The organism is Roseovarius sp. TE539, from assembly GCF_003298505.1.
In the GTDB taxonomy this organism is placed as follows: Bacteria; Pseudomonadota; Alphaproteobacteria; order Rhodobacterales; family Rhodobacteraceae; genus Roseovarius.
Genome location: NZ_QNGB01000004.1, coordinates 165,001 through 221,711, shown reverse-complemented (window position 1 = coordinate 221,711; position 56,711 = coordinate 165,001). Strand labels below are relative to the sequence as shown.

The 56,711-nt window shown below is 56.9% G+C and carries 46 protein-coding genes, 1 tRNA gene and 2 rRNA genes (1 of these 49 running past the window's edge); 19 read left to right on the top strand and 30 right to left on the bottom strand.

The genetic code is table 11. From position 1 onward, the window contains the following. Positions 1 to 102: 102 nt before the first annotated feature. The 5 genes from DQW77_RS04550 to DQW77_RS04530 form a co-directional block, all read right to left on the bottom strand. Complete coding sequence (locus tag DQW77_RS04550) at positions 103 to 1,002, bottom strand: site-specific DNA-methyltransferase (protein WP_113257017.1); 900 nt, start codon at positions 1,000 to 1,002, stop codon at positions 103 to 105. Between the two features lie 10 nt (positions 1,003 to 1,012). Next, complete coding sequence (locus DQW77_RS04545) at positions 1,013 to 1,762, bottom strand: DUF4391 domain-containing protein (RefSeq protein ID WP_113256992.1); 750 nt, start codon at positions 1,760 to 1,762, stop codon at positions 1,013 to 1,015. After that, positions 1,759 to 5,031 (bottom strand): helicase-related protein, encoded by a 3,273-nt coding sequence (locus DQW77_RS04540; RefSeq protein WP_113256991.1) that lies wholly within the window; start codon positions 5,029 to 5,031, stop codon positions 1,759 to 1,761. Before DQW77_RS04540 ends, DQW77_RS04545 begins: the two co-directional genes overlap by 4 nt. Then, on the bottom strand, positions 5,015 to 5,875 hold the full coding sequence (locus DQW77_RS04535; RefSeq protein ID WP_113257016.1) for a WYL domain-containing protein: 861 nt from the start codon (positions 5,873 to 5,875) through the stop codon (positions 5,015 to 5,017). Before DQW77_RS04535 ends, DQW77_RS04540 begins: the two co-directional genes overlap by 17 nt. A 120-nt stretch (positions 5,876 to 5,995) precedes the next feature. After that, the gene (locus DQW77_RS04530) at positions 5,996 to 7,150 is read right to left on the bottom strand and encodes a site-specific integrase (protein WP_113256990.1); all 1,155 of its coding nucleotides are present in this window, start codon (positions 7,148 to 7,150) and stop codon (positions 5,996 to 5,998) included. Positions 7,151 to 7,369: 219 nt separating this feature from the next. On the opposite strand from DQW77_RS04530, the gene DQW77_RS04525 reads away from it, so the two are divergent. After that, positions 7,370 to 8,809 carry a DUF6880 family protein gene (locus tag DQW77_RS04525; RefSeq protein ID WP_113256989.1) on the top strand — a complete coding sequence of 480 codons (1,440 nt, stop codon included), beginning with the start codon at positions 7,370 to 7,372 and terminating at the stop codon, positions 8,807 to 8,809. A 123-nt stretch (positions 8,810 to 8,932) separates the two neighbouring features. Further along, positions 8,933 to 9,589 carry a hypothetical protein gene (locus DQW77_RS04520; RefSeq protein WP_113256988.1) on the top strand — a complete coding sequence of 219 codons (657 nt, stop codon included), beginning with the start codon at positions 8,933 to 8,935 and terminating at the stop codon, positions 9,587 to 9,589. A gap of 635 nt (positions 9,590 to 10,224) precedes the next feature. On the opposite strand, the gene DQW77_RS04515 is transcribed toward DQW77_RS04520, so the two are convergent. From DQW77_RS04515 to DQW77_RS04475, 9 genes are all read right to left on the bottom strand, one after another. After that, complete coding sequence (locus DQW77_RS04515) at positions 10,225 to 13,005, bottom strand: ATP-binding domain-containing protein (protein ID WP_113256987.1); 2,781 nt, start codon at positions 13,003 to 13,005, stop codon at positions 10,225 to 10,227. Positions 13,006 to 13,234: 229 nt separating this feature from the next. Continuing rightward, the gene (locus tag DQW77_RS04510; RefSeq protein ID WP_113256986.1) at positions 13,235 to 15,142 is read right to left on the bottom strand and encodes an AAA family ATPase; all 1,908 of its coding nucleotides are present in this window, start codon (positions 15,140 to 15,142) and stop codon (positions 13,235 to 13,237) included. Then, positions 15,139 to 15,648 (bottom strand): ABC-three component system middle component 5, encoded by a 510-nt coding sequence (locus DQW77_RS04505; protein ID WP_113256985.1) that lies wholly within the window; start codon positions 15,646 to 15,648, stop codon positions 15,139 to 15,141. The genes DQW77_RS04510 and DQW77_RS04505 overlap by 4 nt, the downstream gene beginning before the upstream one ends. Further along, positions 15,645 to 16,835 carry an ABC-three component system protein gene (locus tag DQW77_RS04500; protein ID WP_113256984.1) on the bottom strand — a complete coding sequence of 397 codons (1,191 nt, stop codon included), beginning with the start codon at positions 16,833 to 16,835 and terminating at the stop codon, positions 15,645 to 15,647. Before DQW77_RS04500 ends, DQW77_RS04505 begins: the two co-directional genes overlap by 4 nt. Further along, a complete protein-coding gene (locus DQW77_RS04495) occupies positions 16,832 to 20,053 on the bottom strand; it encodes a type I restriction endonuclease subunit R (RefSeq protein ID WP_113256983.1) in 3,222 nt (1,073 codons plus the stop codon). The genes DQW77_RS04500 and DQW77_RS04495 overlap by 4 nt, the downstream gene beginning before the upstream one ends. Positions 20,054 to 20,056: 3 nt before the next feature. Further along, on the bottom strand, positions 20,057 to 21,106 hold the full coding sequence (locus tag DQW77_RS04490) for a restriction endonuclease subunit S (protein WP_113256982.1): 1,050 nt from the start codon (positions 21,104 to 21,106) through the stop codon (positions 20,057 to 20,059). Next, positions 21,103 to 23,112 carry an N-6 DNA methylase gene (locus DQW77_RS04485; RefSeq protein WP_220124945.1) on the bottom strand — a complete coding sequence of 670 codons (2,010 nt, stop codon included), beginning with the start codon at positions 23,110 to 23,112 and terminating at the stop codon, positions 21,103 to 21,105. Before DQW77_RS04485 ends, DQW77_RS04490 begins: the two co-directional genes overlap by 4 nt. Before the next feature lie 188 nt (positions 23,113 to 23,300). Beyond that, positions 23,301 to 23,621, bottom strand: a complete 321-nt coding sequence (locus DQW77_RS04480) for a nucleoside triphosphate pyrophosphohydrolase (protein WP_113256981.1) — start codon at positions 23,619 to 23,621, stop codon at positions 23,301 to 23,303. A gap of 12 nt (positions 23,622 to 23,633) precedes the next feature. Beyond that, the gene (locus tag DQW77_RS04475; RefSeq protein WP_113256980.1) at positions 23,634 to 24,512 is read right to left on the bottom strand and encodes a phosphorothioated DNA-binding restriction endonuclease; all 879 of its coding nucleotides are present in this window, start codon (positions 24,510 to 24,512) and stop codon (positions 23,634 to 23,636) included. 316 nt (positions 24,513 to 24,828) lie between these two features. Here DQW77_RS04475 and DQW77_RS04470 point away from each other — a divergent pair, with 316 nt between their 5' ends. From DQW77_RS04470 to DQW77_RS04460, 3 genes are read left to right on the top strand one after another with little or no spacing between them, the layout of a single operon-like run. Continuing rightward, on the top strand, positions 24,829 to 25,650 hold the full coding sequence (locus tag DQW77_RS04470; protein WP_113257014.1) for a type IV toxin-antitoxin system AbiEi family antitoxin: 822 nt from the start codon (positions 24,829 to 24,831) through the stop codon (positions 25,648 to 25,650). After that, positions 25,640 to 26,557 carry a nucleotidyl transferase AbiEii/AbiGii toxin family protein gene (locus DQW77_RS04465; protein ID WP_113256979.1) on the top strand — a complete coding sequence of 306 codons (918 nt, stop codon included), beginning with the start codon at positions 25,640 to 25,642 and terminating at the stop codon, positions 26,555 to 26,557. The genes DQW77_RS04470 and DQW77_RS04465 overlap by 11 nt, the downstream gene beginning before the upstream one ends. Positions 26,558 to 26,572: 15 nt before the next feature. Then, a complete protein-coding gene (locus DQW77_RS04460) occupies positions 26,573 to 27,859 on the top strand; it encodes a hypothetical protein (RefSeq protein WP_113256978.1) in 1,287 nt (428 codons plus the stop codon). 102 nt (positions 27,860 to 27,961) lie between these two features. Here the strand turns inward: DQW77_RS04460 and DQW77_RS04455 are convergent, their stop codons facing one another. The 9 genes from DQW77_RS04455 to DQW77_RS04415 form a co-directional block, all read right to left on the bottom strand. After that, complete coding sequence (locus DQW77_RS04455) at positions 27,962 to 29,590, bottom strand: relaxase/mobilization nuclease domain-containing protein (protein ID WP_113256977.1); 1,629 nt, start codon at positions 29,588 to 29,590, stop codon at positions 27,962 to 27,964. Beyond that, on the bottom strand, positions 29,587 to 29,934 hold the full coding sequence (locus DQW77_RS04450; protein WP_113256976.1) for a plasmid mobilization protein: 348 nt from the start codon (positions 29,932 to 29,934) through the stop codon (positions 29,587 to 29,589). The genes DQW77_RS04455 and DQW77_RS04450 overlap by 4 nt, the downstream gene beginning before the upstream one ends. 723 nt (positions 29,935 to 30,657) lie before the next feature. Further along, entirely contained in the window at positions 30,658 to 31,020 is a 363-nt protein-coding gene (locus DQW77_RS04445) for a hypothetical protein (RefSeq protein WP_113256975.1), read from the bottom strand. A gap of 443 nt (positions 31,021 to 31,463) precedes the next feature. Beyond that, a complete protein-coding gene (locus DQW77_RS04440; RefSeq protein WP_113256974.1) occupies positions 31,464 to 32,261 on the bottom strand; it encodes a hypothetical protein in 798 nt (265 codons plus the stop codon). 105 nt (positions 32,262 to 32,366) lie between these two features. Continuing rightward, on the bottom strand, positions 32,367 to 32,666 hold the full coding sequence (locus tag DQW77_RS04435) for a hypothetical protein (protein ID WP_113256973.1): 300 nt from the start codon (positions 32,664 to 32,666) through the stop codon (positions 32,367 to 32,369). Next, on the bottom strand, positions 32,663 to 32,893 hold the full coding sequence (locus DQW77_RS04430; protein ID WP_113256972.1) for a hypothetical protein: 231 nt from the start codon (positions 32,891 to 32,893) through the stop codon (positions 32,663 to 32,665). Before DQW77_RS04430 ends, DQW77_RS04435 begins: the two co-directional genes overlap by 4 nt. Further along, complete coding sequence (locus DQW77_RS04425) at positions 32,890 to 33,120, bottom strand: hypothetical protein (RefSeq protein ID WP_113256971.1); 231 nt, start codon at positions 33,118 to 33,120, stop codon at positions 32,890 to 32,892. The genes DQW77_RS04430 and DQW77_RS04425 overlap by 4 nt, the downstream gene beginning before the upstream one ends. Then, the gene (locus DQW77_RS04420) at positions 33,117 to 33,476 is read right to left on the bottom strand and encodes a DUF2958 domain-containing protein (RefSeq protein WP_113256970.1); all 360 of its coding nucleotides are present in this window, start codon (positions 33,474 to 33,476) and stop codon (positions 33,117 to 33,119) included. Before DQW77_RS04420 ends, DQW77_RS04425 begins: the two co-directional genes overlap by 4 nt. 4 nt (positions 33,477 to 33,480) lie before the next feature. Further along, positions 33,481 to 33,717 (bottom strand): hypothetical protein, encoded by a 237-nt coding sequence (locus tag DQW77_RS04415; protein ID WP_113256969.1) that lies wholly within the window; start codon positions 33,715 to 33,717, stop codon positions 33,481 to 33,483. A gap of 401 nt (positions 33,718 to 34,118) precedes the next feature. On the opposite strand from DQW77_RS04415, the gene DQW77_RS04410 reads away from it, so the two are divergent. The 11 genes from DQW77_RS04410 (at position 34,119) to DQW77_RS04355 (ending at position 47,163) form a co-directional block, all read left to right on the top strand. After that, positions 34,119 to 34,451, top strand: a complete 333-nt coding sequence (locus DQW77_RS04410; protein ID WP_113256968.1) for a low molecular weight protein tyrosine phosphatase family protein — start codon at positions 34,119 to 34,121, stop codon at positions 34,449 to 34,451. Between the two features lie 264 nt (positions 34,452 to 34,715). Continuing rightward, positions 34,716 to 35,153, top strand: coding sequence for a hypothetical protein (locus DQW77_RS04405; protein WP_113256967.1), 438 nt, complete (start codon positions 34,716 to 34,718; stop codon positions 35,151 to 35,153). Between the two features lie 746 nt (positions 35,154 to 35,899). After that, positions 35,900 to 36,397 (top strand): TNT domain-containing protein, encoded by a 498-nt coding sequence (locus DQW77_RS18170; protein ID WP_181711194.1) that lies wholly within the window; start codon positions 35,900 to 35,902, stop codon positions 36,395 to 36,397. A 341-nt stretch (positions 36,398 to 36,738) separates the two neighbouring features. Continuing rightward, complete coding sequence (locus tag DQW77_RS04390) at positions 36,739 to 37,572, top strand: sel1 repeat family protein (protein WP_147094927.1); 834 nt, start codon at positions 36,739 to 36,741, stop codon at positions 37,570 to 37,572. Between the two features lie 29 nt (positions 37,573 to 37,601). Next, positions 37,602 to 38,864, top strand: a complete 1,263-nt coding sequence (locus tag DQW77_RS04385; RefSeq protein ID WP_113256964.1) for a hypothetical protein — start codon at positions 37,602 to 37,604, stop codon at positions 38,862 to 38,864. Between the two features lie 12 nt (positions 38,865 to 38,876). Continuing rightward, positions 38,877 to 41,303, top strand: a complete 2,427-nt coding sequence (locus tag DQW77_RS18000) for a hypothetical protein (protein WP_147094926.1) — start codon at positions 38,877 to 38,879, stop codon at positions 41,301 to 41,303. Positions 41,304 to 41,452: 149 nt separating this feature from the next. Beyond that, positions 41,453 to 43,225 (top strand): type IV secretory system conjugative DNA transfer family protein, encoded by a 1,773-nt coding sequence (locus DQW77_RS04375; RefSeq protein WP_181711193.1) that lies wholly within the window; start codon positions 41,453 to 41,455, stop codon positions 43,223 to 43,225. Continuing rightward, positions 43,225 to 43,719 (top strand): hypothetical protein, encoded by a 495-nt coding sequence (locus tag DQW77_RS04370; protein ID WP_113256961.1) that lies wholly within the window; start codon positions 43,225 to 43,227, stop codon positions 43,717 to 43,719. Before DQW77_RS04375 ends, DQW77_RS04370 begins: the two co-directional genes overlap by 1 nt. Positions 43,720 to 43,749: 30 nt before the next feature. Continuing rightward, positions 43,750 to 44,007 carry a hypothetical protein gene (locus DQW77_RS04365; protein WP_113256960.1) on the top strand — a complete coding sequence of 86 codons (258 nt, stop codon included), beginning with the start codon at positions 43,750 to 43,752 and terminating at the stop codon, positions 44,005 to 44,007. Further along, complete coding sequence (locus DQW77_RS04360) at positions 44,004 to 44,258, top strand: hypothetical protein (RefSeq protein WP_113256959.1); 255 nt, start codon at positions 44,004 to 44,006, stop codon at positions 44,256 to 44,258. Before DQW77_RS04365 ends, DQW77_RS04360 begins: the two co-directional genes overlap by 4 nt. Positions 44,259 to 44,313: 55 nt before the next feature. Beyond that, complete coding sequence (locus DQW77_RS04355) at positions 44,314 to 47,163, top strand: LamG-like jellyroll fold domain-containing protein (protein WP_113256958.1); 2,850 nt, start codon at positions 44,314 to 44,316, stop codon at positions 47,161 to 47,163. A gap of 15 nt (positions 47,164 to 47,178) precedes the next feature. Here the strand turns inward: DQW77_RS04355 and DQW77_RS04350 are convergent, their stop codons facing one another. Beyond that, complete coding sequence (locus DQW77_RS04350) at positions 47,179 to 48,129, bottom strand: ArdC family protein (protein ID WP_113256957.1); 951 nt, start codon at positions 48,127 to 48,129, stop codon at positions 47,179 to 47,181. A 659-nt stretch (positions 48,130 to 48,788) separates the two neighbouring features. Between DQW77_RS04350 and DQW77_RS04345 the strand changes: the two genes are divergently transcribed. Further along, complete coding sequence (locus tag DQW77_RS04345; RefSeq protein ID WP_113256956.1) at positions 48,789 to 49,148, top strand: hypothetical protein; 360 nt, start codon at positions 48,789 to 48,791, stop codon at positions 49,146 to 49,148. A 253-nt stretch (positions 49,149 to 49,401) separates the two neighbouring features. Here DQW77_RS04345 and DQW77_RS04340 read toward each other — a convergent pair whose 3' ends face one another. Genes DQW77_RS04340 through DQW77_RS04330 form a run of 3 tightly spaced genes read right to left on the bottom strand, consistent with a single transcriptional unit; the run spans position 49,402 to position 51,205 of the window. Next, positions 49,402 to 50,670 carry a site-specific integrase gene (locus DQW77_RS04340; protein ID WP_220124944.1) on the bottom strand — a complete coding sequence of 423 codons (1,269 nt, stop codon included), beginning with the start codon at positions 50,668 to 50,670 and terminating at the stop codon, positions 49,402 to 49,404. Beyond that, positions 50,667 to 50,900 carry a hypothetical protein gene (locus DQW77_RS04335; RefSeq protein WP_113256954.1) on the bottom strand — a complete coding sequence of 78 codons (234 nt, stop codon included), beginning with the start codon at positions 50,898 to 50,900 and terminating at the stop codon, positions 50,667 to 50,669. The genes DQW77_RS04340 and DQW77_RS04335 overlap by 4 nt, the downstream gene beginning before the upstream one ends. Positions 50,901 to 50,923: 23 nt before the next feature. Next, entirely contained in the window at positions 50,924 to 51,205 is a 282-nt protein-coding gene (locus DQW77_RS04330) for a hypothetical protein (RefSeq protein ID WP_147094925.1), read from the bottom strand. A 340-nt stretch (positions 51,206 to 51,545) separates the two neighbouring features. Here DQW77_RS04330 and DQW77_RS04325 point away from each other — a divergent pair, with 340 nt between their 5' ends. Then, positions 51,546 to 51,737, top strand: coding sequence for a hypothetical protein (locus DQW77_RS04325; RefSeq protein ID WP_113256952.1), 192 nt, complete (start codon positions 51,546 to 51,548; stop codon positions 51,735 to 51,737). A gap of 277 nt (positions 51,738 to 52,014) precedes the next feature. Beyond that, complete coding sequence (locus DQW77_RS04320; RefSeq protein ID WP_309301305.1) at positions 52,015 to 53,754, top strand: recombinase family protein; 1,740 nt, start codon at positions 52,015 to 52,017, stop codon at positions 53,752 to 53,754. Here DQW77_RS04320 and DQW77_RS04315 read toward each other — a convergent pair. The 3 genes from DQW77_RS04315 to DQW77_RS04305 all read right to left on the bottom strand — a co-directional run. After that, positions 53,711 to 53,787, bottom strand: a tRNA-Met gene (locus DQW77_RS04315). The two genes, DQW77_RS04320 and DQW77_RS04315, sit on opposite strands and share 44 nt — an antisense overlap. 79 nt (positions 53,788 to 53,866) lie before the next feature. Continuing rightward, a 5S ribosomal RNA gene (gene rrf, locus DQW77_RS04310) occupies positions 53,867 to 53,981 on the bottom strand. A 102-nt stretch (positions 53,982 to 54,083) separates the two neighbouring features. Next, a 23S ribosomal RNA gene (locus DQW77_RS04305) occupies positions 54,084 to 56,711 on the bottom strand (it continues 816 nt past the right edge of the window).

Below are 56,711 nucleotides of genomic sequence, written 5' to 3'. Positions count from 1 at the left end.
GTGGTCGTCGCTTGGCTGTGAAGCTTGATCAGCATGCCGATCTCCCGTCTCGCACCTCGTTCAAAACAGATCGTGCCATGAAAAGCGCGGATCGACGAGGGGCTATGTGATCATCCGGGACGGAACAGCTAGGGGTTGGGTAATATATCCCCCGCGAACATCAAAATTTTCGTCCGTGAGCTTGTATGCAGCTCGCTGATCGTCATCCAAGGGGGCCGCGATATTGTTGAAATCTCCTTTCGTGTAAACGAGAACGTATTCATGCACGTTTGCGAAACCCTTGGAAAGGGCGCCCGATCCATACTTGTTTTTCCAAGCTACCTGTTCGACGAAGTTCTCGGGGCCAAATATCTCATCGCACATCAACTTAAGGTTTGCCGCTTCACCTTCATCGATGGAAATGAAGATGAGTCCATCGGATGATAACAAATTCCGCGCCAGTCTCAGGCGCGGATACATCATGCTCATCCAGTCAGAGTGAAATCTTCCGTTAGCGCTCAGATTGGCAACAAGTCGGTTTCCCTCCGCATCACGTTGGTTCGAAACACGCAGGTATTCCTCCGAGCCTTGAGCAAATCTGTCTGTATATACGAAGTCATTGCCAGTGTTGTATGGCGGATCAATGTATATCATCCGAACAGATCCAAGATAAATCTGTTGCAGAAGCTTGAGGGCCTCGAGATTGTCGCCCTCAACGAAAAGGTTTCTGGTTCCTGAAAAGTTCAGGCTCTCACCATCGTCTGCTCTAAGGGTCTTTGCGATAGGAGCATTTGCATTGATTAACGCCTCCCTCTTCCCCGGCCAGTCGAGCCGATACCGCTCCTGCGGCCCGTCCACGATGTGGTCGCTCAACTCCTGACGCAGCTGATCGAAGTCCACCGCCAGACGCACCGCCCCCGTCGCCTCGTCCCGTGCCTCGGTCACGCAGCCGGGGAACATCTCGCGGATCTTCGCAATGTTGTCCTGGCTCAGGTCGGGGCTGTGCATCTTCAGCTTGTCCATGCTCGTCCTCTCAATCATTCGTCACGGCGTCGCCGGCGTGCCCCGCCGTCAGCCGCTCCAGTTCCTGCTTGGCCGCGCGCAGCTCGGCATTGATCGCCACGCGCTTGTTGAATTGCTTCTCACGCCCCAGCCGCGCCTTGATCCGCTCGACCTCATGCGCCTGAATCTTGATCGCCTCCGCCTGGGCGATCCGCTCTTCCAGCGACACAGAGCGCTCGGACGCTGCGGGGGAGAGGGGCGCCTGCGGTGCTTCTCCCATGCCGGGCACCAGCCGGGCCGTCTGCCCCTCCACCAGCGGTGCCAGCAGCTGCTCGTATAGCGCGCCCATGTTCAGCGCGACCGGAAGCGGCGCGCGCGACGCCTCCTCTGGCTGCCAATCCCCTTCGAAATAGTCGCCCACGACCCAGCGGGCGCTGTCCGCCTCGCTCCGCCGCTTGTAGGCCGCGGCCATCTTTACCCGGCCGGAATGGACCAGCTCGAAGATCAAGGGGAAGGGAATGGCCTTGTCGATGGCCCGCAGCACGTCCCGGTCCAGCGTCACCGTGCGGATGACGATGCGGAACACTTGGATCTCCGGGACCTTCTTGCTGGCCGCCAGCTTTGTCGTCTCCGGCGACAGCTTGTGGGACCAGACGATCCGATCCACGTCTCGCACGAACAGATCCTTGAGCGCCGTGTTCGCGCCGGCATGTTCGTAGATCTTTTTCTTGGGGATCACGCGCCCGAAGGCGGCGGCGCGGGGCCAGTCGTAGAGAGTCATTCGCTGCCTCCCTCGATCACCAGGAAGCCAATCAGCTCGAAATCGTCCAACCCTTTGATGGTATGGGTCAGCGCCGTTGTCTGACCGCCGCTGAACAGGCTGTCGATGTCCTTCTCTTCCTTCACCTCGATCATCGAGCGGATCGCCTGGCTGAGGAGGTCGGAGTAGCGCTCCATCTCGCGCCCGTCATTCGTGCGGTCATTGAAGACCCGGCAGACCTCCGGGACCGGCTGGCTCCGCCCCTTGCAACTGGTGCGCACCAGATCGAGCAGGCGCTTCACCTCGGTGTGGTCGGCGACGATCTCACCATCGTCGCCGATGTAGACAAGGTAATAGGGATGCAGCCGGTTCTGCTGGTTGACGTTCACACTGTCGTGGATGTTCTTCAGCGCGAAAATGACGCCCGGTTGCAGGCCGAGGTCCAACTGCGCCGGCACGACGGCGTGCATGCCGAAGGGTACGTTATCGAGCTCTCCGTGCTCCTTGACGTAGTTGAGCAGGTCCATCCGAAATTCATTGAGGCCGAGGTCGGTGATGGAGATGCCCGCCTTCACGTCCTCCAGCTCGATCACCTCTTCCTGCAGCCGCTGCAACTGCTTCTTGCGGTAGGCGATATCGCTGGACTTGGCCGACAGCACGTTGTCTTCGCCGGTAGCGGTGATGTCGGTGATCACCATCCGGTTTTCGACGCGTTCCTTGAGATTGATGTACGCGTCCAACGAGATGTCCGGCCAGTAGTTGGCGAGCTGGATCTGGGTGTTTGGTGAGCCGATACGGTCGATCCGGCCGAAGCGCTGGATGATGCGGACCGGGTTCCAGTGGATGTCGTAGTTGACCAGGAAGTCGCAGTCCTGAAGGTTCTGCCCTTCCGAGATGCAGTCTGTGCCGATGAGGATGTCCAGCTCGCCAGGCTCGTTCGGCAGGACGATCGCCTTTTCCTTCGACCTTGGAGAGAACAGGGTCAGGACGCTCTGGAAGTCGTAGGACTTCTTGAGCGTGGTCTTGGGCGCGTCCGACCCGGTGACCTTGCCGACATGCAGCCCGAGCTGACGTGCGAGGGGTGTCAGGTTGTCGAATAGGTAGTTGGCTGTGTCGGCGAAGGCCGTGAAGACCAGCACCTTGCGATTGCCGGGATTTAGCGGCTCATCGATTTTCTGCCTGATGAGGGCGAGCAGGTGCTGAAGCTTGGCGTCGTCCTCGGGCTTGACCTTGTCCATCGAGGCGATCAGGTCCTCGATGAGTACGAGGTCCGCAGCCAGATCGTGCTTCCACGATGGCAGATCCATATCGCCGAGGCTGATCTGGACCTTCTTCCCGACTGTGAATTCGTCAAGTCCAGAAAGATCATCGTCCTCCGGGTCGAAATCGCTCATTTCTGCGAGGTGGTCACTGATGCTCTCGCTTCGCCCCGTCTTTTCGAATTCGTCGATGGCATCAAGCGTGCGGGAAATGTTAGTGCCGAGTGACCGAAGCGTGAGACGGAATGCAGCGACCGAGCTTTCCAGGCGCTTCAGCAGGTTGGTCGTCATGAGCGCCTGAAGGCTACGCTCCCGGTCGGCCTGCCTGAGCTTGCCGCGTCCGCCCTCGACCTGTGTGTCGTAGATTTCCTCATACTTCCGAAGGCGGCTGGGAAGGATGTAGCTGATCGGGGCGTAGACCGCGAGCTTCAGGACAGAGAGCTGCGTGAAGATATCGTTGAACCCCATCACATCGGACCGCTCAGTAATCGGGCGGTGGAACGACAGCGGCTTTCTACGCTCGGGAAACTTCCCAATGTCCTTGGTGTCGTAGAAGGTTTCGATGTGCTTTCGTGACCGAGCGATGGTGACGGCGTCGAGCAGTTCGAAGAAGTCGAAGTCGAGCGCCTTAAGGATCGACGCGGCCGTTCTCTCCTCCGGAGGAAGAGAAGACCATTCATTGAAGGCCTTCTGGGCCCGTCGGAAGATCTCTTCGACGCTGACATCGGTCTTCAGGTTCTTGCTGAGCGCTTCAGACTGCCCTTCGTAAGCAAGAGCCAGCTGGTTACGAAGGTCGGTGAAACGGTTGTTCACCGGGGTTGCGGAAAGCATCAGAACCTTGGTCTTCACGCCGGCTCGGATGACTTTGTTCATCAGTTTCTGGTAGCGGGTTTCGCGGTCCTTATAGACATCGTTGTTGCGGAAGTTGTGGGACTCATCGATAACGACCAAGTCGTAGTTGCCCCAGTTCACTCGATTGAGGGGGACACCGAAGGACTCGCCGCTGGTGCGGGACAGATCAGTATGGCAGAGGACATCGTAGTTGAACCTGTCTTTCGCGAAAATGTTGGTCGTCAGGTTCGTGTTGTAGTTCTGCCAGTTGTCCGCAAGCTTTTTGGGGCAGAGAACGAGTACTGAACGGTTCCGCAGTTCGTAGTATTTGACGACCGCCAAGGCGGTGAATGTTTTCCCGAGGCCGACCGAGTCTGCGAGAATGCACCCGTTGTAGGTCTCGAGTTTATTTATGATGCCTGTGGCAGCGTCTTTTTGGTAGTTAAAGAGCTTATTCCAGACCACGCTCTCCTGATAACCCGTCAGATCATTCGGCAGTACGTCTTCGTCGACCTCATCCAGGAAGTCGTGGAAGATGTTGTAGAGCATCATGAAGTAAATGCGCTCAGGCGAATTCTCTTGATAGACGGACTCGATGTGCTCGCAAATGGCAGCGGTGACGTCCTTCACTTTGTCCGGGTCCGACCAGATCTGATCGAAGAGCTGAAGATACGTCTTCGCGTGCGCCGGATCATCAAACCGTGTAACAAAGTTGGAGACTGCATCGCCCTTTTGGTACCCGAGATCTACAGCTGTGAAGCCGCTGATGGGCATATAGGCTACATCGCCTTCAGACCCGGAAACATGCATCAATTGCTGCATCGGCGCCTTGGTCGTGTTGGAGCGGAATCTGGCCTTCTTGCGGATCCAATCGGCGCATTCCCGAGCGACGGCGCGTTGGGTGAGCTTGTTGCGTAGCTGGATCTCGAATTCAGTGCCATAAAGGCCTGTTTCTCTTTGCGCCTTTGGAATAAAAAATTCGCGGCGTTCCTTTCTGAGGCGGTCCGTCACCTCGGTGGGTACGAACGTTGGAGCCGTAAAAATAAACTGCAGGCTGTCGACCTTCGCGAGTTCGGACTTCAGAGCCTCAAAGGCGTAGATCGAGAAGCAGGATGCAGCGATCCGCAAGCGGGTCCCCCTGCCAAGAGAGGCCTTTAGGTCATCGCCGAGAAGGTGGGAGGTATTATCGATGATCTGCATTGATGACCTCCCGGTTAAGAAGCACGATCTGCTGATCCGTTGGCTTCCTTGCGGCTGGGTCGGTGTCCAGGCCGAGACGCCTGAGCGCGTAGTAGAGGAGCGCGCGCCTCACCTTGATCTTCGCCTTGCCGCCCCGCATCCCATAGTCGAGGGCAATGACCTTGGCCTGCGTCTCCGAGAGTTCTGGATGGGGTCCGACCTCCAGGGTGACCTCGGAATGCCAGTCGCGATCTTCGTCGGCCGACGTTTCACTCTCCCGCGATCCGCGAATGCCGAGGATCCGTGAGAGGAGGAAGTCCTTGAAGCAATCGTCGGTCAGGCAGAACGCCCGCGTGTGCCATCGGAACCCGTCGAAGGCGATCGCGTGGGGTGCGATCCAGCGCCAGCGCGGCTCCGGGCTCGACAGGGACTGGTACTTCACCTCGATCGCCTCGGACCGGCGGATGGCGCCGACCACCGAGCGGAGCGTCACAGGATCGACGCCCCGCACAGGCGTCGGCGCGGATGCATAGGGCGGCAGGTCAGGGATCCAGCAATCCTCGTGCTCCAGCACGTCGTCGGCAACGAGGCGGAGCTGCGAGAGGTAGTGCGCGGCGTCTGGCGGGCGGAACTTGCAGTCGAAGTCGGGCCCGCGGATATAGGTGCGCGCGCTCTTGTCGTAGACCATGTTGTCCGGCGCCAGCGCGATGTAGCGGTTCAGGTCCGAGGATGCCTGGTTCACGGAGACGCCGAACTGCTTCATCACATCGATGCGATTGACGTGCCCCTCCCAGAACAGGCGGAACTCGATGAACTCGAGGCGCTGCTCGACCCCCCAGCGTAGTCCGGCCTTGTCCCTGTCCACGTTGCGCTCCCGCCAGGCCCTGCGCGCACGCGAATTGTGCGCGTCCAATTTCTGGGCTTTCTCGGACGGTAGCCGCGGGGAGCCGCGTAATCAATCGAAAACGGGCGCACTGGCACGCGATTATCCCAAGGATTGCCGCAGGTTCTGCGCCACCGCATCTGCTGCGGTCCTCACCGGCTCTGCGGCGAGATGGGCGTATCGCGCCGTGGTCTGGACCTGCGTGTGGCCGAGCAGCTTGCCGATCATCGGCAGGCCCTGACCCGAAGCGACGGCCGTCGATGCGAAGGTGTGGCGCAGGTCGTGGATGCGGACGTCCTTCACCCCGGCGCGGGCGCGGACGCGCTGCCAGAAGGGCTGCAGATCGCTCAGGCGCTTGCCCGGCAGAGTGCCGCTGATGACCCACGGGTTGCCTTCGATAGGCTGGGCGTCGCGGAGCAGTTCGACGGCGGGCTGGCCGAGATGGACGACCTTGGCGCCGGACTTGGAATCCGGCAGGCGCAGGACGCGCTCGGCCAGATCGACGTATGACCACTTCAACGTCATGATCTCGTTGAGCCGACACCCGGTCAGGATCAGCAGGCGGGCAGCGAGGATGGCCGAGGGCAGTTCGATCCCCTCCGCCTCCATCTCGCGCAGCACCTCGCCGATCCGACGAAGTTCCGCCGCGCTGAGAAAGCGCTCGCGCTTCTCCTCGGGGTACTTCCGGATGTGCTTTCGCGGGTTGGTGCCGTCCGGACGCAGGCCCCACATCTCGGCGAGGCTGAACATCTTCGAAACCACTTCGAGGCAGCGGTTCGCCTGATAGGGGATGTGGCGGAGGTCGTGGTGGAACTTCGCCACGTCCGCCCGGGTGATGCCCGTGACCGTCAGCTGCCCGAGCGCGGGCAGGATGAAGCGTTCGAGGTTCCGGCGATATTCCTTGGCTGTGCTGGCCTTCACGCGGATCGCGATGTGTTCCCTGTCGAACCGCTCGGCCAGCTCCTTCACCGTGATCGCCTTGCGCCCCGCGTCCCGCTCGGCGGCGGGGTCCGCGCCATTGCGCGCGGCAGCGACAATGGAGATGGCGCGGTTGCGCGCCTGCTCGCAGGTCAGGACCGTGCTGGGCCCGAGGCTAATCCGCCGGGATCGACGTCCGGCGCGATACTGGACCACGTAGCCCTTGCGCCCGCTCGGCAGCACGCGCAGCCCGAAGCCGGGGATCTCGCTGTCCCAGACGAAGTATTCGGCGGGTTGGGCTTCTGCGGCGTCGACGAGGCGTTTGGTGATCTTGGGCATGGCGCTCTTCGGTGGTTCTCTTGAAGTTCCACAGTGCTGAAGTGCGGGCGACAGTCAACGAACACATTGAAATTGCGAAGAAAAAGGAAATGGCGCGCGGTTCCGCGCAAGGCGTTTCGGCGCGCTGGTGCGGGAAATCGACGAGCCGCGCGAATCAGAACGCAGGTTCCGGTGCCCGCGGGCTGCTGTTAGGCTCGGGGCAAAGAAACTGGCGATCCGATGGCGTCGAAGACCACCCTCAATGCGAAGAACCTCGAAGCGCTGGGCGCAGAGCGCCTGGCGCAATTGCTGATCGAGGTCAGCACCGGCAACGCGGCCGCCAAGCGCAAGCTGCGGCTCGCGCTGGCGGGCGCCCAGAGCCCGAGGGAGGCGGCGCGGGAGATCGCCAAGCGGCTGACCAGCATCGCCCGCGCCCGCAGCTTCATCACCTGGAAGAACCGCAAGGCACTGGTCACCGATCTCGAAACCCAGCGGCGCGCCATCGTCGAGCAGATCGCGCCGGCCGATACTGACGAGGCGCTGGCGCTCATGTGGCGGTTCATGGCGCTCGCCACGCCCGTCTTCGAGCGCTGCGACGACTCCAGCGGCACGGTCATCGGCATCTTCCACCAGGCCTGCGCCGATCTGGGCCAGCTCGCCGCGAAGGTCCGGCCGGATCCGCAGGCGCTCGCCGGCACTGTTCTCGATGCGCTGCAGGACAACGGCTATGGCCAGTATGACGGCCTGATCGGCATCATGGCGCCGGCGCTCGGCGACGAGGGGCTCGCGGCCCTGAAATCGATGGCGGAGGACCTCGGTCGCTCGCCCGTGCCGGTTCCGCCGAAGGATCAATGGAAGGCGGTGGGCTGGGGCACGGGCGGCACCACCTACGAGCACGAGATGCGGGCAGGCGAGCGCACGAGCACGGTCGCCATGGCGCTCAAGGACATCGCCGACGCGCAGGGCGACGTCGACGGCTTCATCGCCCAGTACGATCCGAAGACGCGCAAGGTGCCGCAGATCGCAGCGGAGATGGCGCAGCGCCTGCTCGCGACCGGCAGGGCGGGTGAGGCGCTGGGGTTCCTCGAGCGCGCGGAGCTCGGCGACGGCTTACGGGTTCCTTTGGCCTGGCAGGACATTCGCCTGCAGACGCTGGAGGCGCTGGGTCGTGGCGAGGAGGCGCAGGCGTTTCGGTGGGACTGCTTCGAACGCACACTCTCCGACAGCTACCTGCGGGCCTATCTCAAGCGGCTTCCCGATTTCGACGACATCGAGGCCGAGGAGCGGGCGATGGCGCACGCCAAGGCCTATCCAAGCCTTCTTCACGCCCTGCAGTTTTTCCTCGACTGGCCGGCTCTGGATCGCGCCGCCGACCTCCTGGTGGCCAGGCACGACGAGATCGACGGGGATCACTACGAGTATCTCGCCCCCGCGGCGGAGGCCCTATCAGTGCGTCATCCGCTGGCCGCGACGCTGGTGCTCCGCGCGATGATCGACTTCACGCTCACCAGATCCCGGGCGAAGCGGTATCGCTATGCCGCCGAGCACCTCGTCAGCTGCGCCCGGCTCGCGCAGGACATCCCGGACTTCGGAGCGTTCGAGACGCATGACGCCTACGTTGCCCGGCTGAAGGAGGAGCACGGCAGGAAGTTCGGATTTTGGTCCCGGTTGGATGGATGATGGCGCGCGACCGCGTGGGGCCATGTCGGGACCGAGTGGGACGCGCCTGCTCGGACCGGTCAGCCGGTATGGAGATCGCCCGGCCAGTGTCCTAACCTTTGCCCAGAGCCGACAGGAGACGTGATGGCAGCGCGGGGCAAGAAACAGTCAGTCGATGATGGGGCGATCCGGGCGCTCCTAAAGCGCTACGCATGCCCGCTGCCGTATCACCAGGTTCGTGCGCGCTTCATGGGCAACATCACGACGCCGGACATGAACGCATCGCCCATGCAGGAAATCCACCGTGTCTGGAACGACGAGCTTCCCGTCTTCGAGGACAAGGGCGAGGCGGAGGCTTTTTTCGGCACGCTGCTTCAGGGCATGTGGAACGGCCTCAGCGCGCACCAGAAGCGCAGCGACCCCTTCAAGCTCGCCCGGGTGAAGACCGCGCCGGCCAGCCACGAGTATCTCGGACGTCTCGCCAGGGTTCGGCGCGAGGAACTCGACGGCTTCATCGACGGGCTTTTCGCGGGACAGGAAGAGATGGATTTCCCTGAGAGCGCGCACAACGCCATCGGAACGCTCGGCGAGATGCGCGCGCTGTTCGCGGCGACCGAGAACCTTGCGACCGATCCGCCGGGCCCGACCGACACGTCGACCATGGAGGACACGGTGAAGCATCTGCGCGAACTCACCCGCATCGCCGAGGCCGAGATCAACACGATCATCCAGTCGTGTCGCAAGGCACGGCAGCAGATGCTGGAAACCTATGTGGTCGAGCGACCGGGCACGCTGCACTGATGGTCGTGCTACCGGAAAATCAGGTCTCGGCCCGTTGGAAGCATTATGGAAGCACGAGGCGGAAAAACGCTGCGCAATCCTGACAGATCGCGCGAAGCCGGGCCGCGTCTCCGGGATCGCCAAGTGGCGGAAATTGCGCAAGAACTCGCGGTTACGAGTGATTGTTCATGGTTCGTTCGACACGACTCATAACCTGAAGGTCGCAGGCTCAATCGTCCGCGATCTCCCTAAAAACCAGCATGATTCAGAAGGTCCTCGCTAGGCACGGAACTGATACCCTTGATCGCGACAGATAAGGTCCTTTTGATGTTGTCGAATGCACGCCTGTGCGCATGAACGCGTGCCAATGCGGTTTTTTCAGTCCGGTGTTGATGTGGCGTTGATGTAAACGCGCAAAACCGCTGTGGTATCGATATACCATTAACTATACATTTGATTTATTTGATAAAATTGGTTGCGGGAGGGCGCCTTGGACTTTGTTTGCCGACACGGGCCTGCGGCGTTCGCCTTACATAGCCAAGAAAAGTGTTATCCGGGGGCGGCGTCCCACTCATTTGAAAATTCAATGATTTAGGTCGCAGTGGGACTCGCGTTCATTCCATTGGCTCATAGGAAATTTCAAACCACAGTCCCACTCAACTTGCTGCTTCGCCAGAGCCATCCCGGATTTGAGTTTCCCAAGATGACACGAAGTGCTGTGCTAGCGATTCAAGCATTTCCGGGCGCTCACCTTTGAAAGATACACCCAAATAGGTCGCCGCTCTGGTGGAGCCGACATAGAGATACTGGGTGAAGAGGTCGGGGTGGTTCTCGATCGTCTCGTCGAGATTTGTGAAGAACACGGCCTCGAACTCTAGGCCCTTGATGTGCTCAATGTTAAACACCCGAACAGCATTGTCCTTGCCGACAACTTTGCCATCCTTGCAGGCCTCGACAGGAAGATTGATTTCCTGAAGTCGCTCTTCAAGAGCCAGAGCTAGGGGCTCTACTTCCCGCTCATCATTAACGAGAACTGCGATTGTGGGAACCTTGCCCACCATGTTTTCGATATCGCGGATACGGTCGGACAGCCACTCTGCCCGGTCATCATCTGAGGAAAGATGTCTCTTCCAGACCGGCGCTACACCCTCGATGTCAAGCCGATCCGGCAAGACGATTTCATCGGGCTGCGAGCCGCCAAGCGTTGCGACAGATTTGGCGAGGTTTACCAGACGCTCGCTTTGTCGGTAAGAAACAGTGATTTTGTGTTGTTCGATGTCAGAGGTGATCCAGTCGATCTCATCATAGGATTTGATGCCCCATCCAGTCAGACGTTGATTAAGATCACCACAGATGAAGAACGAGCGTGTTAGCGGGTGACTTAATTCGAACATGCTGGCTAGCTGAAGAACCGAGAAGTCGGTAGCTTCATCGACGAGTATCTGGTTCTTGTAGAGCGCAACCACCTCTCCAAGAATTCCGCTTTCTGGAATATTGGAGCCGGGCATCCTTCGATACTCAGATATAATTTCTCCGGCAGTCCGCAGCGTGAAGAGAACGAGCAAGTCAAGCTCTTGCCAACAGATTTCAGAGCTACGCGATGGAACACCTACATACCAGCGCCCTTCTGAATTCCGCTGCTGTCGGAACTTCCGGTACTCTTGCGGGATACTTCGAAACACAAGCGTTTCGAAGCTTGCGAACCTGCGAAGTCGCCGCTGCGTCGCGACTATGCCGCCAAGCGTCTTGAGATCGACTTCTGACGGAATTCTGTCTTCGCCGAGCCAGGAGAGCAGTTTGCCGCTTCGGCCCTTTTCGGATACCTTCCTTCGGTTCGCCTTTGCGCGCGCCAAGGCGCTTACCGCTTGTGTGTATCTCCGCCTGACTTCTTCCTTGCTGATAGAGCGTCCTGGTGCGACAGCATTATCTTCCTCATCGAGGGCGTCAAACTCCGCATCAGTGTCGTCGCTGTCATCCTGTTCGGCAATCGCTAGCTGGCGTTCGATCTCCTTCTTTAGCGAAGCAGGAAATCCGGGATCGTCATGAACAAGCTTATTGAGTGTCTTTGTGATTATCTTGTGAGTTTTGGTTCGGCCGTCTTCCAGATGCTCTCGAATATCGTCCATCACCGAAGCTAGTGCCGATGGCAAAGCTCCGATGAAACGGTTTTGTCCTGCGGTAGTAAGAATGTTTATGAGCTGCCGACCCAATTTGGCGAGGGAAGCATCTTTTTGGTTGCCGAGCCATTCTGCATCAGCGGCTAGATCGGCAAACAGATCATTTGTGAAGAAAGTATCGAAGTCATCATACCAGGCCGCAGGTTCAGTTGTGATGGACGGAACGTCCAGATGCGCATTCTGCTCGCGCTTGTAGAACGCTCCACTGCCGGTGCTGGTGCGCAATAGCCGAAGATTGTCTCGCGCGATGGAGTCCCTGTATTGGTCCCAGGTGTGGATGTGATGGTCGGATGCGGCAAACCCTTCGCGGGCAAAGGCCTCTTTCACATACTGCCTCAGCAGTTCAGTGGGAGAGAACATCGCCCAGCTAATCCGGTGGTCGGTGCCGGATTCTAGGGAAGCCCGCTCTACGATGTCGCGCTCGGCGGGCATTAGAGCTTCCACATCGTCAAGATCGATCTTCTGACCAAGCCGTCGGATCAAGGTCGTGGTTTTTCCTGTGCCCGGCGGGCCGGACAGAAAGCAGCGTGTATTCAGCGGCAAACGAAAGATTTCATCCTGATGTCTATCGAGAATGGGTTGGTCTCGCAGCCCCATATGCGAAAGGACCGCACGTCGTATGCCGTCTAAAACATTGGTTTCTTGGTCTTCCCGCTCCCATGCGTCCCAAGCGTCCTCCACAACAGGCGCACCGGTGGGTGTCAGCAGCTCGCGAAGTGAAACAACTGTAAACTTGCCTGTCGAGCCAAGATCAATCTCACTGTCTTTCGAGTCCCACCCTTCGTCGGTCTTCGTGGGTTTGAGCCGGGCCGTGTTAGCAATCTCGACGTCACGCTCCGCACCGCCAAGCCGTATCGACAAGTCTTCTCCGACCGCGCGCGAGGCCATGCTTCCAAGCGGAGAGCGATAGCTTGCGATATTGTACCCAGTACCCGACGGCGGCGTCGTCCTAGTGATGAAGATGGTTTCGGACTTCCCTTCATCATCGACAAACTCGACACGGGCTATGACCGGCTGCCCGATCAACTCGTGCAAGGCAGCACGCTCACTTTCGCTTATGGCCTTAAGGTTTCCTACTTGGGCACCCCCGGTCCACGTATTGACGGAGGCAAACGAGTCCGGTTTTCCACCGCGACTGCCATGTAAGGCTGCCTCAGCGCCTTCAGCTACCGTCTTAATGCAATCGAGTGCGTCCTTCGCAATGGGCTCCAGACCGGTATCTTCGGCATGTTCGCAAGTGTTCTCTGCAATCTCAGCCATGATAAAATCCCTTCAACAATTCAAAAGGATAAGTCATAGCACTCACTCCCAAAGATCGCAATTTTTTGATGAAGAAGGGTTTCATTGGCAGCTGCGTTGCACCGCTAAGGGAACGGCAAGGGGAAGTTGAAGATTATGCTTCTCCACCTTTGCTTCGACGTCGTTTGACTTCAAGCCTTGAAGATAGCGGATGGCGCGCGGCTCGTGCGATGCTGCCCGTTGAACGTTTCTAATCATCGCCAACATCCCGGAGCGTCCGGTGATCAGTGTAGTAATGCGGGCCTATGGTGTACTCACCATCATCGAGTTCGGTATTGATCGTCGATGTCGTGAAGATGATCTGATGGTCGAGGCTTGCAGATTTTGACGCCTCCACAATAATCTTTTGAAAGTTATGGCTTCTCTTGTCCTCCATACCCTTGTCCTCAACATTGTCCATGAGCAGGAAGCGCGGATGCAGAAATTCTTCATCTTCAGTGGCCGCCGCGAACAACGCTAGTATCACGGAGTTTTTCGCGATTACATTGCTGCTTTCGGCAAAATTGAGATCACCGTCCACAAGAATTGAGTTGTCCCGGAAATTCACCTCCACCGTGTCCGCGTGCCGGAACTCGTCTTGACGATCGAGGTCTTGCCGCAGGAAGGTCTTCGCTTTCTCGGAGACGTGGGTCAGTGCGACCCTCCGCCTCCGTGCACTAGCGGCTTCCAGCGCTTTCTGGCGATCCTTTTTCTTGTCGATCTCGGCCTGCACAGTCGCCTTGCGCTCACTCACATCCTCCAGCTCGCACGCCCGCTCACGTAGGCGCGAAAGCTGGGTCAGTTCCCTGTCGATCTGTCCCAGACGTTGATAGCGCTCGGCCACGAAGCTCTCACGTGGGCCGTTGCTGATCTCGTAGCGCACCGTGAATTCTGAAAGCTGCTCTTGATAGTCGGAGCGTAACCGCCGCAGTTCCTTTTTGGCATGCGCTGTGCCGGCCTCCTTATCGTCGAGGAGCTGGCGCGACTCCCTGATCTGGATATCCAGGTCGAGTTTGATCTGAAGATAACGGGAGCGTTCCTGCTCCGGATCGGTCTCGCTGCCGCAAAGGACACAATGGTCGGGATCGCTCGTGCCGTTGAGTGGCGCAAGACAGGCCGGACAATGCGTAAATTCGATGCTGCCGATGATCTCGGATGATTTCTGCGCTTTGGGCAGCTTCTCGGAAAGCTCTTCGAGATGGGTGATGAAGTTCGTCAGATCGGTCACTTCGAGATCATTCGTATAGATTTTCTGCTCCAGCTCGGCAATGCGTCCACGAATTTTTCGGATATTGGCTGCGGCCTTCTTGCTCTCTGCGAGGAAGTCTTTGACCTCCTCGTCATCGATCATCTCGCCCACGTTGGCGATTTCATCAGAAAGCTGCGCATATTCGGCCTCAAGCTCTTTGAGCCGGCCATCGACGCTTTCGACCCGTGCCAGCGATTCTTCTTCGGGTAGCGACTTAAGGAGCGCCTTGTACTGCGCGTCGAGTTCATCGAACTGCTTGTTCAGTTTCCGCAGTTCGAGCTCGATCTCGTAAGACTCGTAGCCACGGATGCCGCAGACAAGATCACCGACCGCCTCTCTAATCTCGCCCGTATCAAAGGACTCGTACCGGAAGAGAAACGACGCCGGTGTTCGCTGGTCTGCATAGAGGAGCCGGAGGAGCTGGTTCATCGTAATATTAGCCGCGCCCTGGCTTTGTGCTTCGGGGATGCCAGACGCCCTGAACATGATCTGCGAGAAGCTTTCATTGCCGCCCGCTGTGCGCCGGATCGGATAGCTCTGCCAGCCATCCAGGCCTTGTGCCGCGGCTTCCTCGAACGTCCCGAAAAAGACCATCGCCGGTGTCTGAGCCTTGCCGATCGCGCGCTTCACGGTGAGGACACCGCTTGCTGTACCGATCTCCGCCTGCACCTCATCACAATTTGCGGCAACGGATTTCCAGTTATCGAACTCGCCGCCGAGAACGTAGAAAATGAAGTCCGCAATCGTCGATTTGCCTGCGCCGTTCTCGCCACGAATGATGTTCACTCCCGTATGGAAGCTCTGGTCGTAGACCGGGTCCCCGCCTTGCATGACCCTCAGGCGCTTGAGGTGGAACTGCGAATAACTCATCTGACAAGCCTCCGTAGTCCGGTGCTCTGGCGGATTTCGGATATCGGCCTGTTTTCGGGTGCATAGCGCCCAACAAGAAACGCGCCGATCTGCCGCTCACTGTCGGAAAAGAGCGGCAAGAACTCTTCCTGAAAGACTGTGCGCCCCTCCTCGGACGGCGCCACATTACCGCTTTCAAGCTGCGGTAGCGCGATCAGACCCTTGCCAGACAGGGTCCGGAAGGCCTGGCGCTGCACTTCGTCCATTTTCTGGAAGAGGATTTGCGGTGATGGATAGCTGACGAAGGATTTCTCAGGGCGCGGCACGCCAAGCGCGCCGAAGGCCTTTCGTACTTCCTGCGGCATATGCGTTTTGTGAAGAAGCGGCGCATTGGCGAGGAAGAAATCCATGATGAAGAGGCGCTCCGCCGACGGCAAGGTTTTGCTCTGCCACAAGCCTAGAAGACCGCCGAGCCTGCGCACGGCGTCATAAACATCGAGCTGCGGGAACCAAAGCCGTCCAGTCATGGCTTGTCCCACTGGATATGGCATTGCTCGGTCAGGTAGTAGAGCGCCTGAAGGATCGTGCTGTTTGTGAGCTTGCCGTGTTCGCTCGACGCGCAAAGCGGATCGATCACGTGCTCCTGCAAAGCAGCCGCGATTTCGGATTCCGGTGCGCCCGCACAGATTTTCGGACCGTACACATGGGTCAGAAAGCGCTGCTCAACGGCCGAGAGGATTGTGTCGTGACGCGTCTTGGCTTCGGTGAAGAGACCCAGCTTGTGATATCGGCGCGCAAACCTGTTCTGGAGATTGTTCGCATTGGCGTAGTCGTACTCGCGGCCGGCATCGATCAGCTTCTCTTGCAGGGTGCGCCGGTCATCCTCTGAAGGCACAGAATAATCATCCGGACCCAAGCCACCGTCTTGGTCGTCATCGGTTACGGCGGGGCAACCCGCCAGCACCTTGTCGATATGACGGCGCACCGAAAGATAGGCTGGCGCGTCTTTGAAGGCTGGTTTACATATCGTGATGTGGTCGGCGTCCACTGGAATAGGTCGCGTTTTCGTGCAACCGGGATCGGCCGACTCTTCGGCCACGACGAGAGCCGCATCTTTGGTCTTATATTTCTCGTAATAGGCGATTGTCGTGAGGCCTTTTTTGACGGCTAGGTCGCGATAGCCGTTATTCAGGTTCGTCAGAAAGCCGGTGTCGTTGCTAAGCGCCTCGATAGAGGGCGAGCTGACCCGTGGTATCAGCACCTTCACGATGGCGGCGAGTGCGGCGCCCTTATGGGGCGTGGCGAAGAATACGACAAGCTTGAGCCGGTCGCCGAGCGCGTTCCAGTCCTCGTCCTGCGCTTCGCAGCAAGCCCTGAACATCTCTTTGGCAAGCAAGCCGCCAAGACTATGGCAGATGATGATGAGCGGCCGTTTCCCGATGCCGTGCGAGACCATATGCTCGGCAAGACTGGAAGCACGCTCGTGAAGGGTCATCTCCTTTTTGGCCCATTTCGCAAACACGCTGGAGGGATATCCCGCCGTGTGGATGCAAAGACCGGCCAGATCATCCGTGAGCCAACACGGCCAGAAATCGCCGTCGGCGTTCGTCCAGGTTTCCTTGGGATGGCCCGTGATGCCGTGGATGAAGACGATGTCGAGTACCGCCGCATCCTTGTCACCGCACATATGCTCGAATTGAACGCCGTCGCTCATATGGCACGCTCCATACGACCATGCGAAGCCATACCCCGCTGCCGCGCAAAGAAATCGAAGATCAAATCGGTCTTGGCGGCTAGGTCGTTTTCAGAATAGGACTCCACAGGCAACCCCGTGCGGTCATCATAGAGATAGTCATAGATCGTCTGACGGAAGCGGTCGCGCGTGGACGTCTTGCCGAAAATGTCCTGCACCTCGCGCATCTGCTTCTCCAGCTTCTGTAGGAGCGAAACGGCGACTGACTTGATCTTCTTGATGTCAGCTTTGGATAGGTCAGGCTTCAGAAGCAGATCGAAGACGGCCAGCTGCTCTTCATTATCGAGGCCTTCTTTCACGTACCGTTTGGATTCCGCGCTCATTTCGGCGGACAGGCGCATTAGTGCCTCGAACGTAGCCTCGATCGTGTTCTTATCTTTCTCTTGGTTGTACTCGCGGACGATCTCCTCAAAGCGCTCCTGAAAGTCTGTGCGCGTCGGGTTCTCAGCGAGCATCTTTCGCAGACGGTCTTCGATGGCTGTCTTCACATCCTGGACATCCGAATTCTTAGTCTCGCTCTTCTGAAACTCTTTACGCAGCAGCTCGAAATTGATCTTCGACATATCGAATATGCGATCATCGGAGTCAGGGTCAGCTTTCACATTGATCGCCTCACTGACAATCGCATTGAGCTTCTGAATAATCTCTGACGTGTCCGCGCTTTCACGATCCTCTTGCAACGTTTTGTACAGGAAACTTATCGCCTCATAGTCGGCACGGTACTTTTGCACGCCCTTGAAGGTCAGGCATGCTTTGTACTTTCGGAAGACGGAACGCGATGAAATCTCGAACTTCTTGCGGCACTCATCATCAATGTTGACCGCTTCTTTGGCATCCATGATCGCCTTGTTGCGGGCAAAGCCGGTTGCCGTCTTCAGCGTATCGAGGTCAAAGCCATTGTCACGCAGCTGCGACCTTACAAACTCCACGGCCTCAGAAAGCTCGTCGAGAAGTTCTTCTTCCGGGTGGAGCGGATCGGTTTCTGGACCGCCCTGACCATCAAAGCCGCCTTCACCGGTATGACCTGCAAAAGTCGCCAGGGCCTTGCGCAGGTTTTTCAAGATGCCGCAGTAATCTACGATCAAGCCATTATTCTTGCCTTCGTTCACACGGTTTGCACGCGCAATGGCCTGCATAAGCGTGTGGGCTTGGAGCGGCTTGTCGAGATAGAGCGTGCCAAGCGACGGCACATCAAAGCCGGTCAGCCACATTGCGCAAACAAACACCACGCGGAACGGGTGCTGTTCGCGTTTGAAAGCTGACTCCACGTCCAAACGCTTACCGTCGTCGAGCACAAATCCTTCTCGCATCAACTTGCGATGCGGCAGGATATCAAGCCCCCACTTTCTGAACTTATCAACCTCACCCTGCTCGTCACTAACGACGACCGCCATCTCAGTCTCGCGCATCCAGGCAAGCTGACGCTCACGCACCGCCTGATCCTGGTCATCACGCGCTTCTGAAAGCTCGCGTTCCAGCTCCGCGATGCGATCCGCCCACGCTTCTCGCACATACTCGTGCATCCTGAGAGCCGTGATCTTGTCGATCGCGACAAACATGGCTTTGCCAGTTTCCCAATTGGTCGCGTAGTGTTCGGCAAAGTCTTTCGCGATATGGCGAAGCCGTTTCTCGGCGGTTACGACGTGATAGTCGCGCTTCAACTCGTTTTCGAGTTTGGCGGCCACATCAGCGTCTTCAATTTCCGCCTCAGCGATGGCATCAGCGAGTTTCTGGTTCAGCCCCTCAGCCGACAGACCGAGCTTGTCACCGCGCGCATCGTAATAAAGCGGCAAAGTGGCGCCATCCTCAATGGCGCGCTGGAAATCGTAAGTGGAGATGTAGCCGCCGAAGACGCGCTGGGTGATCTCATCACTGGTAAAGAGTGGCGTACCGGTGAATCCGATGTAGCTGGCGTTGGGCAAAGCATCCCGCATGTTCATTGCGAGTGTGCCGTATTGCGTGCGGTGCGCCTCATCGGTCATGACGATGATGTTGTCGCGCAGCGAGTACTCTTCCCCGTCTTTGATCTCTTTGTTGAACTTCTGGATCAGCGAGAAGACGAAGGCTTTTTGCTGGCCAAGCAATCCCTTGAGCTCTTCACCGCTATCAGCACGGCACGGGTCTTTGTCGTGGTTAGCGAGTCCCACGCCGGAGAAGGTATCGTAAATCTGCTTATCCAGATCGGTGCGGTCAGTCAGCACAAGGAAGGTAAAATCACCGCCGAGCTTGCGGCGCACCTTTTGGGCAAAGAAAGCCATGGAATATGACTTGCCCGAACCCTGGGTGTGCCAGAACACGCCAAGCTTGCCATCACGCTCTTTGCGTTCTCGCACGGCGTCAACCGCACGGTTTACGCCAAGATACTGGTGGTTGCGGGCAACGATTTTGGCAAGTTTGCCTGTACTCTCATCGAAGAGGATGAAGTTTTCGAAGAGATCAAGAAAAGTCCGACGGTCGCAGATACCCTTGATCAGGGTTTCCATCTGCACAACGCCCTTGTCGCCTTCGGCCAGTCGCTTCCAGTCGCTGAAGTGCCCGTACTTCGCCGAGATCGAGCCGACTTTGCCTTCTACGCCGTTGCCAAGCACCACGAAGGTATTGAAGTCAAAGAGCTGTGGAATGGTATCGAGGTAGTCGCGGAAATTGTCGTCATAAGCGCGGCGCAGAGACTTGTCGGGACGCTTGAGCTCAACGAAAATAAGCGGCAAGCCGTTCACAAACCCGATCACATCGGGGCGGCGGCGATGACCATTTGGGCCACTAACCCACATCTCGCGCACGCAGAGGAAGTGGTTGTTGGTATGGTCGGCGTAGTCGAAGACTTTCAGCCGTGTCTTCTTGATCTCGCTGCCCTTCTTGTAGCTTGCAAGCACGCCATCGCGGATCAGATCGTACTTTTCGTGGTTGGTCTGAAGCGTTGACTGGAAGCTGAGCGTGTCAGTGATCTGTCGCAGTGCCGATTTGTAGGCATCATCTGGAAGTCCTGGATTGAGGCGGATAAGAGCCTCACCGAGATAGCGGGTCAGCACCACCTCTCGGTCGGTTTTGCGGCCAAGCGTGCCTTCCGGCCCAAAGGTCTCATTGTTGAACGCGAAGACGGACTCATCCCAAGCAAGCTCATCGACCAAGTAGTCGGCGAGTGTCTGTTGAGCGAGCCTATCTTCGGTGTAATCGTTCATAACTTAGACCTCCACCCTTCCATCCATCAAACGAGGCAAGAGAAGATCGCGAGCTTTTGCCAACTCAGACGCCTGCCTTTCAAGAACACCAATTTGTCTTTGTATGGGTTCGATCTGAGCGTGAAATCCTTCTAGGAGGTGTTCGGGCGGAATGGTCATTTTGCGACTATGCGCGAAATCACGATTAAGACCTGGCACCGCAACGTCCGTGTTAATGAATTGAACATGCTGCAATGCATAATAGGTGAAGTAGTCACAATTCTTGGGCGCAATGTAATAGACTGTATCGATTGGCCAAAATTTCCGTCTTGCCCAATATATGCTGCCGACGTTTCCCTTCCGGCCAACGACTATGGCAGAGCCATGCACAAGGGCCTTATTGTGCGTACCAACGACACCGCTCGACCCGTATACATCGACTTCACCGGGCTCTCGGGCATCCGCCTTCAATGCCTTGCCATAGACCAGTGGGCAGTGTTCTCCGATTGTTGTTTGGCTCCAACCGCTAGGCACGCCATTGACAATTTCAACATGCTCACAACCTGGAAAGCGGAGCCGGACAAACCACTCACGATACAGCAGAAGGGCTGCCTCCTCCAAAAGCTCGATACGACGACGGTTGTTTGCAATGAGATCATCGAAAGCGGAGAGCACACCAGAAATACGTTCTTGCTCAAGCTTTTCTTTGTGAACGTCCGTTTCAATCGGCTTGATTATGGAGTGCGTGATGAGTGGCTGCGCGGCGCCACCTGCATACCCGCGCAGAGGGATTGTTTGTAGCCTATAGTACCAGTACTTGAGGTCTTGATCGCCTTTTGGACGCGTCACTATTGTGTTGTCCGAAGCCCAAAACGGCTCCGACGAAAATTTGACAGCTCCACAGTACGCTCCGACGCGTCCAAGTATAACCGAACTTGGGTGGTTGAATTTTCCCGACCGACCAATGGTGCCGTTTGACCCGAAGACAACGAACTCACCATCTTCGGCTAGTTCCGGTTTCTTGCCGTTGAAGAGGTCAAGTGCGTCACCCAGCTTTTTGCGTTCAAGACTCATCCTATCAACTCTTCAAAGTTATTCTTGATAGTGGCGGCAAGCTCCAACGCCTCGGCATTTAGTCCATCAATCTCTATCTGAATGTCACGCATCGCCTCCTCGAAGTCGAAGTCTTCATCCTCTTCTTCGGGTGCTACTCCAACATAGCGGCCTGGTGTCAGGCTCCAGTCGTTCGCCTCAATCTCATCCTGATCGACGAGCTTCACGAGGCCCTCGACATCGCACAGTTCACCGTACGGGAAACGCGTCAGAAGCCATTCGGCTTGCGTATGGAAATACCGCGCCTGCTTAAGATGCTCGGTCACCTCATGACGCGCTTCATCAAGCGCATTTAGGCGTTTCTTGCCTTCCGCTGGCTTGGTACCTGCCGCAACGTCTTCATCATGCACGCGGGTTGCGAGCTTGTAGAAATGATCGATCACTTTGGTGAGTGATTTGATCCGATCGGCGGTCGGCGCGAACGCCTCAGCGCCGGCTTTCAAGCTACCGATTTCGCGGTTGCCACCGCCCCAGTCAGAAGCCTTTGCCTTTGTAGCCTCTGATTTGAGTTGCTCGATGTCAGCGATGACGGTTTCAGAAAGCGTGTTCAGCTCTTCATCGTCATATGCACCGGTCACATCTTTCATCGCCTTTTCAAGGCCTGAGAAGTCGCTGGCTTCAGTCTGCGTGAACGCCGTATCGAGATAGCCCGTCACAAGCTCCAGGAAGCGTTCGGTCTGACCGCGATAGAGCCAGACAATCGAGCTAAGGTTCTGAAGTTGCTCGGGCGTGAAGTCGTAAATCTTGCGCGTTACTTTGCGGTAGATGTTGCGCGCATCGATCATCAGCACCTTGTCTTTGAGGTGTTCGGGCTTGCCCTTGTCGAAGAACCAAAGCTCGCACGGCACGGAGCGGGTGTAGAAGAAGTTACCCCGGATCGCGACCATGATATCGACGTCACCGGACTTCACCATCGCCTCGCGGACTTTGGCTTCACCGTGACCTGCTGAAGAAGCCTGTGAAGACATGACGACGCCCGCGCGACCGTTTTCATTTAGATAGGCGTGGAAAAAAGACAGCCAGACATAGTTGCCGTTGCTGACCTTGCCGCCCTTGTTCACGCCGGGCAGGCCGAATTCCAGGCGGGAATCATTCTTGATCTTTTCAGCGTCGATCTCGTCCACGTTGAACGGCGGATTGGCCATAACGAAGTCAGCCTGGCCGACGAGGTCGTGCGGGTCTTCGTAGTAGGAAATTGCCTTCTGGATTTGGCCTTCGAGCCCATGGACAGCAAGGTTCATTTTGGCGAGGCGGATCGTCGTCGGGTTCTTCTCCATCCCGTAGAATGTCACGCGTTCATTCGGGTTGGCCTTCATCTTCTCGATGAAGTGCGCGCTCTGCACGAACATGCCGCCCGAACCGCAGGCGGGATCGATGATCTTGCCGTGGTCAGGTTCGATGACGTTGACGATAGTTTGCACAATCGAGATCGGAGTGAAGAATTCGCCGCCGTCATGAGCCTTCTGATCGGCGAACTGCGTTAGGAAGTACTCATAGATGCGACCGAACACGTCACCGTCCGCTTTTTCGAGAGCTGGATCGTTGAACGTGCGGAGGAGCTGACCGAGATCGTCGTCACCGAGTTCCTGGTATTCGGATTTTGGCAGCGCGCCATCGAGGGATTCATAGTCAGCTTCGATGCTTTCCATGGCCGTGATGATGGCACCGGCACGGTCGCCGCCATCGGGGATCGAAACCAGATGATCGAACTGCGCTTCGGGCTTGAGGTAGATCGAGCCACGCCCCGAGAAATCTTCTTTGGTGAGCGGACGGGTAACGCCGCCACGCGAGGGCAGCGAGGCCTTGATCTCGTCCTGCACGCGCTGGAAGCGGCTATAGGCGTGACGCAGGAAGATTAGCCCCATGACGGGCAGGAAGTACTCATTGCTGGCGAAGTTCGAGTTAGCGCGCAGGTGATCGGCTACCGACCACAGCCGTTTTTCAATTTCGCCAACGTGTTCCATCATGTGCCCGTCCCTCGCTTCTTATGCGCACGTTTTGCGTGCGTTGATCTTGCGACACTATCTTTGCCACAAGCCACCAAATATTGAAAGATTTTTCCTATAGAATACAAACTGTTGCCGCGTGTTGTTATGGCGTCTGGGGCGCTATGACCGGCAGCAGCCTGCGAAGGCACTGTTCGGTCGATCGATCCTTACCGCTCATCACCTTCATAGAACACCCCGTCAGCGAAGCCGCCACGCTCTTCGCGCTTGCGCGCGACACTGTCCATGACTTCTGCTTCTTCGAAGCCGTATTGCGTGGCGATACCGATCAGCACTTCGATGACGTCGGCGATCTCTTCGCACTTTTCCTCGGCACTCTCCGCCGTAAGGAGTTCTTCGTGCTCTTCAGCAAGCTTGTCATACAGGGCGGATAAGAGCGCAGCGCCTGTGAGTTTGCTGACAATCGGCTTGCGGCCTTCAGCGGAAATAAGCTCTGGAATACGGTCTCTTACCAGCTTGCCTGTTGTCATCAATCACCTTCGCTAAACTAAGCCTTTGAAGATCTGTTGGTTGTGCCACTGGATGAATTGGCCAGCGGGCAGCATGCCTTCATTCCGTGGCTGGGAAATCTCTTTTTCGTGGAATTCATCGTTCAGCTTGCGCCCCCAATCCCCGACAACACGTTCGGACACCCTGACCTTCATGTCTTTGTCCACTGTGATGGCGCCGAGATCGAAGAGCTTATGATGGATAACGCATAGAGACAGGCCGTTTGGCACCTCATCGGGGCCGCCTGCCGAATGCATCTTGATGTGAGCGGCTTCGAGCGCAACAGCCGCACCGTTCATCTTGATGTCGTATTTACAGACACAGCACTGCTCGTAATAGGCGGTCAGAACCTTGTAGCGGAATTTGGGATCACGTTTCCGGCGTATGACGGCTTCGATCTCGTCATCGCCGAGGTACAGCCCGACGGCTTCCAGGATGTCCTGATGCAGACTGGGGGAGAAGTTGCGCTCCAAGAGATTGACGGCGACGTTATCGATCAGCTTCGGGTTCTTCCGGAAGGCGGCAAGAACATCGTGGGAGAATCCAGCCTGGAGCTTCCGGTCTCGGGCTTCGGTGAGGTTCAGGTCGCCGGACGCGTTCTTCTCGTACTCGTCAATCCACCAGATTTTGCTTTTGTCATTGGCCAGGCGCGCGAAGGGATAGGCAACTGTCGTCTTGGCGTTGAACGGGCCGTAGGTTTGGATGAGCGGACTGACGACATCTTCTGCATCAGTGAAGCTGATGCGCTCGGCCTTCTCGCTCTTCAGCTTGGACAGGGCATAGAGCAGCAGAAGCGGCTTATGCGGCGCAAGCTTCCCGCCCTTGGCGAAGACGCGCACTGACTCAAACCGTTTGAGAAGATCATCTGCCATCACATATTTTGTCTTTGGTTATCGGTATCTTACCATTTTCAGCGTATCAGAGACTAGCCGGTTCGCAAAGCTCAACCAGGGCATCTATCGCCCTGCTTCGCCGGAGCCGTCCGTCACCCCTCACTTGCTTATGGGGGTGCGGCGGCGGAGACGATGCAGGGCACCGGCGCCCGCCCTGCTTTGCTGGAGAGTTTCGGAGCCTCTGACCTGAAGCCTCTTTAAGAATATCTCACTTGGTCCACCCAAAGTGGACAAAAACGAAGTTCTCTAAAGAAGCCACTAGAAAACTCTTTGAATTTTTGCTAATATGTCCATCATGAGTGGACAAGAACACGAAAAAATAAAGAACTTGCTTGAGTCTGTACCCGCAGGCTTCCTTGTGGACTCCGCATGGCTTGAGCGCCACGATATAGGGCGTCGCTCATCCTACTACCACGTCAAGCGCGGCTGGCTGGAGCGCATCCATCGCGGGGTCTTCCGCCGTCCTGCGCCAAACGCCTCAACGACCAACACGCTCGAATGGAAGACCTGCCTGCTCTCGCTGCAGCATATCATGGGCTACGATGTCCATGTCGGCGGCACGACCGCCCTCGGCCAGCAAGGCTACGACCACTATTTGCGCCTTGGCAGCAATGCCCCTGTCTGGGTCTATGGCGACGCCATACCGAGCTGGCTCGCCAAACTGCCACTGAACGCACCGATAGAAACCCGCAGCACCTCGCTGTTCGCCGATCCGTCACTCGGCCTGACCAAGGACGAGACTGACGCCAGCACCACCCTCCCATGGGACTGGAAACTCAAGATGTCATCCCCTGAACGGGCGGTCATGGAAGTAATGGACGAACTGCCCGACCATGAGAGCTTCCATAACCTCGACATGGTGTTCGAAAGCCTGACGACGCTGCGTCCGCGTACACTGACGGCGCTGCTTCACAGCTGCAAGAAGATTAAGGTGAAGCGCCTGTTCTTCGTCTTCGCCGACCGCCACAACCACGCCTGGCGCAAGCGTCTCGAACCGGAAGAATTCAACCTTGGGAGCGGCGACCGCGCTCTTGTCAAAGGCGGCAGGATACATCCGCGCTATCGCATCATGGTGCCGGAAGAATTCGTGAACACGGAGGCAAGCGATGGCGCGTGATATCTATGAAGCCCAGGTCGCGCTGCTCGTGCGCATACTCCCGTATGTCGCGAAAGAAGAGATATTCGCACTCAAAGGCGGCACCGCGATCAACCTGTTCTACCGTGATCTGCCGCGCCTGTCGGTCGATATCGACCTGACCTATCTGCCGATCAAAGACCGCGCCGAAAGCCTGACTGAAATCAACGAGTCGTTGGAACGCATCGCCGGTGCCATAGACGCAGGCATCGCCGACGCGAAGGTTCGCCGCATAGATGGCGGCGGTAAGAATCCGACACGCGTGCAGGCCAGCATGGGCACTGCCACGATCAAGATCGAGACCTCACCGGTGACGCGCGGTGTCGTACACGATCCTAAACTGATGGGCGTCACAGAAGCAGTCGAGGATGAATTCGGCTTCGCTGAAATCCAGGTCGTATCGTTCGAAGACCTCTTCGGCGGCAAGCTGTGCGCAGCCACGGACAGGCAGCACCCCCGCGATCTTTACGATGTGAAACTGCTCTATGAGAACGAAGGGCTCACTGATGCCCTGTTCCGGACGTTTCTCGTGTATGTGGCAAGCGCCAAGCGCCCGGCGCACGAGTTGCTGAACCCGAACATGATCGATTTAGAAAAACCGTTCGCGCGGGAATTCGAGGGCATGACGACCACGCCCGTACCGCTTGCCGATCTTATCGAGACACGAGAGCGATTGATCACCGATCTGAATGCGCGCCTTGACGAGAATGCCAAGGCATTTCTGCGCGGCCTCTATGACGGGGCGCCTGACTTTTCGCTGATCGACGCACCGCATGCTGCAGACCTACCGGCCGTCCGTTGGAAGTTGCAGAACATCGAGACGCTAAAGGCCGAAAACAGCGCCAAACACAAAGCCCAGAAAGAAGCGCTTGAAGCGCTCTTCAGGTAAAGCAGACAAACAGCCATGAACGACGACGAGCAAAAAAAGAAAATCTCCGACAATCCGAGCACTGAAGAGATGAAGAAGCTGCTGCCGGGACTTCAAGCGCTCGGCGGCGCATCCGGTTTTCTCGGAAGTCTTGGGTTCAAAAGCGAAAAGCTTGAAGGCTTTAAAGCCAAAGTGGACGATATGATGAAGCAGGCCGAAATTCTCGATCTGCCTGACCGTTTCAACGCCGCATTCGGCGAACGTGGGTGGATCGCCGTAGGCGGGGCTATGTCCGTCGATGTCATGAAAGAAGCATTGGAGCTTCATGGGAACGGAAAACCCGATGAAGCTGAAGACGTTCTGGTCGAATGGTTCACCGAGGATAACATCAAACTCTTCGCGATCCTGCGCGCGCGCCGCTTCCACGAGGCTGACCTTCGAGACGATCAATTGGAAGAAGCCCTGCGGCTCTACCTGGAAGAGCGCTATATGGCAGCGGTTCCCCTGATCCTAATCGCCTGCGATGGTTTTGCATCCGATGTCGCGCCCGTCAGCCCGTTCGAGAAAGATGCCGACCTCAGTTGCTTTGACTCGATCACAGGGCACGACACGTCCTTGCCTGCACTGATCAAGTTGATCACCAAAGGCGTTCGCAAGTCCCGCGATGATGAGATTGAAGTACCTTTGCGGCACGGCATTCTTCACGGGCGATCGCTCGGTTACGCAAACAAAAAAGTCTGCGCGAAAGCATGGCTTCTGATGATGGCGCTCGTTGATTGGGCGATCGACAAGTCATCTGAAGAGGAACGACGGCGGGAGTACGAAGAAAAGCAGAGCCGGACGCTGGCGGATGACCTCCGAAGCTTTTCCAAGACCCAGGCTTACAAACGGGTTATTGAGGCCTTTGAACCATATGAGAAGGCGAGACCGTTCGAGGAGCCTTTGGCACCTGACGGACCGGAGATGGCGGTAACGGAATTTCTGTCGGGCTGGAAAGCCAAGAACTATGGCAAGATGGGAAAATTTGCTGTCAACCTGATCAACAAGCCCGCCAACAAGATGGCGGGTGAGCTGAGGCTAATGGCTGAGTATGTCGAACTGCTTGACTACGAAATCAGATCAATCCGCTATTCGACCGTGGCGCGATGCGATGTGCGCATCTGGGCGCGGGCAAAGACCCTGACCAAGGAGGTTGAGGGCGAGTTCATGCTCATGCTCGCGCGGTACAACACCAAAGGAAATGTCGCGATGCCCGGCGATGATGGTCACTGGACCGTTCAGCAAAACTGCATCTACAACATCATGAACGAGAAGTTCGCGTGAGGCTCACCAGGCGGGCAGAAATGCTGTGAAAGGTTTTCGACCGCGCCTGTATTGTGTGAACATTTTTCGACGTCGGTGACCATTTTTCGTCGATCACCGAGCTCAATCCCCACGCCGATAGCCATATCCGCCGCGACCGCGCCCTTGCTTGATGCCTTTGTCTTTCGCGCGCTGTTTCCAGCTCCGCTTCTTCTTATGACCGCCGTCATCATCACCGCCATGATCATCATCGTCGTAGTGATGATCACCGGCAGCTTCGTGATTGAACTCGTCCTGGAAGGCGTATTCTTCGAGAAGGCGCGGATCGGTTCGCAGGATGTCGGCAGCTTCGCGGGCACCCAGCCCTTCCGCCTTTGCTGCAGCACGTAGCTGCTCCTGCTGCACCATCCGCTGCAGCATTTCCCGCTTAAGATCGCGCTCAAGCGACGCGCGCTCGCGCTTTTCGATTTTCTCGATCGCGCGCTTACGACCGGCCAAGGCAACGCGCTCGCGTGCATGCCGCCGGGCAAGCGCCTGCTGTTCCAGGCGATGCCGGTCACGCGGATCAAGACCGGCTTTCTCGGTGATGTGACCGAGCACGGAACGCAGCGCCGGACGCTCTGAAATCAGATCGGCGACCCGCGCGCGCATGCGGAACAAAAGCCCGCCGCTCTCAGCCTTTTGCGCAGCATCAAGCGCAAGTTTTTCATCCTGGTGACGCGTCAGCACCGCCTGCTCGGCCTGCACGAATTCCAGCCTGCGCTCGCGCTGCCGCGCTTCCATGGCGGTACGTTTCTGATCGATGCTGCGGGCAGCGCGATCATCATCACCATGCCGATCACCACCATGATCATCCCGATCACGGCGCTCCTGCCCATGATCATCATGCTGACGATCATGCTGCACGTCCTGCTGCTCACGCAGGCGTTCTTCTTGCGCCGCAAGCCGCGCTTTGGCTTGCTCCTGCGCCTGCGCAACATTCGGCAGAGCGGCCATGTCGAGACCGGCCAGCCGTGCCTTGATCTCCTTGGCACGAACGCCTTTGACGTAGCGCGACAGGCTGTGCACATCGCCGAATTTATCGACGATGACAAAGGCGCGGCTATCGCCCTTGGCGAGCACATAGCCTTTCTCTTCGAGCGCGTTCACAAAGGCGGCGGCACTGTCCGCCTGCGCGTAAGCAGCCGTGACTTCTTCGCGGCGCTGCTCGGGCGTGATGCCGGTCTTCTTTGCGTTGGCGGTTTCGCCGAGCGTGGGCTCAAGCTTATCGTCAAACTGACGGTTTTTCTCTTTCCAGGCTTTGAGCCCTTCGGGCAGATTGTGCCCGAATTTCTCGGCCAGGATGATCGCCATATCGCAGAGCTTGGCCTTGTAGAACGAGTCCGGGATCGCTTTCATCTCGGCGGCATCGATGCGCGACCAGACGACATGGGCATGCTCGCGACCTTCCTTTTCATGGAAGACGACAGCGCGCGGCTGCCCGTCAAACCCCAGCCGTTTTTCGATGGCATCGATCGCCTCGAAATACTGCTCGCGCGTCAGTGCCTCATGGGGATTGATGGACAGGGAAAAGAGCGGCTTTTGCGCGCGCGTGCCGGTGGCGATCAGCTCGATTTCGGCGAAAGCGCCATGCAGATCATCCGCGATAGTGCCGCGCACTTCGCCAAGCTCGGCGCGCTCGTTGTCGTAGCCGTTCATGAGATGGGTGGCAAGATCGGTGCCGTTCGCGCGGGCGCTGCCTTTGAGGATCATGGCGTCCTCCCGAGCGAGGTGAACAGCGCCACACGCAGTTCGGAAAGATCGCGCTGCGCGGCCTCGACGGTATCGTAAAGCTGATCGAGATCACCGGCCTCGGCAGCGGCGCGCATGGCGCACGCCATCGGCCCGAGCGCTGCCAGCAACCGCGCGGCCATCTCGCGATCAAGCGGCGGCGTGCGGGAGGCACGAACCGGCTTTTGATCGAGAAGAGCGAAACGGATCAGGGCGGATACAGACAGACCGGCAGCATCGGCTTGCTGCTTTACGAGCGTAGCTTCCTGCTCGGTAAAGCGCGCCTTCAGGATGACCGGGCGCTGTCTGGTTTCACTGCCAGCCATAGCGTATTCCTGCGTTTCGCCCCTTGGATGCCTCCGGTTGCAGGACCGCTTCCTGCTCGTGATCCAACACCGAAATGTTGGTCGATGGAGTTCCAAGAGGAGAGCCGACATCTCCCTTTTGGTCGCCGTCCAGGGCGTGAATTGCCCTGGTGCATGGGTTCAGTCCGGATGGGAGAGGCATGTCTCCCAAGCTCCGGTCGATGGTGCAGGAGAGCGAAATCTCCTGCTCTGGTTTCCAAAGGGCACGAAGGCTCTTTGGTCGTGGTGCAGCACCGAAATGCTGCTGTGGCGTGCCATGGGGGGACGATTCGTCTCCTCGCGGTCTCGCCACACGAGCGGGGGATGGAACGGGGGCGGCTCTTGAGCCCCCTTCCCAAGATGGCGCGGTGTCACCGCGCACATCTTGTATCGCTCACAAACGACCTATGATTTCTATTTTACGGGGGCAATATTAGGGAATTCTTAACACCTGCTCCGCATTCCGCGCTGAGCCTGCGATCCCTTTGATTTACAGTCGTTTTTACCGCAGATTTTGCGAGAGGACAAGAGTTGGACACGCCTCTCTCGCGCTGTTGGGATCGCTGGCTTCGCGGGTTGAAACGGATCGGGACGGACAGGCGCGCACCAAGCGGGCCACCGTCCCGATCCTTGCCGATCAGGCAAATCCGGACATGAAAAAAGCCTCTACGGTTTCCCGTAGAGGCTTCTTGCTGCGAGGCTGATCTATGCCGCTCTTATGTAGACTTCCCAGCCCTTGCTCATCGCCTTCCGTGCGTGTCTGATGAATCGCTCGTAGGTCTCTGCGGCTGCCAGATCAGCATCTCCGTAAAGCCAGTCGATATTGCGCGGGAGATTTCCGTTTGTCACCATTTCCTCGAACTCGTCGAGTTTGCACTGCGGCAGACGGAAGGCTGCGTCGCGGAACAAATCCTTCTCTCCGCCGAACCAGAGATAGACTGACTCGAAATAGTTAAACAGGGAAGGATGGTTGCACCAATGCGCAATCTGGCGACTGGCGGGAACCGGGCAGTCCACACCGGCGCTGTCGTCGGGTTTGCTGATAAATGCATAGATGTGAAGTTTCATGATAAGTTCCTTTGTTAAATTGAGGCCAGCCCCTTGCCAGCCGATGCGAGAGGTGACCGGCGGAGGAGTCGTCGGTTGTCAAGGAGGCTCCGCCCGAGGGTCCGCCGAAGGTGGAAACGGGTGGATGCCTTGACGGCGGACGGCACCGAAGCCAACCTTGCGCGTCGTCTGGTGAGGGGCTGGCCGTTCCATGCGAAGGAACATGGGAAACGCGGCGATTTACGTTAAGGCGTTCAGAAATTGTTAACCAGCGGCATGGTAATGTCGATTCATCAACCTTGACCCGTTCCCGGAGCAGCCGCTGCTTTTACCCAAATTCTCGACCCAGCGGCTGCTCCCGTTCGCCTCAAAACAAAACTGAGCTGTTTGTTCTGTTCGACGCGGGGTTGCCACGCATCACTGCGCGCTTCGTGCTGGCTCCGCATCCCGTGTTGAGCCTGCAATTAGTCCCTCGGGAACTCGGGTCCGTCTGTCTTGGTAAAGCGCACGCTCAGGATTCCGTCATGACCTGCCTCTGGCGCGACAGTATGGAAGCAATGTCCTGTCAGAACTGTTTGGAAACCGGCATCCTCGGGTGTCGTGTCGCGAAGTAACGTGAATTCCACGTTCTCAAACCCGACCGATGCCAGCAAGAACTGACCTCTGCCGCATTTCATACAGGCGATGCTTGAGACGTCAGGCAGATATTCTGGCTCTTTGCTGCCTTCGCGATCCTTACCGTCGTAGCGCGTGATGCGAGAGACGCGCAGCGCGTGTTCGCTAGCTCCCGGGAGAAGCAGACATTTTGCATCACTTGCGCGGTTCGGATCAGGAAGAGCATTGCCGTATGCAGCATAATCCACGTCATAGACGCCCTGGTAATCGATAAGTGGCTTGGGCCAGTAATGCGTATCGAAGGGAACAGTCTCTGCGCCGAAGCCAATGGAAACCGGGAAGATCATCTTCTCGCGCAGAAGGGCGACGAAGGCCTCACTAAATCCGTCGGATTTCGGAAACACGATTTCCAGAAACTTTCGATAGCGCACGACCTTCTCATCGGCCGTGCGCACTTCATTGCGGATGAAGCGTTGCAGCGAACGCAGGTCAAGATGGAACAGGTCGATATTGCTCTCGCGCAGGTAATACTGCATGTGCTGGTAGAGTTTGGGTACTCCCATGTCGCCGTGACGCCGCTGATATTGCTGCAGCCTCCAGCGGATAGTCTCCCGCTCCTTGTCATCGATGGTCGGTGAATTGGTCATTGAAATCCCGCACTCTATTTCCGTTTATCGTCATCAAACGCTGCAGGCAATCTAAGGACAAGCCCTGCCGTTTTTCAAACGACAGGGCAGGCTCGAAGCGAGCCATCAGAACAGGCTGAGCTGCTTGCCCTGATCCACGTGGCATTGCCACGTTTCACTTTGCGCCTCATGATCGAGCCAGGCGATTGCGAACGCGACAGGGCCGCCGTGTTCTTCGACGGCCTCGCGGCTGGTGAAGTGCGAGCGGTAGCCGGTCTCGGTGACGGGCAGTTTTACCCGCCCGTCACTGATGAGTTCGAGATGGGCGACCGGGTACTTGGACGAATTCGTCCAGTTCGGCGCCCAGCGGATTTCGATGCGGATACCCTGCCACTCGATGCGGAAACTTTGGTAGGTGCTGCTCATGGCGCACCTACCTTCGCCACGCGGTATCGATCAGTATCGAATGCTTCAGGGTGCGTTTGACCGGCGGTGATTTCGTCCCAGAGGTCGTCCAGGGACTCATCCAAAGCCGCCTGCGCTTCGGCACGGGTTGCGAATGTCTCGTATTCGACCGTTCCGTCATGGTGCTCGATGCGCCAGGTGTTCACCCAGCCATCGCAAAGCGTGAAAGTCTGGACTTCGTAGCTCATGGCGCACCTCCCGCAGGCACGCCGTCATGATCGGTCAGGATCATGTCCGGCGTGACGCTGACAAAGAGCGGCGTGATCGTGAGCTCATCGCCGTCAGGCGTGAGTGCAACGATCGCAGCGGCGGGCTCTCCGTTCACCTGACAGGAGAACAAGGCGAAGTTGTTGTACCTGCCCGATGTCAGCGCCTCAAAGGCGCTGACGTGGCTGTCTGTGATATGCGTATTCATGCGACAATCCTCCCATTCTTGCGGGCCAGATCGGCGTAGGCCGAAAGGCTGCGCTCCGGACGGAAGTGCCGGTCGCGTTCGGCAGGAAGGCCGAGCGCGCCGCGCACGGATTCGATCTCGCTGATGCGCACACTGCCGAGTTCGGGGCAGCCGAAGCCGAGGTCGCACAGACCGAAGGCGAGATCGGGATCGTCGGGATCGAGCTCTGAAATCAGCCAGGTGCAGTTGGCGTCCGGGGTGAAGAGCTTGACCACCGGCATGTGGTCGGGCTCGTCTAGTCCTTCGAGCTGGGCCGCGCTTGTCGCGCGACCGTGCTCGATGAGCTTCTTGGTATGTTCGGTAAGAAGTAGCTTCATCGGATCAGCCCTCCTTGCCAGGTTTGAAGGTGGCGGGCAGGATCACCAGGCGGCCTTCGGTAGCGGCCAGCGGCGTGCGCAGCGCGCCCTTGAAGCCGGTGCCGGATTTGGTCGGCCACAGGCCGGAAAGCTCGGTCCAGTGCGCTTCGCCTTCCGGCGTGTCCTGCACCAGCCATGCCCGGAATTTCGGGCGCGCGCCTGCGGATTTGGTTTGATCCTGGGTTTCGTGTTCAGTCGTCATTTCAAGTCTCCTTTTTGAATTGGGCCAGCCCCATGCCAGCCGATGCGGATGCGACCGGCGCATGCGTCGGGGCGGCTGCAACGCTTTGTTGGGGGGACCGTGACGGAGCGCAGCGAAGGAAACGGGGGAGCCGACAAAGCAAGTTGCGGCCATCAGCCCCGCGTTATGCGCCAGCTTCCAGCACGGTCTGGCAATGCGGGCGGCTACCAATGGGAGGAGACGATGACGACTGATGCCGCGCGAAACCCGAAACCGCCACGGTCAGGCGCGCTTGATATAAATGGCGGGATCAGGACACGCCGGAAGGCCGCGCTCCGTACTGCGGATAGGCCGAGGCTTTCAAAATACGCCGGATGAAATTTTGCGCTGCGCAACCGCACATGGCTTGCTAAACTGCCGCCATGCGTATCCTGTTCGTTTGCACCGCCAACAAGCTAAGGAGCCCGACGGCTGAAGATGTCTTCCGGGATTATCCGGGCATCGAAGCGATATCGGCGGGAACGTCGCCCGAAGCGCCGCGCCCGCTGACCAAGGAACTGGTCGCTTCCGCCGACATGATATTCGCGATGGAAACCCATCACCGCGAACGCATCCGGAAGAAATTCAAGCAGCGCCCGCCTGACAACATGATCGTCACGCTGCATATCCCTGACGAGTATGAGCGCGGTGATCCGGAACTTGTGGAATTGCTGGAAGATCGGGTGACGCTGCGGCTGCTCGAAAGCGACGACTAGCATTGCAGGCGTTTTTGCAGAATTCGCGACAGCGACAGGCTTTGGCCATCAGGAGTTATTGGACGGTAGCGCCGCGTTTGATCGTGGCGACCATCCCGATGCACGTACTTGCCCTGCGCGCCGCCGTGAAGGCATGCGAAACCCGCTCTGCAGTGAAAAATGTGCAAATCTGTGGTATGAAGCGTAGCTAGTGCAGCGATATTTTGCCGTAACGAACGCGATAAGCAGGGGGATTACGCCGTGTCTTCAGAATCAGACCGCAATATGGATACGTATCTGGGTACAGGTGTCGCAACTGACATCGGCACCGGCCAGCTCAAGGCAATGGAGGATTTTCATAAGCGGCGTATCGAAGAAACAGCCAGCGCTCCATCCTCGACCTCTTCCGGGCCGGATGGGATCGAAAGGGCAATTGCGAATGTCTATTTCGGTATTCCGCGCTCTGTTTTCTTTGGTCTTGCCATTCTCGGCGCAATCCTTGGCTATCTGTCTAGCACCAATGGAAACCTCACAATCGGCGATTTGTCTGCCACTGCGGTGGCAGGTATCGGGGGAGTGATCGGCTACGCTATCATCCCTGCGATCTACATCGCTATCCGGCTTGGCTACTGGGCGCTGAAATTGGCCATCGGTTTCGCCCTGATATATCTCTTCTGGCTGTACATCCTACAGCCTTGGCTTGAAGGTCGATCGCCCATCTGATTGGCGGCGTTTTCCCAGAAATTGGACGGGGACAAGGTTGGATGCGGCGGCTCGGGTTCTTCAAGATCAATTTGACGTGGCTGTTGAGTTTGCTCGTCGCGTTCAGCTTTGCGGGCGAATCCTGGGCGCTCAGTAGGGCTTGTCTCCCCCTCGCCGATGTGCCGACGACAATAAATAATGGCGGATCACTGATCCTCGCGCAGATGCGTGGCAAGCCGGTTGCCAAGCCCAAGCGAAGCATTCGACAGAGCGCCGCGCCGCGCACAAATCAACCGAGGCTGAGGAGTGTGCGGCCACCCAAGCCGCAGGCGCGCAATCCTCAACTCAATATGCCGCGCGTGACGCTGCCGAACCCACGACGCGGATCATCACTTTCGGGTCGCCCCAGCTCACGCCAATCGCTGCTATCGGGTGGTGCGAAGTCGCCCAGATTGCTGCTCGGGCGCGGTCGTGTGACCAATGGGAATATTCCTGTTCGGTTTAAAATCAAACCGCAAAACGCAAGTGCGGGATTGCGCCGTGCAGCCCCCCCGCCGCGAGTTGCCCTTGCGGGTAGTGCTATCGCAAAAGGTTTGCCGCCCAGAGTAGCGGCGAATGGCATCGGCTCGAAGCAAAGGGCAGTGAACGACAACCGCGGGACGGGCAATCAGGGCCGATTGAGGAACACGAGAGGCAATGTCGGGGCGCAGAGCGGGCGCCCACTTGGGTCGTCAGGAGCGATACGAGCGTCGGCAATCGGAAACAGATTGGCTATTCTGCAATCGAATAGAGGTTTGGCAGGCAGTATTGGCTACATTGCAAAAAAACGTTTACTTTCGAGTGCGCAAAGCAGGAATGCCATAACTAGGCTACAGGCAAGGATAGACGGAAACATACTTCGAACCGCAAACAAGCCGAAAAGTGTACTAAGTAGAGATTTTAACATTTCCTCCTTTGGCTGGCCGAAGAATGATGGTTTTTTGAAGACTCCCAAAAACAATACCCTACCAGTTGGCCATCGCATCGACAGGTACGGACATGGTGGAGGACATTTTGCATCACCCAAAGGCACACCTTTCGAAAAACGTGCTCTTCCTCGCGGCACCGAGAAATTGCCACTTACTTCCTATCAAGTAGTGAAGCCCCTACCGGTACAAAGTGGGATCGCTGCGCCTTGGTTCGGCTCGCCAGGCCTCGGTACGCAATACAAGTTTCGAAAATCTATTGATGAACTAGTCAGCAGCGGTTACCTTAAGAAGATTTGAGGTCTTTATGCGGGATAACACTTTGACAATTGAGGGTTTGATTAAGCTGTTGGAAACGGAAGGGTTTCGGCCAGATGCCTACTGCATTAATTGCGGCAGCCCGAACGAGCGGTATTGCCTGTTTTTCAATTCTGATAACGGAGCTTTCGAATATTTTTATTGTGAGAGAGGTGAAAAGTTTGATTTCACTTCCTTCTCCGATGAGGCGGAGGCCTGTGAGTATTTTTTGCAGATACTTAGAAAAAGCACAACCGCAAGGAGTTTCACATGACTGAGGAAAAGCGCAAGCTGAGCGATTTGGCCAACAAGCGAGAAGGCATGCTGGCACAGGAGCGCCGCTAATGCGTTTTTTGGTTCGAGCGGCTGCTGCTGCCAGCGTTGCTGGTTTTTTGCATTCGAACAGCACGGAAGCCCAAGAATCAACTGTTCTTGATCTCATATTCGAATGTGATGTTCTCGCGGCGCATCCGGCTGATCCAGAACGAATGGTGGACGGGCTTAGCGACGACGCCATTGTGCCGAGAATTGCGATACTCGCTTGTGAGGATGCCATAAAGACCGAACCGAACGAGCCCCGCTTCACCTTCCAACTTGCTCGCGCTCTTTTGGCTGTTGGCCGTGAGGACGAGGCCTTTGCCTATTTTCAGAAAGCCTCGGAGGCGGACTACGCCGCCGCCTGGGCGTATCTTGGGGACGCCTATCAGTTCGGTTTGGGAACATCCGTTGACGGACAGAGAGCCTACGAAGCTTACCAAAAGGCGCTCGAATTGGGTTTCCTTGAAGCGGAAGCGCAGATCGAGCAGCTTACGTTCGACCCCTCGCTCTACACGCTCCCCTTCGTCGAATTCTTCTACAACGGCAAGTATGACCAGATCGCAGGTGTCGTGAACGAACCGGCGAGCAGCGCGACCGCGCGCAACTACATCTTCAATGTCGTGCAGACACTGCTCTACGAGTGCGAACCCTTCCTGAAGCCTGACAACGTACCCGCACTGTACGGTTTCAGATACCCACAAGGCTGGACGCAGGAAGATGATAACACCATCGCCGTTGCTATCCAGACCGAGGTGGCGGAGTACGACGCTGCCACCTTTCTGCGGCGTCATGGCTGCGATGGCTTGATTGCTCAGCACATGTTTGACAGCATGAACAGGTATTTTGCGACCAATCCATAGCGGTCAATCACGTCAGCAGGAGGCTCGTGATGCTAGAAATTGGAAAGACATTTGGCGTGTTGCTTCTTGCCGGGAGCGTTATTGCGGGTACATCGCTTCACGCCGAGGAACAGTTCGGAACGATGGAGGGCATTTCGTTCTTTTATCCGGATGATTTCGCTTGCGGACAGAACGTCATCGTTAAACTCAGAGCCGATAGCGCCGCACCTTTCACAAATGGCGAATTGATGAACAAGGTTGCCTCACAACTCGCTGGCGCGATGGCATTCGACTGTGCCGACGCCGAGAACATCAAGATGGACGGGTTTGTCGCCGAGGAGCTCATCTACTCGGCAATAACGTCGAAGGGATCGGACTGGGCCGTTCTTGTGCGGATGGCTCCGGAAAATGTGCAAACTGGCTCAAGAAAAAACGATACTGACCACGCCACGTCTACCGGCGGAGTTCTCCCAACACTGCCTTCAGCGGAAGACACGCCGGTCGATGCGCAGTCTACGACAACGCAGCAAACCGGATCAGACAATCAAGCGATGGATCGTCTTCGTTCGATTGGACAGCAAGGGAATGAACCACCTTCCGGGGACGGCTTGGAAAACATTGACTATTCGTTCTTCAATCAGCCGGAATTGATTGAGGCGTTTCACAGCGGTGACCTGGACGCCATCGATAGAAGCAACAATTCGGTGTTCTTCTATATCAATGGATTCAACAAATTCTTCGGCAACACGGTCAATTTCATAGATCAATCGTGTGTGCGTTTGTACGATGCAACTCTCGACAAGAGTACGCTTAAGGTGATGTACGGAAATATTGCTGGCGGGGGATCGGTCGAAGAGCAAGGCGCGCAGACGCTTCAGCAAATGTTAGACATGTTTGTTAATATGCGTAATTCTGGCGTGGACGGGATGATTGATCAATTTGGTGCGGTCGATGTTTTGCTCCAACAGGGCGAAAAAGACGCGGCAATTCTGGCGGGTGAGTATTCGTGCAAGAGTGAATTTGCAAAGCGTACATATTTTAATATGGCAGCTTTCGCGAACAGAACGGCCCCGAAAATGTCGCCGAGCGTTATCCGTCGCAAGAAAATCGAAGCGGCGCAGGTCAGCATGACCAAAAGATGCCAGGATCGTTTTGCAAATAATGAGTTCTGTGGCTGCCTTGTTGAAGGCATGCAGAGCATGGAAATTTCGGTGGAAGCTTGGGAGAGTGCTGGCACTGACCTGGCCAATCTTGCGTTCATCGCAGCTGATCCCATGGTTGGCCGCAAACTCGTGCGCACCTGTAGCCAGTAGGGAGGTGCAGCTATGCTTAGATTTGTCGCCAACTTCTCCGTTGCCGTCATTATTATGCTGTCAGGCGGAACTGTCCATGCACAGCAAGCCAGCGGAGCTTCCGGGCAATGGCATAGTACTTACGAATGCAAAAGCGGCTCCAAACAGCTTCAGTTTCGTTTGGACATTGCTATCCCGAGACATGACGAGACCCTGCTGTTTGTCCGCCATTATCAGAAAGAGAATGGAAATTGGTCGCTTTATCGCGATGTAATTCTTCAAGCAGATGCGCCGCTCAATCCTTCAGCACAGCGTCTGGACAAGATTCACAAGTCACGCGGTGTGCGAGCGACCAGCTTTGCATACCATCCTTCGCAGGACCGTCTGGTCACTGATTTCGATAATTGTAAGGACGTGACGCTCCAACGCGTCCAACTTGACAGCCCCGCTCCGGTACTTGGTAACTGGGAAATTGCGTTTGACGGTTGCAGAATGGGTCGGAGTGCAGGCGCACTTTCGGGAACCGCAAACATCGAACTTATTAGCGACGGTTCCTTCGCAGCTGACTTGGAATTCACAGAAAAAACCGAAGATGAGGGTAAGGGCCGCGCTTTGTACCTGGGCTCGTTCGACCCGGGAAGCGACACCCTCAGACTAACTGAAGCTACAACCGCCCGTACCTTGCGAGACGGCAGCCGCCGGACTTCCCGGTCGTCTCCGAACGATCTCGAATTACGCATCAATGCCGATGGCAGCTTGTCAGGTGTGAGTCAAAACTGCCGGGAGGCCACCTTCTATCGGCAAGGACAAAAACCCACAGTAATGGAGGCGTCCGAAGTACTCGCGGGAGAATGGGAGGGACGTGCGACATGTGGCAAGCAATTTCCCGTTCTTATGACCCTTCAGGAGCCGACTGGAACACGGATCAATGGTGAAATCTCCTATTTCCCCGAGAATGCAGTTAACGGCGGCTCCTTTACGCAGAAGCTCGTAGGCGAATTCGATGCTGAAGCCCGGCAAGCGCGGCTAGTCATCGCAGAACAGTCACGGTTGATAGGCGGACCACGGTCATTTGCGCCTGGAGAGTTTGTTCTTTCTTCAGGTCCTGAAAACGGTTCTTGGACGGCTGCGTACTCCGGCGGCAGTTGTAGCACCATGACCGTGAGCCCTGTGACTGAGGACAGTCTTTCGCGCCAGCCCACAGCTATGGCTTCAGACGGCGGAGCGTATTTCTCTGCCCGTGACACGAGGAGCCGATGCGAAGCGGCTGCAGCCTGGCTCGCAAAGTTCGGAACTGAATATCCGAGACTGGCAAACGTCAACACTTCCACCGATCAGCTCTATCCTAGAATGGTATTACTGTTTGCGGATGATGATTTCGTACCGGTTTTCGGACAGTCATTTGATACTATGCTGCTCGATCAGCGACGCAAGGCCGCCAACGAGATCAACAACCAATGTGCGCGAGACCCGTTTTTCCGGTCGGAATTTGAACTGTTCTCGACAGTTTCAAGAGCGTTGCGACAGGACCCCGACCGTCCCCTTACGAGTTTTGGCATCCCGGCTGTTTTCCAAAGTATTCGAGACACGCGCGTTTTGCGTCATGAATACGCGGGTACAATGGCTGCCATTAACAATCAGACACCGCTGGAAGAAGCCGCCTCCAAGCTCAGTGTCATTCTTTCTGATCTTCAGTCACGCTCTAATATCGTCTGGCCGAGTGAACATGACGATATGACTGCCGAGATTGATGCCGTTTTGGGCGACCTGGCTTGGCGCGACGCACAGATCGCGTTCGAGAACCTGTCAGCGATGTCAAAAACCAATGAGCAATTGTCTAAGATGACTGCGGCAGCCAGAGGGAATACACCTTATCATCAGTTCCTAAGCGAAACTGAAAGGAATAAGCTGCGGAGCAATTATGCCGCTGCCCAAAATGAAATTGTCTCTCCGATTCTTCAGCCAGTAATGAATGATGTCGAAGCTCTGCCAGATTCCCTGGACAGTTTCCCGCGTTTGGACAGTTCAGAAAGCTCGGCGGAACCAACCCTTGCATTGATCCTCGATGAAGTTGCCAACCCGTATCGCGCCGTGATTGAAGACAAACGAACGGCGCTCTTTGAAAATTTGGTTACGGCGGCTTGGAGAGAATTTGAAGAGCAGCCCGAAACGAAAGCTGGTCTTGCAATGGGTGCAGCTTGGCTCGACAAGTTCGAGTCCGACTTTGCAGTTTTCTCAGACCGCCAATTGTACGATGCAACGATAGAAAGATTTCGCTCAAGGCGTAACCATATGCTAGCAAACGTGGTTTCGGAATTCGAACGCGAAGCACGTCTGGCGAATGCCAATGGTAATGGGGAGATGCTTCCAGAGATCATGGCAGCTTTCCTAACGTCAAGGATCGACAAAAAACTTCCTGCTTCCTTAGAGTATGACATCGTTCTGAGATTTCTCCAGTAGCGCTTGGGGACAGGAAATAGCCCCGCGCGAGGGATTACCCGCCTTCGCGGGCACAGGCTCTACCCTCCGGCCAAGACGACAGGCTTGGGGCAGCGTCGCTGCCTAGAGCCCGATCCCGAAGGGACGCGCCCCAGTCCTCTTCCCGCTCTGTGATCCGCATCATCCTGATCTCGAACGCCGGATTAAGCGGTGGTCCGAATGGTTCTATGGCGTCTCGCCCATGCCCTGTGTCCAGCTTGTGTCCAAGACTTTTTCGCGATCGTGCCCTTAATAGGAAGCCAGCACCAAAACGAAAGGGTCGCACAATGGCTGGCAGCTTCCTTGCATATACCGCCGCAGGCGTTCTGGGGCTCGGGCTTCTGAGCTGGCGCTTTAACAAGGATCGCACGACCTTTGGCAGTGCCAGCTGGCTCAAGCCCTGGGATGCCATGAAGGCTGGCCTGTTCAAACAGCGCGGCATCCTGGTCGGTGACTGGACCGGTCTTCTGCCCGTCTATTACCAGGACACCCATGCCATCACCTGCGGCGAGTCCGGCAGCGGCAAAGGCGCCTGCGCCATCGTGCCGAACATGCTCACGGCGCGTTTTGCCTTTCTCAACGATCCCGGCGGCGAGAACACCGCCATCGCGATCAAGGCCTGGCGCAAGAAGGGCTATGAGGTGATGGTCATCAACCCGTTCGGCATGTTCACCGAAGCGCCGTGGGCGTTGCCATCGCACGGGTTCAATCCGGTCGATACGCTCGACCCGAATGAACGCACCTTTGCCGCAAGCGCGAAGCTGATCGCCGAGCAGCTGATCTCGCGCAGCGGCAATGAGTCCGGCAATAGCAAGTTCTTCAAGGATGCCGCCGAAAGCTTCTTGCAGGCTGCGCTGATGTTCATGGCGCGCCACTACCCCAAGGAAGACCGCCATCTCGGCACGCTGTTCGATCTGGCCTATGCCGGTGCCGATGAATGGGAAGAGTTGCTGCAAAGGATGCAGGGCCGCCCTGACTGTCAGGACATTGTCGGCAAGATCGCATCGGCGATGGAACGGCGCGAAGGACAGGCGTCCGAAGAATTCTCGGCGATCATGTCCACGATCCAGCAGGATTTGGCGTGGCTGGGCGATCCGGTCGTGCAGGAGAACCTCAAGCACAGCGATGTGGATTTTGCGGCGCTCAAGGGCACGACGAAGGACGGCAAGCGCGTCAAAGGCGCGATCATCGCGGTCGTTCTGCCGCTGGAATTCAATGAAAGCCACGCGGCCATCCCGCGCCTTGCGCTTGGCTGTGCCATCCAGGAGATGCAGCGCCTGCCGACAGCGCGCGAGAAAGTGCTGTTCATCATCGATGAGGCGGCGGCGCTCGGCAAGGTCACGCGGTTTCCGAACTGGCTGGCCACGCTGCGCAAATACAATGTCGTACTCTGGCCGATCTTTCAGAATTTGGGTCAGGTCGAAGACCTCTATGGCAAGGGCTGGCAGACCTTCCTTGCGAATTGCGGCCTGCGGCAATTCATCGGGGTCGGTGATCTGCAAACGGCAGAGCATGTCACCAAGCTGCTCGGCCAGTTGACGGTGAAAACCCAGAGCCTGAACCATGAGGGGAAGCTGACCGAATCCGAAGCGCGCCGCGCGCTGATGGATATCGATGAAATCCTCTATGCCCCGAGCAAGGATCAGCTTGTTTTCACCAGCAAGAACCGCCCGAGGGTGCTCAAAAAAACGCCCTATTGGGTGCGTCCGGAACTGCGCGGGCTGTTTCACCGCAACCCGTACCGGAAGAAGAAGAGCCCGTTCACCTTCGGCACCAGCGTCAAGGTGCTCAAAGGTCAGCTTTTCTACGCGCTGATCTGGCTTCTAACGCCGCATCCGGTTGCCTCGGCCCTGTACCTGACCTGCGTTGCCGGTCTCGCCGCACACTATTGGGGGACTTTCTGATGGAATTTATCCTTGTGCTCTTCCTCGCCCTGGTGATCTGGGCGGGGATCATCTTCGCCGCCATCGGCATCCTCGCTGCGCTCGGCAGCGCAGTCCTGCTGTTCGTCCGGTTCGTGCTGCCCCAACTTCTGCTCACGGCGGCCGCGCTCACCCTGCGCGGCGTAACGGCAGCCACAATCATCACCATCGCCGCCTTGCGCGAAATGACCGGCCATGCCGCGCGCGGCGTCGCGATCTGGGAAGATCAGCCGCAATGGCAGCAGCAAGCGCAAGAACGCGTGCGCCAGGAACAGAGCGTGCCGGTCATCGATAGCTGGGAGGCCGCCTGTACCTTGCTCGGCCTGCCGCCCGGCGGCTTCGCCAAACCGGAGCTATCGCGCGCCTATCGCCGAGCCATCGTCACCGCGCACCCGGATGTGGGCGGCAACCCGGCGCTCGCCAAGGCGCTCAACGTCGCCCGCGACCTGATCCGTCAGCAACAAGGCTGGGCGTAACGCCCGCCCGAAACTAGAAGGAGCAAGACAATGCACGAACAGGCACACCACATACCGAACCCGACAGCACAGCCGATCGACACCAAGGCCCTCGATCAGGCGTCCGACGACGCGCTGCACGAACTGATCGGCAAAGCGCAGGCGCTGCTCACCGATCGTGAGAACAGCCGCAAGCGCGAGGCCATCGCCAAAATCAAGGAACTCGCCAAGGCCCATGACCTGGATGTCGCCATCGAACCGAGGAACACCAAGCGGGGCAAGCGCCAGAGAAGAAAGGAGACGTCATGATTGGGTACTTCTACACAGTTGATCTCGGCGAGACCTACGGGCCCAAGCTCGAACGGCTTGCCTATCAGGCATCTTACGATGACCGGGAGGCATTCGCAGCGATGGTGCTCTCCCATGCCCTCATCCAGTGGGAAGAGCGAGAACGGCTAGAGGACGAGGCGCAATCGCAGCGCCTCGCGCAGCCGTGCTTCTTCAAGGCGGGGCTGATGCGCGATCCGACGCTGCTTGACGAAGAGGAAATACCTTTTTGAGGAAAAGGGCAAATTCTTAGTGTTTTAATAAGTCTTTGCATTCTATAATGAAAGCATGGGCTTAAGGCTGTTTTTGACATTTATACTAACCTTTATACTCGCGCCGTCACTGGCGCGGGCGCAATGTGCCAACCCTGCCGGGAACCAGGCAGAAATCATCTACAACACCACGCACAATGTGCCGCAGTATTGTGACGGTTCAAACTGGATCGCAATGGCAGGACAGGCACCGGAACCGACAGGTCCTCAAAACTGCCCAAGCATCGGTGACACCTGCGATGATGGCTCGATCTACGCGGGTCCAAGTCCTGACGGAAACGTCGCGATGTACACGACGCCTGCGGATGCGGCCTCAACCTACACCTGGAATGACGGCACGAGCAATTACACGGACATGTCTATGGCAAACTGTACGGATACCTCACCCGGCACGGCGGCAACGTGTCAGACGGGTGAAGCGAACACGGCCTTTCTGGTGGGTGCCACGGGCGAACCGGATTATCCGTTCGCGGCGGCTGCATATTGCGACGGGCTATCGGCGCATGGCCATGATGATTGGTATTTGCCTGCTCAGGATGAGCTAAACGTGCTTTATACCAACAAGAACACGGGCGATCTGAACGGGACATTTGACGAATCGGGTGTGTATCCCGACGGGTTCTACTGGTCTTCCTCGGAGAGCCTTACCAGCCGTGCGCGGAACCAGAGATTCAGCGTTGGCAGCCAGAACGACGGCACTAAGAACACTGGGCACGCCGTCCGCTGTGTCCGGCGGCATGAGGCTGGCGAAGGGGTCAGTCAGCTGACCGAAGTCGTCCCCGACGGCCTCATCGGTCACTGGCGACTGGATGAAAGTGATTTCCCCTATAAAGATTCCTCAGCCACAGCAGCCGATGCGATCAATTCCGGTGGAACCGACCCGTTGTCCGTTCTGGCACGAATTTCAAAAGGCCTCAACTTTCAGAACACCGGTCTTAGCCGGATAAGCACTGCAACATCATCTATCTATGCAAATTTGACCGTCTTCACGATCTCTGCCTGGATAAAGTCCGATGATGTTGAAGGAGGAGGCCACAATGGTATCGTCGAGATTGAGGGTATTGGATCGCTGGCTAACGGGTTTAGCACGAACCGACTCGCCTTTAGGGCGAACGGTTGGGATATCCAGAACGGGAATTGGTATGTCTTTAATGAACTCGTCTCAGGACAGTGGCACCATGTCGCCGCGACGTATGATGCGACGGCGCCGGCCGGTACCAAGCCAACAATTTGCGTGGATGGAGTCTGTGATGATAACCCAAACGGGGCTTTTGCAAGTGAGGGTAGTTTTATAAATCCTGTAACCAGCATTGTCACTATTGGTGCTATCGAAGTCAGTGGCTGGCGCGGATTTAATGGTGATATTGATGATGTTAGGATTTACAATCGCATTCTTAGCACATCTGAAATCCGCGAAATCTACCAAGCCCGTGACGGCATACGGTACAACGAAGCGCACCGCGTGCCAGAGTTTTTCGATGGAAACCAATGGGTCTCCATGACTGCTCCATGGCCGGATGTGACGGATGGCTTGATTCTGCACCTGAAAATGGATGAGGCTGAGGGAACCACAATTGTGGATACCGTAAATGGCCTGAGCTTTGATATAGAAAACACGAACGCGGATACAGCCATCACGCGAGGACCAGTGTCCAATGCCTTCGATTTTGTACATCCCGACGCGCGCCTTTACGCGCTTGACCCAAACGTACAGGATTTGCAGGATTTATTCGCAGGTGGCGGCAGTTTTGCGTTCTGGCTCAATCCACAAACGGATAATAGCATTGTCTACCAACTTTTGGGGCATAACGTGCGGTTGAGGCCCGGAGCATCGGGTGAGAGCGGGTTCTGGTTTACACAGATTTTCTCGGGTAGCTCCGCCCAATGGCGGACTCAAAACACAACGCCCGACATCCCGCTCAACAATTGGAGTCATGTCGTATTAGTCTACAATAGTGATGACACTGAGAATGATCCGGTGCTCTACATCAACGGCATTGAGGCCACGCCGTTGCCGGAAACAACGACGCCAGTGGGTATAGCCCTTTCTCCGGTTGACAACAGGTTTGCAATTGGTGCTGGAATTGTTGACACAGCTCCTATGGAAGGAATGGTCGACGATTTTCGCTTCTATGATCGCGTGCTTTCACAAAACGAAATCGAGGCTCTTTACAAAATGGGCGCGCCTGTCGGCAGCAGCACCGCCTTGCCGCAAGGTTGCCCGAATATCGGCGATGTGTGCGATGATGGTTCGATTTATGCGGGGCTAAGCCCCGACGGAGACGTAGAAATGTTCACAACACCTACGGATGCGCCGAGCATATACACTTGGAATGACGGCTCGGGTAATCACACCGATATGTCGATGACGAACTGTACGGACGCCTCACCCGGCACGGCGGCAACGTGTCAGACAGGTGAGGCAAACACCGCGTTTTTGCTAGGCGCGACGGGCGAGCCGGATTATCCGTTTGCGGCAGCAGAGTATTGTGCCGGGCTATCGGCTCATGGCTATGACGATTGGTATTTGCCCGCGCAGGATGAGTTGAACGTGCTCTACACCAATAAGAACACGGGTGCTCTGAACGGGACATTTAACGAAACGGGTTCGTTGCCCGCCGGGTTTTATTGGTCTTCCTCGGAGAACGCTAGCGGCAATGCGCGGTATCAAGGATTCAGCGGTGGCTTTCAGGGCTTCAACGATAAGGCCAGTCAACTTGCCATCCGCTGCGTGCGCAAAGGCCCCGCACCGCGCTGCGCCAACCCGTACGGTCTGGAAGGCAATATGGTCTACAATACGACGCATGACGTCGTGCAATATTGCGATGGCGCGCGCTGGGTGGCGATCGGCAAGCGCGGACCATAGCATGCTTGAGGCCGCCTATGCGGCGGCCTCGTCATCTTTGGCGATCACCGTCTGCAAATCATGCAAGAAGTCCGCAGCGCGCTGCGCGTGGGCGGCGGCGGTGAAGATGGCACGCTTGTCGTCCTTCAGGACTTTCAGCCAGCTGCCGATATAGGCGGCGTGGTCTTCGCGATCTTCGAGGGTGATCCCGAGATCAGCGCAGAGGAAGGCGGCGCCCAGTTCGGCCACAAGTTCTTCGCGGGCATATCCGGCATCGCCGAACTTCTCGCGCCCGAAGTTGCGATCCAGGCGGCGCTTGTGCCGCGTCCAGTGCGTGCATTCATGCGCCAGCGTCGCGTAGTAGCTCTCGGCATCGCGGAAGCTCTCGAAGACCGGCATCTGGACGTAATCCTCCGGCGGGCAGTAATAGGCGCTGCTGCCGCCATGGCGGATATCGGCGCCGGTCTCGGCGAAGAACGCGTCGGCTGCCGCGATCCGCTGATCCGGATTGAGCTGCGTCTTGGCCGGTGCGTAATAGTGATCCGGCAAGCCCTCAATCTGCTCGATATTGAAGACCGTGTAGCCCTTCATGAAGGGGATGGTCTGATCGATTTCCTCGCCCGTGGCTTCGTCGAGCTCGGTGCGCGTAAGCGTATTGGCGTAGACGACCGGCGATCCCTTTTCGCCCTTGCGGACATGGCCGCCAAGTTCGCGGGCTTGCTTGAAGGTCATCCAGATCGGGGCGGCGAAGTGGCGCTCCATCGATGAGGCCCAGAGGGTCAGAACGTTGATGCCGCTGTAAGGCTGGCCGTTGTGACGGAGCGGGCGCGAAACAGGGCCTGCGGCGTGAGCGGCATTCCAAGGCTGCGTCCAGGGTTTGATGCCCTGCTCCAGGGCGGTGATGATCTGATCGGTGATGCGGGTGTAGATGTCTGCCCGATTATCCGGGCGGTTGCTGGTGCGGTTGGTTTTGTTCTTGCGGGTCATGGCTGTCTCCTTCCGTTTGGCGTTTCCTCAAGACGCGTCACGGAAAGGACGGGGGTATTAGACGACTGGTCACCCGCCGACGCCCTTCAGGGCTATGGCGCGGTTTACGGCCAACACGGTCTGACGGAACCGCAGGTGAAGGCAGATGGTGCGGGCAAGCCGTTGACCGGGCGGCGCCCCCGGCCAAGGATGCGTCAGAGATTGAGGAACGCCCTTACGGAAGGTGCCATGACCACGCCGGACAAAGACGCACCGGCAAGCACGGTTCGGGGCTGGAACACTCGCCATACCGATCATGGCCGCCCGATGGTGGCAAAACCCACACGACGTAGCGACGACGCTCAGGCCTGTGCAAACCCCTTCGCGCTCACGGCTCAGCGGCTAGACACGGCATAACGAGGAGGCTGGCCATCTTTGCCAGATGGAGTGCGGTCGAACACGATCACTGAACCTTCAAGCCCGTCGAACCGGTCAAGCAAGGCTAAAGCGAAAGGCTGCCAAGTTGATCGCCATCGATTCCGCCACCAACAAAGCCAAGGCAAACAATCAGACCGGGAAGCCTTCAGAAGCACGCGAGATTGTTTATGATCGGGTAGATTGAGGCTGTTCAGCAATGCGCTGACCGGCATGCCAAGGGACCGGATAGAAGGAGCGCAGAGATGATGTCGAACAAAACGATGCAGAAACTGGCCACATTGGCATGCGTTCTCCTGCCTGCCGCTGCGGCCGGTGCCGATACGAGCTATCCGGACTTTGCCGCGATGGACATCGACGCGCGCATTCTGGTCATCCGGGAAGAAATGCATCTCCGGCTTCAGGAGGCCGAGCAGGACGCGCCGGTGAAAGCAGCCTGCATTGCCGAACTGTTCGCGCCACAGGGGGATGGACAGCTATCGCTTGGCTATCGCACGGCCATTGAAGCGGTGGAGTTCGGTGCCGCTCGATACGTGACGGATGACGACGCACAAACGGTCGAAGAAGCCGTCACGCAGATGATCGCGCTGTTTTGCCCGATTTGATGAAAAAAAGCCGCAATCGATCCGGCCACAACGCGGCCACAAACATTTGTGGCACAAAAAATACAATGGCGGATTCATGCGGGTTTCAGCGGACTTCTGATTTGTGGCAAAAAAATGCGATTTCGGCTAATTTCAGCGCCGATAATTGAGCTAAGTTATTGATTTTATTATGGTCGGAGCGAGAGGATTCGAACCTCCGACCCCTTGCACCCCATCGTTAACTATTGGCTTTAAGTCAGGGTGGATAAGGGTTTCAGGCCACAGGCTCGCCACAAAAATCGGGCATCATTCCACCAAGCATTCCCACATTTGAAATTTTATCATCATCCGCATCTTTGAGCAAATGACCGTACGTATTTAATGTCGTCTCTATATTATTGTGGCCCATTAGGTCTTGAATCTTTTTCAAATTCACTTGGCGCTCGATCAACATCGATGCAAAGAAGTGCCGCAGGTCATACGGTCTGTAGCGCGGCTTCTCGATTTTATTCCCATTCTTGACTTCGATATCGACAAGACCGGCCTTCTGGCAGGCGATGTTGAAACCTCGCCGCTGCCAGTTCTTGCGGCATAGCCATTTTCCATTATGTGCTGGGAACGCAAGGTCATACTCGTTGTCGATCGAGTACTGCTCAATGTAGTCGCGTATCATCTCGATTGTGCTGGGCGAGATATCTATAAAGCGACGACCGGCCCGAGTCTTGGTCACGGATAGGCTGCGTCCGCTCCCATCAATGGCGCGCTCAACCATGACGCCGTTGTCAGCAATACTGCTTCGGCTCAGCGCCAGATATTCTTGCGGTCGCATGCCTGAGTCTACCGCCAGGTACAAGATTGGTCGGTAGCGCTTCCAAGTCGCCGCGATCTGGGCGTTCCTATCATTTGCGAGCTCGTCCGCGGCCCGAAGCAATGCCATAATCTCTCGCTTGCTCGGGATGTTTGGCGGCTCCTTGTAGCGCGAGTCCTGCCGGATACTGATCCCGGCGCCGACATTGTGCGGGATGACTCCGCGAATGGTCATCTCCTTCAATACAGAATGCAATGCCGACATAACCTTACCGGCCGTATCCCGGCTGATGTCGTTAAGAAGCAGCCATGAACGAAAAGCAACGACATCTGGTGCCGTCAGTGCCTGCAAGCTTTTTGGCCAATCATATGCGAGGATATATTCAGCTCGATAGCTGTAGTTCTTGTACGTACAATACGTGATGGGTTCCCGGCCATTCAGTCCTTCCTTTTCACAAATCCGTAGCCACCATTCGGTTGCTTTGGGAACTGTGTTGATATCCGGGTGGTTCGATATTGATGCATTTTGCGTCTCTCCACTTTCAAGGAAGGCCCGCGCCGCTTTCATCGTATGGAACGTTTTGTACCTGTATCCTGACTTTGCCGTCGGGCATGCGTAACGTACTTGGTATGTGGTTCCGTTGGGTTTTTCCCTTTTTCTAATGTCTGCCATGAATTCAAATTGTTTGCTCTTAATCGGTTCATTTCGGTTCAAATAGGGATCAAATTCTATCAACTCCTGACGTTGTTTTCTGCTTCGACTTGCGCTCGCTGATAGATATCCACAAGAGTTCCACGTTCGATTTTCAGTCGCCCGTCGATCGGGTCCACGAAGAAGGGCAGCTTGCGCTTGCCGTTCGGGTCTGGATCGGCGGCACGCTTGATCTGGCGTTCGTTTAGCTCGATCCCCATCTCTGCGAGTACTTCACGGGCTTGAGACAATCCGATGTAGCACGGCGGTTTCATGCGATCTCCTTCCCGACAGCGCCTTACGGCTCATAGTCCTGGCAGGCAGGACGAAAGTGCCGCGTGTGCATACGGTAGATCGGTTTTCCGTCATTCAGGCTTTTCAGGGGCGCAACCTCACCGAACTCGTTGCTCAGGCTAAGCTTGAGCATCGGGGCTTTGATATATTTGACGCTGTAGGTTTCTTTGAGAACCTGAAGGTCAGTCCAAAGCGCCTGCTTGAGCTCGTCGAGCGTCATGATGCCCATGGCGGTGTAGTCTACCGTTAATTGCGGAGGCCTATAGGGCTTCTGTCTTTTCGTCATTTCGAGTATCCATAATAAAATTCATTAAAATATATCTCAATTTTGCCCCTGCTCGCGTTAACGTTCCGTTAATTTTCTTGGGCATTTTATCTTTTCCGCGCCTGCGAAACGCGCGCTGACAGCCTGCTTGCGACGATCCCTGACGTGGCAGTCGCCGGTGTGCGGCGCAGCATGCTTTCGCGAATTGTACCTGCTTCTGCTGATCTTTTTGCGGTCTCTCCGGGCATCGCCTGCCATCTCTTCCCGCCCATGAGGGCCTTCTTCCTGCCGATGATGATGGTGGGGGGACGGCGAAAGGCCTCGATGGTCGGGGCCGAGAACGACAGACAAGGAGAGACCCATGTCAAAGATATTCACAGCCGCAGCCCTTGATCACTACAGCGTGCCGGAACTGCGCACCCTGTTCCGCCAAGCCCAGCTTGATCTTGCCGCAAGCGAAGCTGAAACGCCCGAGCGCCGCGACGCTCTTGCCAGCCTGGAAAACATCAGCCGCGCCATCGCAAAGCGCACGGCATCCATGCCGACGATCTAAGCATCGCGACACACTGATCCCGCACTCCGTTGCGGGATCAGCTTCATTGGGGTCGGGCATGTCCAGCTTGTGTCCATGCGCGACGTCGGCAATGGCGCTATCTTTAGGCCATGCCCGCAAGAAAGCCTGACCATACAGCGCACAAGCAGAGCGCCCTCCCCGCTGAAACGGCGGACAAGATGCGCGCGCTGGTCAGGACTCTTGCCAAAATGGCGGCTGAAGCGGATTATGAGGCGAGCAAAACCGAAATATCGCATCTTCCGAAAGGCTCATCCTCATGAGCGCCACGATGATTCCAGCCGTCATATACGCTCGCTATTCGACCGATATGCAATCGGCCTCCTCGGTCGAAGACCAGATCAGGCTGTGCGCTGAACGCGCTGCCCGCGAGGGCATGGCGGTGACGCAGCACTATGCCGATCACGGCATCTCCGGCGCCAGCCTGATGCGACCCGGTGTCCAGCAGCTCTTGCAGGATGCCATGGCTGGCAAGTTTCAGGTGGTTTTCGCTGAAGCGCTCGACCGGATATCCCGCGATCAGGAAGACATCGCCGCCGTCTTCAAGCGGCTAAGCTTTGCAGGCGTGCAGATCATCACACTCAGTGAAGGGGCGGTCAGCGAGCTGCATATCGGCCTGAAGGGCACGATGAATGCGCTCTTCCTCAAAGATTTGTCAGACAAGACGCGGCGTGGCCTGCGGGGCCGTATCGAGGCAGGCAAGTCCGGCGGTGGTAATTCCTACGGGTATGATGTTGCCCGCAAGGTCAACGCTGCGGGCGAGCCTGAACGCGGGGATCGCAAGATCAACGAAGCTCAGGCCGATATCGTGCGCCGCATCTTCAACGAGTATGCTGCGGGCACGTCCCCGCGCGTAATCGCGAAGACGCTGAATGCCGAGCATGTGCCAGGTCCGACCGGCAAGACATGGGGGCCGTCCACGATCCATGGCAACAAGGATCGCGGCACCGGCATCCTGAACAACGAGCTCTATATCGGGCGGCTGGTCTGGAACCGCCTGCGCTACGTCAAGGACCCCGAGACGGGCAAGCGCCTGTCGCGCCTGAATCCAGCCGATCAGTGGATCGTGCAGGATGTGCCGCATCTGCGGATCATCGAAGATGATCTTTGGCAGAAGGTGAAAGCGCGGCAGGACGCCACGGCGCTCGGTAAACATGACAAATCAAAAGCAGAAGGTTTCTGGGACCGCCGCCGCCCGCGCTTCCTGCTTTCCGGCCTGATCAAATGCGGTTGCTGCGGCAGCACGTTCGTAAAGATCAGCCAGCAACATTTCGGCTGCGCGAGCGCCCGCAACAAGGGCACCTGTGAGAACAAGCGGACAATCCGCCGCGATGTCCTCGAAGCTTCTGTGCTCAATGGTCTTCAACATCATCTGATGGATGAAGAGCTGTTGACTGTGTTTTGCGAAGAATACACGCGTCACCTGAATGCGCTGCGCATGGCCGAGAGCGGCAACCGCGCGAAGGATGAAGCGCGGCTTGCCAAGATCATCCGTGAGCTTGACCGGATGATCGATGCCATCTGCGACGGCGTGCCTGCCGAGCGTGTGAAGGATCGCATGATTTCACTGGAAGCCGAGCGGGCCGAAGTCGAAGAGCGGCTGAAGGCGGAACCCAAAGAGGAAAAGCCGCTGCTGCATCCGTCCATGGGCGCACGGTACCGCAAGTCGGTTGCCGAGTTGCGCACAACGCTGGCTGATCAGTCAGCCCAGCATGAAGCGGTGGAGATTCTGCGCAGCCTGATCGACCGGATCGTCCTGCACCCCTCGTCCGATGAGCCTAGTGGCTTCGTCATGGATATCGAGGGTGATCTGGCAGGCATTCTAAGCCTATGCCAGACAAGCAAAAAGGCCGCCGGGCTTTCGCCGGACGACCTTTTGCAAATCAAGCTGGTTGCGGGGACTCGATCTGGACATGATTTGCAGGACGATGACGACACCGACCTGCAAATGAAACTGGTTGCGGGAGTAGGATTTGAACCTACGACCTTCAGGTTATGAGCCTGACGAGCTACCGGACTGCTCCATCCCGCGCCAATTCCTGCTGTCCCGCAGATGATCCATGATCCGGGACACATCGAAAGAGAGATATCAAGATAGAGGATCTTTCTAGGTTTGGCAGCGACCTACTCTCCCACGTCTTGAGACGCAGTACCATCGGCGCGACAGCGCTTAACGGCCGGGTTCGGGATGGGACCGGGTGTTTCGCTTGTGCTATGACCACCAAACCGAGAAAGATCCTCTTATCCAAGCCAAGCACACCGGGTTGTATGCTCTTGTTCCGTAGAATGCGCGACCGCGCATATTGCCATGTCTGGCTTCTACTGGATCAAATCAAGCCTATCGGACAATTAGTACCGGTCAACTGAACGCATTGCTGCGCTTACATCTCCGGCCTATCGACGTGGTGGTCTACCACGGTCCTCAGGGATACCTTGTTTTGAGGGGGGCTTCCCGCTTAGATGCCTTCAGCGGTTATCCTGTCCGATCATAGCTACCCTGCACTGCGGCTGGCGCCACAACAGGTCCACCAGTGGATCGTTCACCCCGGTCCTCTCGTACTAGGGGCAACTCCTCTCAAGTATCCTACACCCACGGCAGATAGGGACCGAACTGTCTCACGACGTTCTAAACCCAGCTCACGTACCTCTTTAAACGGCGAACAGCCGTACCCTTGGGACCTGCTCCAGCCCCAGGATGAGATGAGCCGACATCGAGGTGCCAAACACTGCCGTCGATATGGACTCTTGGGCAGTATCAGCCTGTTATCCCCGGCGTACCTTTTATCCGTTGAGCGATGGCCCTTCCACTCGGGACCACCGGATCACTATGGCCGTCTTTCGACTCTGCTCGACTTGTCAGTCTCGCAGTCAGGCTGGCTTCTGCCATTGCACTCAACGAGCGATTTCCGACCGCTCTGAGCCAACCTTCGCGCGCCTCCGTTACGCTTTAGGAGGCGACCGCCCCAGTCAAACTACCCGCCACGCAGGGTCCCGGATCCGGATTACGGACCGCGGTTAGACATCAAGAGTGCGAAGAGTGGTATCTCAAGGATGGCTCCAACGAAACTGGCGTTCCGAATTCAAAGCCTACCACCTATCCTGCACATCACAATCCTGATGCCAGTGCGAAGCTGTAGTAAAGGTGCACGGGGTCTTTCCGTCTAACCGCGGGAAGCCTGCATCTTGACAGGCAATTCAATTTCGCTGAGTCGATGTTGGAGACAGCGGGGAAGTCGTTACGCCATTCGTGCAGGTCGGAACTTACCCGACAAGGAATTTCGCTACCTTAGGACCGTTATAGTTACGGCCGCCGTTTACCTGGGCTTCAATTCGGTGCTCTCACACCTCCTTTTAACCTTCAGGCACCGGGCAGGCGTCAGACCCTATACGTCGTCTTGCGACTTCGCAGAGCCCTGTGTTTTTAGTAAACAGTCGCCACCCCCTGGTTTGTGCCCCCAGCCAATACTTGCGTAGAAACTGGGCCTCCTTCTCGCGAACTTACGGAGGTATTTTGCCGAGTTCCTTCAACATCGTTCTCTCAAGCGCCTTGGTATTCTCTACCAGTCCACCTGTGTTGGTTTAGGGTACGATCTGATGGAGGTGCTATTTCCAGGGACTGATCAGCGGCCCGCCCAATCCGATAAGGGCGAACAACCTTCACAATCCGTCACATCCTCCTGGCTCAGGAATATTAACCTGATTCCCATCGACTACGCCTTTCGGCCTCGCCTTAGGGGTCGGCTTACCCTGCTCAGATTAGCTTTAAGCAGGAACCCTTGGACTTTCGGCGACAGGGTCTCTCACCCTGTTTGTCGCTACTCATGTCATCATTCTCACTAGTGATCTCTCCACCGGATGGCTCACGCCCCGGCTTCATCGAAAGCCTCTCTCCTCCAATACGGGCGAACCCGCCGAGGAGGAATGAGACTATGTCACACTACGCTCTGCTACCATGCCTTACGGCATCCTAAGCTTCGGCTCGTGGCTTGAGCCCCGTTACATCTTCGCCGCAGGACAACTTGTTTAGACCAGTGAGCTGTTACGCTATCTTTAAAGGATGGCTGCTTCTAAGCCAACCTCCTGGTTGTTTTGGTCGTCCCACCTGCTTTCCCACTTAGCCACGAATTGGGGGCCTTAGCTGTAGGTCAGGGTTGTTTCCCTCTCCACGACGGACGTTAGCATCCGCCGTGTGTCTGCCATCTAGTACTCCCCGGTATTCGGAGTTTGGTTAGGATCAGTAAGCCTGTGGGGCCCCATTACCCATCCAGTGCTCTACCCCCGGGGGTATTCGGATGACGCTCTACCTAAATAGATTTCGCAGAGAACCAGCTATCTCCGAGTTTGATTGGCCTTTCACCCCTAGGCACAACTCATCCCGATCTTTTTCAACAGATGTGGGTTCGGCCCTCCAGTAAGTGTTACCTTACCTTCAGCCTGGTCATGCCTAGATCACTCGGTTTCGGGTCTGATCCATCCAACTCGACGCCCTATTAAGACTCGCTTTCGCTGCGCCTACACCTAACGGCTTAAGCTTGCTGGATAGACCAAGTCGATGACCCATTATACAAAAGGTACGCCGTCACAAGACTGGACACTGATGACAATCATTTCGTGGGAATGGACACGCGCACATGCACGCTCTCCAATCCGGGGTTGTTGCTGTAAAGGCCGGCATTCGATCTGTGATCGAACCCGATCCCGATCCGCAGCCCTTGCCGGTTCCGGTAACCGATTTCGATTCCTGAGCGGAATTCGATCGGCCCTCCCAGGTCGACGCCGTCACCTTCCTCGTAGAGGCCGGTCATCGCGTGCAGTTGCAGAAACATGTTTTCGAACGGTGTTGGAACGGTATAGGCGTGGCCTATCCCCGCCCAAAGCTCTCCGTCGCTGGAGGCCGAGGCACCGTAAACAAGTTGGAACGGACCGTTTGCGATGCCCGTATCCCGTCGGAAATAA

What these genes read in the sequence shown, in the direction of transcription:
- DQW77_RS04550 (WP_113257017.1), bottom strand. Translation starts at nt 1,002, where the DNA reads ATGGACAAGCTGAAGATGCACAGCCCCGACCTGAGCCAGGACAACATT.
- DQW77_RS04545 (WP_113256992.1), bottom strand. Translation starts at nt 1,762, where the DNA reads ATGACTCTCTACGACTGGCCCCGCGCCGCCGCCTTCGGGCGCGTGATC.
- DQW77_RS04540 (WP_113256991.1), bottom strand. Translation starts at nt 5,031, where the DNA reads ATGCAGATCATCGATAATACCTCCCACCTTCTCGGCGATGACCTAAAG.
- DQW77_RS04530 (WP_113256990.1), bottom strand. Translation starts at nt 7,150, where the DNA reads ATGCCCAAGATCACCAAACGCCTCGTCGACGCCGCAGAAGCCCAACCC.
- DQW77_RS04525 (WP_113256989.1), top strand. Translation starts at nt 7,370, where the DNA reads ATGGCGTCGAAGACCACCCTCAATGCGAAGAACCTCGAAGCGCTGGGC.
- DQW77_RS04520 (WP_113256988.1), top strand. Translation starts at nt 8,933, where the DNA reads ATGGCAGCGCGGGGCAAGAAACAGTCAGTCGATGATGGGGCGATCCGG.
- DQW77_RS04515 (WP_113256987.1), bottom strand. Translation starts at nt 13,005, where the DNA reads ATGGCTGAGATTGCAGAGAACACTTGCGAACATGCCGAAGATACCGGT.
- DQW77_RS04510 (WP_113256986.1), bottom strand. Translation starts at nt 15,142, where the DNA reads ATGAGTTATTCGCAGTTCCACCTCAAGCGCCTGAGGGTCATGCAAGGC.
- DQW77_RS04505 (WP_113256985.1), bottom strand. Translation starts at nt 15,648, where the DNA reads ATGACTGGACGGCTTTGGTTCCCGCAGCTCGATGTTTATGACGCCGTG.
- DQW77_RS04500 (WP_113256984.1), bottom strand. Translation starts at nt 16,835, where the DNA reads ATGAGCGACGGCGTTCAATTCGAGCATATGTGCGGTGACAAGGATGCG.
- DQW77_RS04495 (WP_113256983.1), bottom strand. Translation starts at nt 20,053, where the DNA reads ATGAACGATTACACCGAAGATAGGCTCGCTCAACAGACACTCGCCGAC.
- DQW77_RS04490 (WP_113256982.1), bottom strand. Translation starts at nt 21,106, where the DNA reads ATGAGTCTTGAACGCAAAAAGCTGGGTGACGCACTTGACCTCTTCAAC.
- DQW77_RS04485 (WP_220124945.1), bottom strand. Translation starts at nt 23,112, where the DNA reads ATGATGGAACACGTTGGCGAAATTGAAAAACGGCTGTGGTCGGTAGCC.
- DQW77_RS04480 (WP_113256981.1), bottom strand. Translation starts at nt 23,621, where the DNA reads ATGACAACAGGCAAGCTGGTAAGAGACCGTATTCCAGAGCTTATTTCC.
- DQW77_RS04475 (WP_113256980.1), bottom strand. Translation starts at nt 24,512, where the DNA reads ATGGCAGATGATCTTCTCAAACGGTTTGAGTCAGTGCGCGTCTTCGCC.
- DQW77_RS04470 (WP_113257014.1), top strand. Translation starts at nt 24,829, where the DNA reads ATGAGTGGACAAGAACACGAAAAAATAAAGAACTTGCTTGAGTCTGTA.
- DQW77_RS04465 (WP_113256979.1), top strand. Translation starts at nt 25,640, where the DNA reads ATGGCGCGTGATATCTATGAAGCCCAGGTCGCGCTGCTCGTGCGCATA.
- DQW77_RS04460 (WP_113256978.1), top strand. Translation starts at nt 26,573, where the DNA reads ATGAACGACGACGAGCAAAAAAAGAAAATCTCCGACAATCCGAGCACT.
- DQW77_RS04455 (WP_113256977.1), bottom strand. Translation starts at nt 29,590, where the DNA reads ATGATCCTCAAAGGCAGCGCCCGCGCGAACGGCACCGATCTTGCCACC.
- DQW77_RS04450 (WP_113256976.1), bottom strand. Translation starts at nt 29,934, where the DNA reads ATGGCTGGCAGTGAAACCAGACAGCGCCCGGTCATCCTGAAGGCGCGC.
- DQW77_RS04445 (WP_113256975.1), bottom strand. Translation starts at nt 31,020, where the DNA reads ATGAAACTTCACATCTATGCATTTATCAGCAAACCCGACGACAGCGCC.
- DQW77_RS04440 (WP_113256974.1), bottom strand. Translation starts at nt 32,261, where the DNA reads ATGACCAATTCACCGACCATCGATGACAAGGAGCGGGAGACTATCCGC.
- DQW77_RS04435 (WP_113256973.1), bottom strand. Translation starts at nt 32,666, where the DNA reads ATGAGCAGCACCTACCAAAGTTTCCGCATCGAGTGGCAGGGTATCCGC.
- DQW77_RS04430 (WP_113256972.1), bottom strand. Translation starts at nt 32,893, where the DNA reads ATGAGCTACGAAGTCCAGACTTTCACGCTTTGCGATGGCTGGGTGAAC.
- DQW77_RS04425 (WP_113256971.1), bottom strand. Translation starts at nt 33,120, where the DNA reads ATGAATACGCATATCACAGACAGCCACGTCAGCGCCTTTGAGGCGCTG.
- DQW77_RS04420 (WP_113256970.1), bottom strand. Translation starts at nt 33,476, where the DNA reads ATGAAGCTACTTCTTACCGAACATACCAAGAAGCTCATCGAGCACGGT.
- DQW77_RS04415 (WP_113256969.1), bottom strand. Translation starts at nt 33,717, where the DNA reads ATGACGACTGAACACGAAACCCAGGATCAAACCAAATCCGCAGGCGCG.
- DQW77_RS04410 (WP_113256968.1), top strand. Translation starts at nt 34,119, where the DNA reads ATGCGTATCCTGTTCGTTTGCACCGCCAACAAGCTAAGGAGCCCGACG.
- DQW77_RS04405 (WP_113256967.1), top strand. Translation starts at nt 34,716, where the DNA reads ATGGATACGTATCTGGGTACAGGTGTCGCAACTGACATCGGCACCGGC.
- DQW77_RS04390 (WP_147094927.1), top strand. Translation starts at nt 36,739, where the DNA reads ATGCGTTTTTTGGTTCGAGCGGCTGCTGCTGCCAGCGTTGCTGGTTTT.
- DQW77_RS04385 (WP_113256964.1), top strand. Translation starts at nt 37,602, where the DNA reads ATGCTAGAAATTGGAAAGACATTTGGCGTGTTGCTTCTTGCCGGGAGC.
- DQW77_RS18000 (WP_147094926.1), top strand. Translation starts at nt 38,877, where the DNA reads ATGCTTAGATTTGTCGCCAACTTCTCCGTTGCCGTCATTATTATGCTG.
- DQW77_RS04370 (WP_113256961.1), top strand. Translation starts at nt 43,225, where the DNA reads ATGGAATTTATCCTTGTGCTCTTCCTCGCCCTGGTGATCTGGGCGGGG.
- DQW77_RS04365 (WP_113256960.1), top strand. Translation starts at nt 43,750, where the DNA reads ATGCACGAACAGGCACACCACATACCGAACCCGACAGCACAGCCGATC.
- DQW77_RS04360 (WP_113256959.1), top strand. Translation starts at nt 44,004, where the DNA reads ATGATTGGGTACTTCTACACAGTTGATCTCGGCGAGACCTACGGGCCC.
- DQW77_RS04355 (WP_113256958.1), top strand. Translation starts at nt 44,314, where the DNA reads ATGGGCTTAAGGCTGTTTTTGACATTTATACTAACCTTTATACTCGCG.
- DQW77_RS04350 (WP_113256957.1), bottom strand. Translation starts at nt 48,129, where the DNA reads ATGACCCGCAAGAACAAAACCAACCGCACCAGCAACCGCCCGGATAAT.
- DQW77_RS04345 (WP_113256956.1), top strand. Translation starts at nt 48,789, where the DNA reads ATGATGTCGAACAAAACGATGCAGAAACTGGCCACATTGGCATGCGTT.
- DQW77_RS04335 (WP_113256954.1), bottom strand. Translation starts at nt 50,900, where the DNA reads ATGAAACCGCCGTGCTACATCGGATTGTCTCAAGCCCGTGAAGTACTC.
- DQW77_RS04330 (WP_147094925.1), bottom strand. Translation starts at nt 51,205, where the DNA reads ATGACGAAAAGACAGAAGCCCTATAGGCCTCCGCAATTAACGGTAGAC.
- DQW77_RS04325 (WP_113256952.1), top strand. Translation starts at nt 51,546, where the DNA reads ATGTCAAAGATATTCACAGCCGCAGCCCTTGATCACTACAGCGTGCCG.
- DQW77_RS04320 (WP_309301305.1), top strand. Translation starts at nt 52,015, where the DNA reads ATGAGCGCCACGATGATTCCAGCCGTCATATACGCTCGCTATTCGACC.